Genomic DNA, 56,414 nt, shown 5'->3' with positions numbered 1-56,414 from the left:
TGGTGAAGAAACAGCTTTCTTGTGTGAAGTACAACAAGCCGGTATCTTCTCTATCTCTGGTCTGAGCGATCCTCAACTGGCTCATTCTCTGGGCGCTTACTGCCCTAACATCCTGTTCCCTTATGCCCGTGAAACCGTGGCCAGCCTGGTATCCCGTGGTACTTTCCCACAGCTGAACCTGGCACCTGTGAACTTCGACGCCCTGTTCGCTCAGTATGTGCAGCAGCGTCAAGCCGCCGCCGAGCAAGCTCCGGCCGAAGAAGCAAACGCGTAATCAGCCGATGAAAGACACTGCCGAAATAACGGTATTGGGGGCGGGCTCTTATGGCACCGCCCTTGCCATTTCTTTGGCCAGCAATGGACACAGTACCCTGTTGTGGGGGCATGAACCCGAGCATGTGGCTAAACTCGCTGCCGAGCGCAGTAACCAAGCCTTTCTTCCCGGAATAGCCTTTCCCGACTCTTTGGTGATGGAGGCCGATCTGGCCAAAGCATTGGCGGCGTCGCGAAATATTCTGGTGGTGGTGCCAAGTCATGTCTTCGCCGAAGTGCTGGCTCAGGCCAAGCCTCTGCTGCGTGATGATGCCCGCATCATTTGGGCTACCAAGGGGCTGGAGCCGGAAAGTGGCCGTCTGTTGCAGGATGTTGCCCGCGATGTGCTGGGGGAGAAATATCCGCTGGCGGTATTGTCCGGACCGACTTTTGCCAAAGAGCTGGCGGCAGGTTTACCAACCGCCATCTCAGTGGCCGGTACTGATGCCGAGTTTACCCAGGATCTGGTGGAACTGCTGCACAGCCCCAAACGTCTGAGAGTGTATGCCAATGACGATTTTATTGGCCTGCAGCTCGGTGGCGCGGTCAAGAATGTCATCGCCATAGGTGCCGGCATGTCCGACGGTATAGGCTTTGGTGCCAATGCCCGTACTGCCCTGATCACCCGTGGTTTGGTGGAGTTGAGCCGTCTGGGGGAAGCCTTGGGCGCTCATGCATCTACCTTTATGGGAATGGCGGGTCTTGGGGATCTGGTGCTGACCTGTACCGATAACCAATCGCGTAATCGTCGCTTTGGTTTGGCATTAGGTAAAGGTTGTGATGTCGATACTGCCCAGGCTGAAATCGGTCAGGTGGTTGAAGGTTACCGCAACACTAAAGAGGTCTACACTCTGGCCAAGCGCTTGGGAGTCGAGATGCCGATCACCGAGCAGATCTATCAAGTGTTGTATCAGGGCAAATCGCCTATTGATGCGGCCAAAGAACTGCTGGCCAGAGAGAAAAAGTCGGAAACCTCGGCAGACTGAGTCATCTCCAATCCCGGAAAAGGATGCTAGAACAGCGTCCTTTTTTATGGTTCTCGCTTCCAGCGAGCACGACTTAACATGCAGCCCAAAGCTGCTGGCGCAGTACCCGATTATGAGCAAAAGCCAGTTATTGAACTGGCTTTTTATGAGGGCTACCGACAGTAACCCTGATGAAAGTTTCCTCAAAACGGCAAGCTGAAGCCTATGCTGACAGTACGGCCCATGCCCTTGAAGTAACGATTGTTGTTAGCCATAGTCTGTGAGTAGTAACTGTAGTAGTCCTTATTCAGCAGATTCTGTAGCCCCAATGTCAAAGTGCCTTGGTATAAGGGCATAGAGAAGGAGGCATCAACCGTGACATAGCCGTCAAACTCGGCGTACTCTTCACCATTGGCCTTCTTGAAGCTACGGTCCATATAGTAGTTGGCCTGAATCCGCCCACTCATCTCGGCATCGAACCTGTGTTCCCAGAATAGGTTGAGACGATTGGGTGCTATGTTGGCGCCGTCGAGATCTGTGTCTGTGCTGCCATCTTTATTTGAGTCATACTCCCCTTGTTGCAGCGCCAGGTTCAGCCCCAGATCGTCGTCATTACCCAGGTAAGCCGTGACATTGGCTTCCAGTCCCTGGATCACGCTCTTTTCCCGTTTCACATTGTAGAAGCCGTCTTCATTCAGGGCTAAACGGGCACCCAGTTTGGCCTCGGAGCGATACAGGGCCAGCTTGGCTGCCAACAACTCGCCTTGATAGTCCAAGCCCAGTTCATAGTTGTCTGTGACCACGGGCTCCAGCGTCAAGGAGCCTTCCACACTGGGGTTTTGATCCGGGAAGCTGTTGCCGTCACGCAGAATTCGTCCTATGTCGGCCATACCAAAACCTTGGCTGTAACTGGTATAGAGGCGCAGCGCTGAGCTGAAGTTATAACTGGCACCTATATTGAACAGGGTTTCATTGAAATCCGGTTCGCCACCGGCAACCTGTTTGTGGCCAGAGGCCCATAGGGTTTGGAAATCATCGACCTTGAGTTTGGCATATTCATAACGAACGCCGCCGGAAATAGTCAGGGCATCCAGAGGTGAGAAGCTCAACTGGGCATAGGGGGCGATATTGTCGTAACGGGTCTCGGGTACCCAGGAGCGTCCGGTCTGTACCAGATCCTGCTCTGTGGTATCGCTGAAAAGGTCTACCCCATAGGCCAGATCCACACCGCTGTCGGCGAGATTATTAGCGATCATCGATGCCTTGAGGCCCCACTTGTTGGACTTGTTGCGTGACTGATCATAGAAGTACTGCTCGCCATTGGCGCCGGTATCACAGGTCGTCAGATTCGCAGCACCTTCGAAGGCCGGATCATAGAAGCTGCCGAAACAGCCACCGCCATAGACACCCTTGAAGTTCTGGTTGAACAGTTGCAGCTCCAACTGCTGCCCGGCGATGTTGCGGTGCTTATAGGTGAGACTGCTGGTGGTGACCTTGTTGTTGGCAGCCTGCCAGGGTTGTTTCTGTTTCACCGCCGACGTTGGAGTATCTGTGGCGACATTACCTTTGACCGGCATCCAGTCACCATTGTTGTCCATATCGTAGTGGTTGACCATCAGCTCCAGTCGCGACTCGCTGAACTCATAGCCCAACTTGAGGAAGAAGTCCTTGCTCTGGCTGTCCATCGACTCGCCCTGGGTGGTGTCGACACCTATGACATCATCGTTGGCATCATAGTAAACGCCATTGCTGTGGTATCCCACTGAACCCAGCATATCCAGGTTGCCGCTTTGGCCGGAGAAGGCATAGTTGGCACCAAAGCTCAGGCTATCGGACTCGAAGCTGGTGGGGGTGGACAGATCAAAACTTACCCGACTTTCGTTGTCGCCGCTGGGTTTCTTGGTGATGTAGTTGATGATGCCGCCCTGAGCACCAAGGCCGTGCATGGCGTTGGCTCCATGGATAATTTCAATTCGTTCTATCATCATGGGATCTATGGTTTGGCCTGAACGACCACCACTGCGCAGAGGGTTTGACTGAGGCACGCCATCTATCATGATGAGTGGGGCGCGGCCACGCAGGGTTTCACCTGTATTGGTCATTTTCTGGCGGCTGGGGGAGAAGCTGGGGGCCAGGTTGCCCAAAATGGTCGACAAGTCCCGGGTGGTGGCCAACTGTTGCTTGAGCTGTTCCTGGTCTATGACGGTCACAGTATTGGGGATGGCACTGAGTGGTTTTTCCATCCGACTGGAAGTGATGACCATGGTTTCCATTTGGGGCTCTTTGGCGTAAGCCGCCTGGGCAGCCAGCCCGGAAAGGACTGACAGAGCGACGAGGGAGCGAGTGAATTTCATCGTTATTCCTAATGTTTGCCATCTTGGAAGACGGCTTATTGGTTTGCGGTTTCCGGCGCTCCTTGCCAAATTAATAAATACAAATCATTGTTATTTGCATAACGGCTAAGGAGTATAAAATAGGCCGGTTTTCTCTGTCCATAGCTGTGATGAATTTTTGTAAAGAGTGTCAAGGAGCTAAACCTGGGATGTGATTAGCTGACTAAAGGCTGGAATCTCGCTCTCCGGCTATGAAACTTTCAGGCTGCCTGTGGTATGGTTGGCGCATCTGAATTTTGTCAATCCAACAGATCCTTACTATGCATAATATTGCTCAGATTATTGCCCAGGAGCTGAATGTTCGTGAGCAGCAGGTTGCTGCTACCATCAGCTTGCTGGATGAAGGTGCAACAGTGCCTTTTGTTGCCCGCTACCGCAAAGAGGTGACGGGGGGGCTGGATGATACCCAGCTGCGTAACCTGCACTCTCGTCTAGGTTATCTACGGGAGCTTAACGATCGGCGTCAGGTGATCCTCTCCTCGATTGATGCTCAGGGAAAACTGACCGCCGAGCTGAAGCACGCCATCAATGAAGCCGACAGCAAGACCCGGCTCGAAGATCTGTACTTGCCCTATAAACCCAAGCGTCGTACCAAGGGCCAAATTGCTATTGAAGCCGGTATTGAGCCCTTGGCCGATGCCCTCTATGCCGCCGCCGGCAGCGCCGCCATGGATCCTGAGCAGGCCGCCGAGGCCTATCTCAATCCGGAAGCCGGTTTTACCGACGCCAAGGCGGTGTTGGATGGTGCCCGTTATATCCTGATGGAGCGGATCGCCGAAGATGCCGAGCTGCTGGCCAAGGTGCGTAACCACCTGCAACAGTCGGCTGTCATTGAAAGCCGACTGATCTCCGGCAAGGAGAAGGAAGGCGCTAAGTTCCGCGACTATTTTGAGCACACTGAAAAACTCAGCTCTGTGCCTTCTCACCGGGCGCTGGCTATGCTGCGCGGCCGCAATGAAGGCGTGTTGAGTCTGTCGATGAATGCCGACCCTGAGGCAGAAGCCAAAGCGGGGAGCTATTGTGAGGTGATTATCGCTGAGCACTTGCGTCTTAAGCTGAGTGACAGCGCTCTGGATAACTGGCTGAAGACGGTTGTCACAGCCACTTGGCGGATCAAAATCGCCCTGCAGATGGAAACCGAGTTTATCGCCAGAATGCGCGAAGCGGCGGAAACCGAGGCGATTAAAGTCTTTGCCCGTAACCTGGGCGACTTACTGATGGCGCCTCCCGCCGGAGCCAAGGCCACCATGGGACTGGATCCCGGGCTGCGTACCGGAGTTAAGGTGGCGGTGGTCAACGACACAGGCAAGCTGGTGGGCCATACCACTATCTTCCCTCATGCGCCGCAAAACCAGTGGGACAAGTCGATACGCACTCTGGCTAATCTGGTCAATATGCACAAGGTGGAGCTGATCGCCATAGGTAACGGCACGGCTTCCCGTGAAACCGACAAGCTGGCCGCTGAAGTGATTGCCATGGTCAAAGACAGCAACCCCGGCATCACTAAGGTGATGGTCAGTGAAGCCGGAGCCTCTGTCTATTCGGCCTCTGAGTTGGCGGCCAATGAGTTTCCTGATCTCGATGTTTCACTGCGCGGCGCCGTGTCCATCGCCAGACGGCTGCAGGATCCGCTGGCGGAGTTGGTTAAGATTGAACCTAAGTCCATTGGTGTGGGTCAGTATCAACATGATGTCAGCCAAAGTCAGCTGTCGGCTTCTTTGGAAGCCGTGGTTGAAGACTGTGTAAACGGCGTCGGTGTCGATGTGAATATGGCTTCCATGCCGCTGCTGAGCCAGGTGGCCGGTCTTAACCGCACCTTAGCCAAAAATCTGGTGGAATATCGCGACGAACACGGCCGCTTCAACGACCGTAAAGAACTACTCAAGGTGCCACGTCTGGGGCCCAAGGCCTTCGAACAGGCCGCCGGCTTCCTGCGGATCCGTGAAGGCAGTAACCCGCTGGATGCATCGGCCGTTCACCCCGAAGCCTATTCGCTGGTGGAAAATATCGCCAAGCTTAAGGGTAAACCGGTTGCTGAACTGATAGGTAACAGCGATCTGCTGAACAGTATCAATCCGGCCGAATTCATCACAGACGCATTCGGTCTGCCGACAGTAACGGATATCCTCAAAGAGTTGGATAAGCCGGGACGTGACCCCCGAGGCGAGTTCAAGACAGCCAAATTCAAAGATGGGGTTGAGGCGCTAAAGGACCTCAAACCTGAGATGATCCTCGAAGGCGTGGTGACCAATGTCACTAACTTTGGTGCCTTTGTCGATATCGGCGTGCATCAGGATGGACTGGTGCACATCTCTTCATTGACCGACAAGTTTGTCAGCGATCCTCATACCGTGGTTAAGGCCGGTGATGTGGTCAAGGTAAAGGTCATGGAGGTAGATATTGAGCGTAAGCGTATAGGACTGTCGATGCGCCTGGACGAAAAGATTGAGCCAGGCAAGCCACAACAAAGAGCAGGTAAGCCGCAGGCCAAGGGCAATAAATCTGGTCAGGGCAAACAACGTCCTGCCGCCAAGCCACAGCCAGTGAATGCCGCCATGGGCAATGCGTTTGCCGATGCCTTTGCCAAGCTGAAGAAAAACTGATCGACAAGTTGTTGAATACCTATTAACAGTCCGACAGTTGATGAATCCCTCGATAATTATCGGGGGATTTTTTTATACGCGATTTTCTGTTGCTAGTACTCGAACCAATAATGTCGTTTCCCGCTAACCATGAGTTCTGACACTTTTCCCCATCTTTTGCGAACGGCTTCACCCTCTGGTGCTATAGCCAATAACAAACAAATGTTAATGAAACTTTATCTTATCCTTTCTGTCATAATTGCGCGGCAAATCGGCTCTTTCTGGGGGTTGGCGTGCGGTAAATCGTCAATTTTTTAACAAACGCCAAGGCAAAAGAGTGGTGAGGAACCCTGGAAATGATGTTTTCTCGTTTTAAATTTACTGGACCGTTTCGTAGTGTACTGACTTTCAGTTTATTGGCTCTGTTATGCCTGATGTTGAGTCGAATTGGGCTGGGGCTTTGGCAATATGAACGGGTAGCAGCCGTTGGTGGTTGGACTCATCTGTTGTTGCAGGGGCTGCGGGTAGATGTGGCCATGCTTTGTTGGCTCTGGGGTGTTGTGGCACTGGGTACAGCCTTGTTTGGCGGCGAACATTGGCTCGGACGTTGCTGGTCTTGGATACAGCGTCTGTGGTTGACTCTCGGGCTTTGGTATTTGCTGTTCTTGGAGTTGTCCACACCCTCTTTTATTGAAGAGTATGGTGTCAGGCCAAATCGCCTCTATGTTGAGTATCTTATTTACCCCAAAGAAGTGCTTTCCATGCTTTGGAGTGGCCGCAAGCTGGAGTTGATCCTTTCCGTGGTTTTGTCTGGAGCCATCCTTTGGAGCGGTTGGAAACTCTCAGGTTACCTCTGTCGCAATTGTCGTTTCCCCAAGTGGTATTGGCGTCCGGTACTTGGTGTGCTGATCATTGTCTTGTCCTTGGCGGGGGCCAGATCCACTCTTGGTCATAGACCTTTGAATCCGGCCATGGTGGCCTTCGCCGATGATCCACTCGTTAACTCGTTGGTGGTCAATTCAGGTTACTCGCTGGCTTTTGCTATCAGCCAAATGAATAACGAGGCCGACACATCGTGGATCTATGGCGATATGGACAGAAAGGAGATCTATCAAATAATTCGCCAGGAGACTGGTCGTGCGCCGGCTGACTTTATATCAGACCAGTATCCCAGCTTGAGTCAGAACCAGGCCAGCTATCGTGGTAAACCCAAGAATATAGTCATCATATTGCAGGAGAGCCTGGGTGCTCGTTTCGTTGGCAGTTTGGGGGGCTTACCACTGACACCTAATCTGGACGCCCTGGCCAATGAAGGCTGGTATTTCGAGAGTCTGTATGCCACGGGTACACGTTCAGTTCGAGGCATAGAGGCGGTGACCACTGGTTTTACCCCCACGCCGGCGCGTTCTGTGGTGAAACTCGGCAAGAGTCAAAGTGGTTTCTTCAGTCTTGCTGCATTGCTGCAGACTCAAGGGTATTCCACCTCCTTTATCTACGGTGGTGAAAGCCATTTTGACAATATGCGCAGCTTTTTTCTCGGCAATGGCTTTAGCACCATAGTCGACCAGAAAGACTATCCTAAACCTGCCTTTGTCGGCTCCTGGGGGGCTTCAGATGAAGATCTAATGCGCAAGGCCGACTCAGAGTTTAAGCGCCTTCATGCCGAGGGCAAACCTTTCTTTAGCCTGGTGTTCAGCTCCAGCAATCATGATCCCTTTGAATTCCCTGATGGCCGTATCGAACTGTATGAACAGCCAAAACAGACCCGCAACAATGCTGCCAAGTATGCCGATTACGCCATAGGTGAGTTTTTTCGACTGGCGAAAGAGGCTGACTATTGGCGTGATACCCTGTTTCTGGTGGTGGCCGATCATGACAGTCGGGTTTCCGGGGCGTCTTTGGTGCCAGTGCCCAGATTCAGGATCCCCGGCTTATTATTGGGTGAAGGGATAACGGCTAAGCGGGACCCGCGGGTAGTGAGTCAGATAGATCTGCCGCCAACGCTGTTGTCTTTGGCCGGCATCGATGCCACCTACCCCATGTTGGGAAGAGATTTGTCAAAGATGCCCGATAACTGGCCGGGCAGGGCCTTGATGCAGTACAACAAAAACTTTGCTTATATGCAGGATAACAAAGTCACTATATTGCAGCCGGAGAAAGCGCCTGCGACCTTTGATTACGATCCAGTTAGGGAGCAACTGCACGCCGCGCCACTCTCTGAATCAATGGCTCGCACGGCGCTTGGGTTGGCACTATGGGGTAGCATGGCGTATCAGGAGGGTTTGTATAAGCTGCCGCCCATGGATCAAGCCAGTGCAGAGATACCGGCTGCAGGCATAGGCTCGGTGCATTGATGGTAGAAGGTATCGATTCTCTGCCCCAGCTCGCGATAAAACTGCGGTGCTTCATTCGGCATGGGGTGAGGCCCATTGTTTAATACAACTGTGGGTTTGAGATACGTAGAAGCTTCAAACTGACGGTTACGTATATCGCGGCGATCCAGAGCCGGCTTGCTGAGTAGATTCAGCAGCAGAGGCTTACTGCCTTGGCGCCGCTTTTGCTCTTGCTGCTGTTGTTGACCGGATTGTTGTTGGCGCTCCTGGACTCTGTCGGCCAGTCTGGCCTGTTGCTGCGCCGAGTCTGCCGTGCGTTCGTGCTGCGGGTTGAAGGCCCTTTCTTCATGGCCTTTACTGGGTTGCTGCGGCGGAATGACCGGCGGTCGTTGCTGACTCTCTACCCGAGCGGCATCGGTCGCGGGATTACTGGTCGCGATCGGTACCTGTGGATAGTGTGAGACGAGCTGCATAGGGCATTCCTTACATTGCTGACCAAATAATAGTCAATTAGGGCAAGGAATTAAAGTCTTTCTCTGTTAGCCAGCTATTTAGCCCTTCAATAAACTCCTGAGGATGGGAAATAAAGGGGGCGTGTGATGCCTTGGACAGCAGTAAATCTGTGGTTGATGTGTTACCCGGCAATAGGTTAGCGACTCTTCTGGGCACCAGCCCATCCAATCTTCCCCAAACCCTGAGCCAGGGAAGGGTGAGCCGTTCCAGTCCGGGGCGTAGATCCACCTTGGCCAACATCTCCAAGCCTTGCGTCAGAGCCTGTTCATTGGGTAGCGGCCGCGCCAGAACCAGCTCGCGAATGGTGCGAATATCGTCGCGGGCGCTATCGCTGCCCATAGCTTGGATCGCCAGAAACTTTTCTATGGTTCGCTGCAGATCCTGTTGCAGTTGTTCGGCAAACTGAGTCAGCACATTAGGTGCTATTCCAGGCCATTGGTTATCGCTCCTGGCCATAAAGCAGGGAGAAGAGGCGACTGTGATAAGCCTGGTAACTCGCTCTGGAAAGCGCTGAGCTACCCGGGTGGCCACCAAGCCACCAAGCGACCAGCCCAACCATACTGCCTGTGTGGGCAGAGCTGCCACCAGGGCGTCCACCCAGTCGTCTAGTTCCCCGTCAATGGTTTGGCTAAAACCAAATCCCGGCAGGTCGACACTGTGGACTCTATACTGAGATAAGCCAGGCAGCAGGGGATGAAAAACGGCACTGTTGACGCCCCAACCGTGGAGCAAGATCAGATCCCGTCCCTGTCCCTGGCTTTCGATATGCAGACTCACTGAAACACCTCATGGAAGATTCGTTATGTGGAGCCCTCTATTGGCAGGATGCCGGGCCCTATTGGCCGCCAGTTTACCCAACCGTTGCCTCTTGTGTCATCAGCAGATCCCATCATCTAGTCAGGGGTTGTGTGCCTGTTGTCTTGCTGCCAGTTGCTACCGACAACCTATCTGCCTCGGCTGTGGTCGGGAGTTGGTTGTTATTGGTCGCTATTGTGGTTCTTGTATGAAACACAATCCTATCCCTGTGGTGGCTCCGGCCAGCTACCACTCGGCATTGGGGCCACTTGTCGGCCGAGTCAAATACCAGCAGGATTTTGCCCCGCTGCCGGCATTGGTTCGGGCCTTGTCTTGCAGAGTAAGGACGTTGGCGACCGCCGGACTTATCTGTTGGCCCCAGGTCTTGGTGCCTGTTCCTTTGCATCCGGCGAGGTTGCAACAGCGGGGCTTTAATCAGGCCTGGGTGATTGCATCTATGTTGAGTCAAGAGTTGGCGTTGCCGTTGGTGGACTCTTTGCTGCTGCGGGTAGCAGATACCGCACCCCAGGCCGGTCTAAGTGGCAAGGCTCGCAGGCGTAATCTGGCCAAGGCGTTTGCCGTGAGCGGAGAGTTACAGTGGCAACGATTGGTGTTGGTGGATGATGTGGTGACGACAGGCACCACTATCCGGGAAGCTGCCAGGGCTCTGGCTCCCTGGTCACCGGACATACAGGTGTGGTGCCTGGCCAGAGCAGAAGCGCCCGGATTGAGTCATAGCTCCTGAGCGGCTAAAGGTGGTAAGTATGATGCCAGCTAAAGATCAAGATTCGACTTGAAATTGTGGAAGATAAAATCGAGATCCCGACAACAAAAAACTCAGCTCTATCGCTTTCGGGACTACAAAGCGCATGACAGTCGGAGTATGATATCGCTAATTCTTACTAATTTACTCAGGTTTACCCTGACGGAGCAGGTTGTCATGATTACCATTTCCGAAGCAGCTCAGGCGCACTTTGTTAAACTCCTGGATGGTCAGCCGGAAGGCACTCATATTCGGGTCTTTGTTATCAGCCCTGGGACTCCTCAGGCCGAATGTGGCGTTTCATATTGCCCACCGGATGCGGTTGAAGCCGACGATATCGAGTTGGAATTCAATGGCTTTAAGGCCATGGTCGATGAAAAGAGCGCCCCTTTCCTGGAAGAAGCCAGTATTGACCTGGTAGCCGATCAGTTGGGCTCACAACTGACTCTGAAAGCGCCCAACGCCAAGATGCGTAAAGTGTCTGATGATGCTTCACTGACCGAGCGCTTGGAGTATATGATCCAGGCCGAGATTAATCCCCAGCTGGCCAGCCACGGCGGTCACATCATGTTGGTGGAGATCACGGACGACGGCGTGGCGGTACTGCAGTTTGGCGGTGGTTGTAACGGTTGCTCCATGGTCGATGTGACCCTGAAAGACGGTATTGAGACTCAGCTGTTGGAGCGTTTCCCCGGTGAATTAACCGGTGTTCGTGATGTAACTGATCACCAACATGGCGACCATTCTTACCAGTAATTCTGGTATTTGGCTGCCAAAGAAAAGGACAGTATTGAACTGTCCTTTTTTATTGCCATCAGGCCTGGATAAAGTGGTGTTGGCGCCAGAGAAAGTGCAGCCCGAGACTCAGGCTACGCGCCAGCATAAAGGCACTCATCGCAACCCATAGAGCATGGTTACCCAGAGGTTGCAGTATGAACCAGACCGGGAAAAATACTGCCAAGCTGGCGAAAATCATGCTGTTACGCATCACTTTTCCCTTGGTGGCACCAATATAGACGCCGTCAAATAGATAGGAAGCAAATGCCAGCAGCGGCAGGACGATAAGCCATGGCAGGTAGAGCACGGCGGTGTGGCGAACCTCGGGAATATTGGTCAGCATGCCGATGAGCTGCTCACCGAAAATCCAGAAACAACCGCTGAAGCCCAGGGCTATGATGGCCGACCAGCTAAACGCCAAGGCGACCGCTTGCCTGAGTGCATCCAAGTGTTTTTGTCCCATAGCTCGGCCCACTTCGGCCTCTGCATAGTAGGCAATACCGTCCAAAGCGTAAGAAATCAGCAGCAACATATTCAATAACACGGCATTGGCTGCGACAGTTTCATCGCCGAGCCCGGCTCCCTTGAAGGTCATAAAGGCGAAGGTGGCCTGCAAACACAAGCTGCGGATAAAGATATCCAGATTCAGGCTCAAGAGGCGACTAAAGTCGCGGGGATGTAACTGCCCGAGTAGCTCAGCAATAGGCGGCACATTGAACTGTTTTAACTGGCGCAACACCATAGTACAGGCTACGGCACAGGCTGTCATATCGGCGATGACGGATGCCAGGGCCGCGCCTTCCACGCCCCAACCCAAACCTATAACAAACAGCAGATCCAGAGCTATATTGGCGCAGTTGGCGATGATCAACTGCCACATGGCGGCCTTGGGTTGTTGACGGCCCAGCAGCCAGCCAAGTAGAGACAGGTTCAGTAGTGCAAACGGGGCCGACCAGATACGAATGGAAAAGTAGCTGGCAGCGTAGTGGCTGACTTGCTCACTGGCATCGGAGAAACTGGCGGCCAGGCTGAGTATCGGCCCTTGCAACAGCAGAGCCATCAAGCCGAGGAAAAGTGCCAGCGAGCCGGCTTGCAACAACAGCTGCAGTTGCCGTGGTTTGTCATCGGCGCCATAGGCTTGGGCAACCAGGCCCGTGGTAGCCATACGCAGAAACCCCAGCAACCAGAACAGCAGTGTTATAATGGTCGAACCAACGGCGACGCCCCCGAGATAATAGGCGTCACTCAAGTGCCCTATGACAGCCGTATCCACCAGACCCAGTAGCGGCACTGTGATGTTGGACAGTATCATTGGAAGCGCCAGTGCAAACAGTTGGCGGTTTTTTTGCCTGTCGAACAGGCCAATGCTGGTGGTCATAATTTCTCAGAGGTTAATGATGTTGAAAAAGCTGTGCTTTTTGCTCTGCAGTTGTCTTGGGCTGATAAGTTCGCCCACCCTGGCGGCAGTCATTCTACAGTATCACCATGTTTCTGACAGCTCGCCGGCCAGTACCAGTGTGACTCCGGCCCAGTTTCGGGAACAGATGCAGTATCTGGCTGATCATGATTTCAACGTGGTGCCGCTGACCCAAGTGATAGAGGCGATTCGTCAGTCCCAAGCGCTGGCACCGAGAACGGTTGCCATCACCTTCGATGACGGTTACCTCAGTATTGCCGAGGCGGCGCACCCAATACTGAAAGAGTTTGGTTTTCCTTACACACTGTTTGTGGCAATAGAACCGATAGAAAAGGGTTATCGTGAGATGATGAGCTGGGAGCAGCTCAGAACACTGGCGGCAGAAGGCGCCGAGATTGCCAATCACAGTTGGGGGCATGAGCATCTGATCCGCCGCTATGCCACCGAAACCGAGGAGCAGTGGCTGGCGAGAATCGAAGCCAATCTACTGGCGACCGAGGCCCAAATTGCCAAAGAAACCGGCGACAATCTGAAGATAATCGCCTATCCCTACGGCGAATATAACAGCCAGTTGGAGGCCTTGTTGCAGCGACTGGGATTTGTTGGCTTGGGGCAGCAGTCCGGTGCGGCAGGCCTTCACTCTGCTTTGACCTCTTTGCCGCGATTCCCCGTGGCCGGCGCCTATGCCGATATGAATGCTCTCAAGGTGAAACTGCATAGCCTGAATATGCCGGTGCAGGCCATCTCCCCCAGTAACCCTGAGTTACCCATGGGCCAGTGGCGGCCTGAACTTGAGGTGACTCTGGACATGAGCGATATCAATCAGTCGCAGCTCATGTGTTATGTGCAGGGGCAGGGCGCCAAGAAACCTCAATGGTTGTCGGCGAATCGTTTCCGAATTCAGGCTGAACTGGACTTGCCGCCGGGGCGATCCAGATACAACTGTACTGCTCCCAGTAAACGTCACGGCAGCTATTATTGGTTTTCCCAGGCATGGGTTAGGCCAAAGGATGACGGCAGCTGGGTCAAGGAGTAGTCAGTAATTGCAACAACCTGGCCGGGATATTCGCCAGTGGCAACTGCTCGTTGCAGGCATTGAGTGCCACTGCCGAGCCCGGCATACCCCATACCACGGAACTGGCCTCATCCTGGGCTATGGTGTGTGCTCCCGCTTGACACATTTTCAGCAGGCCGGCCGCACCGTCTTTACCCATGCCCGTGAGAATCACCCCTATCGCCGACTTAGCGGCAATCTCGGCAATGCTGTTGAACAGCACGTCCACCGAGGGTTTGTGGCGGTTGACGGTTTCTGTGTCCAGCAGTCTGGTGTAGATATGTGCACCGCGACGTTCAACAACCAAGTGCGCATGGCCAGGTGCCAGATAGGCAACGCCCTGAGTCAATTTTTCCCCGCCCTGAGCCTCTATCACTTCCATTCTGGCGTGTTGGTTGAGGCGGCGGGCAAATGAAGCGCTGAAGGTCGCGGGAATATGCTGGGCTATGACTATGGGGGGGGTATTTTCCGGCAGCGGCGCCACTACCCGTTGAATGGCTTCAGTACCGCCGGTGGAAGCGCCTATGGCTATGATGCGGTGCTTGAGTTTGGCATCGCTGCTGAGCGGCGCCGAGCTGCCATATTGCGGGGTGACATGACTGGCGGCGGCCAGATGCACCTTATCGATCAGCTCTTGCTGATAGTCCAGTAGCCTGTTGGTCAAGTCCTGTTTAGGTTTGGCGATAAAGTCGACCGCCCCGAGGGACAAGGCCTCTAAGGTCACATCGGCGCCGCGCTCGGTTAAGGACGACACCATCACCACAGGCATGGGTCTTAGACGCATCAAGTTACGTAGAAAGGCCAGGCCATCCATCTTGGGCATTTCCACATCCAGGGTCAACACATCCGGCTGCAGTACTTTAATCATCTCTCTGGCTTTATAGGGGTCTTCGGCGCAGCCGACGACCATAATGTCTTTGGCCTGGCTGAGCATATGACTCAGCAACTGGCGCACTAGTGCCGAGTCGTCGATAACCAGTACTCTTACCATGATCAATATGACTCCTTACTTCCTGATGCGTGGGACTGTCGCGGCAGAATTGAGTTCTGATGCCGCAGGCGATAGGTGGTCTGGGCGACGGTTTCAAACTCACGGGAGATATTGGTCAGGCTTTCCGAGTGGCCGATAAACAACACGCCATCATCGGCCAGGAGTTTTCTGAAACCGGCCACTATCTTCTGCTTGGTACTCTGATCGAAATAAATCAGCACATTACGGCAGAAAATAGCATCGAACGGGCCCTGCATTGGCCAGGGTTCCAGTAAGTTGAGTTGTTTGAAGAAGATCAGTTTTTTTATCTGGCTGCTAATGCTGAACTCTTCCGCTCTGCTCTGCAGATAATGGTGCTGCCGCTTGGGGATGGCCTCCAGCCCTGTCAGGGGATAAACTCCGGCTTCGGCTCTGGCCAACACATTGGTATCGAGATCGGTTGCCAATATTTTCAGATCCCAGCCCGAGGCGGCGGGAAAGTGCTCTGCCAAGGTCATGGCTATGCTGTAGGGCTCTTCACCGCTGGAACAGGCCGCCGACCAAACTCTCAGCCTGCGCTGTTTGCGTTGCTGCCAATAGGGCACCAGCTCGGTTTCCAGAAAATTGAAGTGGTGCCGCTCCCGGAAAAAAGCGGTCAGATTGGTGGTCAGCGCGTTGATAAAGGGCGCCAGTTCCAGAGGGTCTCTTTGTAGCTTGAGACAATAATCGCCGAAATTGGTCAGCCGCAGTAGTCGCAGTCGGCGGCTGAGCCTGGAATACACCATATGACGCTTGCGCTCGGGTAACACTATCCCTGTATGTTGATAGGCCAGCTCGCGGATAATACCAAAGTCCGCTGCTGTCATCGGGAATGCCTTCTCTTCATCGAAGCTCAATCAGTGTCTCCTAGAACTCGCTCCACTCTTCTGAACTGACACGGATCTTGGGAGACTTATCCCCGGCGATCAGGGTCAGGGGCTTATGGGCGCCCTTTTCCAGATTAGCGGTATTGAAGAAGCCCAATTGACACTTCATGCTCCTGGCCTGTTCGGCCATGGCATCACCGGCTGCCGAGACCTGCTCCACCAGGGCGGCATTTTGCTGGGTCATTTCATCCATCTGCGACACAGCCTTATTGACCTCCTGGATCCCAACTGATTGCTGCTCGGCGGCTATGCTGATCTGGTTGATCATGTCGGCAACTTTAGAGACGGCTTGCACTATCTCCTGCAGGGTTTCACCGGATTGATTGACCAACTGGGTGCCATCCGTAACTTTGTTGACGCTGTCGCGGATAAGTTCTTTGATCTCTTTGGCAGCACCGGCGCTGCGCTGTGCTAGGTTACGTACCTCTCCGGCCACAACTGCAAAACCACGGCCCTGTTCTCCGGCTCTGGCTGCCTCGACCGCAGCATTCAGCGCCAGCAGGTTGGTTTGGAAGGCGATTTCATCTATCACGCTGATGATGTCGGCAATGCGCTTGCTCGAGGTGTTGATCTCCTCCATGGCACTAACGGCCTGTTTGACTACCTTGCCACCTTCGCCAGCCTTCTCGCTGGCCTGCTGGGCTAAGTTGTTGGCTAGATTGGCATTTTCGGCGCTTTGTTTCACAGTGGCCGTCATCTGCTCCATGCTGGAGGCGGTTTGTTCCAGGGAGGCGGCCTGCTCTTCGGTACGCTGGCTAAGGTCGGCGTTGCCCTGAGCTATCTCTTCGGCTCCAGAGGTGACGGTATTGGCCGAGTCATTGATACCCCCAATCACTTCGGTCAACTTGCTGATGGTGGCGTTGGCATCTTGCTGCAGCTTGGCAAACTGACCCCGATATTCGCCGTCGAGTTTACGATCCAGTTGCCCCTTGGCCAGGCCATCGAAGATATCGGCGACTTTGGAAATGACATTGTCGGCGATGCCGACCAAGCGGTTAAGGCCGTTGGAAAGATTAAGGAAGAAGCCTTCCTTGTTATGAATATCCAGGCGGCGGCTCAGATCACCGTCGTTGGCCGCCGTGATAATGGCATCAATCTCCTGCTCTATGGCTACCTCATCGGTACGATCGGCCCATTCAACCACAGTGCCAATTCGTCCCTGTTCCGCGTCCAGTATCGGGTTGGCAATGATTCTGAAGGTACGGCCACCGACTTGCAGCTGGCTGTCGTAGGTCTCGGTTAATCCGGCGAGAATATTGCGCTGGTGACTGGGGACCTTGTGGAAACCATCGATATTTTGTCCCAGCAGTTTGTCGGCATTGAACTTGGGCAGATCGCGAAGAATATCTTTCTCGGCTGCTTGAAACATCTGCTGCACAGCCTGGTTGAGGTAGATGATATTGCCGTCGTTATCCGCCACCATGGTATTTGAACTGACATTATCCAATGCCTGACGAATGCGAGCATTTTCGGCCGCCAGCTGTTTTTCCTGCTGCTCTCTGGCCAGGCTGGCGGTGATATCCTGCCACTCCACAACTGTGCCGGTACGCTTGCCTTGTTCAAATACCGGGGTGGCAATCAGGTTGAATGTCAGCCCGGCCACCTTGATGCGGGTGTTATAGCTGTCGGTGAGCTGGTCCAGCAATTGTCGCTGATGCTCAGGATGGCGATGGAAGATATCGATATTGCTGCCAATCAGCTTGCTCATGTTGAAGGTCTGCAACTCCTGTTGCAGCTTTTGCTCATTGCCGGCCAGCATTTCATTTAGTGAGTCGTTCAGGTAGATGATCTTGTAGTCGCTATCGGCGACCATCACATTGGCCTGGCAGACATTGAGGGCCTGCTTGATGCGGGTGTTCTCTGTAGCGCTTTGCTGCTCCAATTGTTGTTTGCTAAGGGCTTCGGTGAGATCTTGCCATTCGACCACAGTGGCAATACGTTGCTTGTTTTCGTCGAATACCGGCGAAGCTATCAGGCTGAAGGTACGACGACCTACCTTGATTTGAGTCGAGTAGACCTGCTCCAAGCCGGCGATCAATTTCCTTTGATGCTCAGGGTTGCGGTGGAAAACATCCATATTGGCACCCTGCAGCTTGTCGGCCTGGAATTTGGGCAACACCTCTTGAATGTCGGCCTCGGCGTCCTGCATGGTTTGTTGCAGCGAGTGGTTGAAGTAGAGAATGTCACCGGCAGGATTGGCCACCATCACATTGGCCTGGCAGATATCCAGAGCCTTGAGAATGGCTTGCTGCTGTCGTTGGCTCTGACGCCAACGGCTGAGCTCCTCCAGCAGTGGCTTCCAGCCCGGCAGATCAAGCTCGGCAAACTGCTGCGTGCCGTCTTTCAGCAACCTCTGCAGTTGGTTGATGGCGCTATCCAGGGTGCCTTTGTGCTTGAGTGAGTGCAATAGCCCAAGCAGTATGCAAACCAGAGTGACGCCCTGCAGAATAATAATGATATTGGGATCCTGGCCTAGCAGCATGAGCGCCATCACGGCGATGCCCGTGATTAAGCCAAGCAGATTCCAGGGATTGCTGTTGATTAGGTTGGCATTGGCGGCATCCATTCTTCTTTCCTCGATGTCTTAAAGGTTGGCAGCCTGAGGCTGTTCCAAGTCCAGTTGCTGCAGCAAACTGGAAAGTTGTGATGCATCCGGCAGCACTTCATTACCGAGTAACATATTGATATTCAATAGTATGACCATCTTATCGGCCACACAGGTGAGCCCATGGATGAAACGCATGTCCGTGTCCTGGCCAAAATCGGGCGCACTGCGGATCTCGCTCTGGGTGATACTGAAAACATCGGAAACGGCATCCACCACTATGCCCATCACCTTGTGCTGTTTATCCAGGCGCACTTTCAGCACTATCACTACTGTGGTTGGGCCATATGCCAGGGTCTTGATACCGAACCTTTGGCGCAGATCTATGATGGGGACTATGGTGCCGCGCAGATTGATCACCCCTTTGACATGGGGCGGTGCATTGGGAATAACCGTGGTTGCTTCCCAGCCACGGATCTCCTGCACCGAGAGAATATCGACACCATATTCCTCATCGGCCATCATAAAGGTGAGGTATTGCTGTGAATGATCTTCCGCAGCTGCCGATGTTGCAGGGTTGGATTCTGTCATTGCGCTTCCCTTCTAGGCTGCATGTTCCTGAGTTTGATTGAGGCCAGACATGGTCACGAGTCCGGGAATATCCACTATCAGCGCCACCCGGCCGTCACCGAGAATGGTGGCGCCGGACACCCCGGGCACTTTGGCGTAGTTGTCTTCCAGACTCTTGATCACCACTTGTTGCTGCGCCAGCAACTCATCGACCAGCAGGCCGACTTTTTGGTTGTTGTTGTCCACCACCATCACCAGCCCCTCTTTGACCTCTTTGGCCTGAGCCTGGTGATTGAACTGCTGATAAACGCGGATGACTGGCAGGTACTCGTCTCGCAGGCGGATCACTTCGTGCTCTTCAGACAGCTTGTTGACCTTGCTGCTTTCCACTTGCAGCGACTCATAGATGGAGACCAGCGGCACCACATAAGTATGCTCGCCGACCCTCACCAACTGGCCGTCGAGAATGGCCAGGGTTAAAGGCAAACGAATGGTAAAACGGCTCCCCTTGCCGGGCGTTGAGGCCAGCTCTACACTGCCGCTGAGTGCTTGAATGTTGCGTTTGACCACATCCATACCCACGCCCCGGCCAGAGAGGTCGGAGACGCTGTCGGCGGTAGAAAAGCCGGGTTTAAAGATGAGTTGCTGAATCGCCTCTGTGCTGAGTTCTTCTTCAGCGCCGACCAAGCCTTTATCTCTGGCCTTGGCGAGAATTCTGCCGGTATCCAATCCTGCGCCGTCGTCGGTGATTTCTATGACGATATTGCCGCCTTGATGGAAGGCGTTGAGGGTGATCCTGCCGGTTTCCGGTTTACCTTTGGCGCTGCGCACTGCTGGGCATTCAATGCCGTGATCCAAGGAGTTACGTACCAGATGCACCATGGGGTCGACAATTTTCTCCATCACAGTCTTGTCCAGCTCTGTCTCCTCACCTTTGAGGAGCAGCTCGACTTTCTTGCCCAGCTGCTGACCTATATCGCGTACCAAGCGGGGAAAACGGTTGAAGGCGAAGCTGATAGGCAGCATGCGGATCTGCATCACGCTTTCCTGCAGATCCCGGGTGTGATTGGCCAATTGCTCCAGCCCCTGCTGCAGAGACAGCAGGGCGTTATCGTCAATGCGTTCCTGTTGGCCTATCTGCCCCAACATAGCTTGGGTGATCACCAGCTCACCCACCATATTGATCAGCATGTCTATCTTGTCGGTGCTGACCCGGATAGAACTGGTTTCCGCCGTTTTGGCAACAGCCTTGCCGGACTCCACTTTGGCTGTGGGGGCTGCGACCTGTGTCTCTTGGGAGGCAGGGACAGAAGTCGAGAGGGGGGCTTGTTCCTGCGGTGAGACACCTTCGACAAGCTGTGCCTTGGCGGGTAACTGCTGATAATGGATTTCACAGTCGTCCTCGACCCACTCAAACACCTCTTTTATCCGCTCAAGTGGCGCCTCTGTGTTGAGTTGCAGTTGCCAATACAGACGGCAGGATTCGGGGTCCAGGTCTTCAAACTCTGGCAGTTCCTGCGCTGGCAGGCTGACTTTTAGCTCACCCAGCTCGGCGAGTTCGTTGAACATCAAAATGGGGTCGTTGCCGCATCTGAGAATGTCGGCGCCGGCATGGAAATCTATCTGCCAGCTGAGCCCAATATCTTTTGTTTCAGACTCTTTGGTTTCTGATACTTTGGCTGCTGACTTTTCATTGTTTTGGCAGGCGTTATCCGGCGTGTCTTCGATCCCGGCAACGTTGGACAGCTCCTGATTGAAGCGGTTTTCCAGCTCTTGTTGCTGGGGCGATTCAAAGCTTTGACCTGCCATCAAGGCCTGCAGCATGTTGCGCAGCAGATCCACCGACAAGAGCAACATATCCTGATGATTGGCGGTCATTTCCCGGCGGCCATCACGGATTTCATCCAACAGGGTTTCCAGCAAGTGGGTGAATCCGGCGACCTGGTTGAAACCAAAAGTGGCGCTGCCTCCCTTAATCGAATGGGCGGCACGAAAAATGGTATTTATGGTTTCCGGATCCGGTTGCTGCACGTTCAGTTTCAGCAGCTCAGATTCCATGACCTCCAGGCCTTCGAGGCTTTCTTCAAAGAACACCTGGGTGAATTGGCTCAGATCTATGTCCATATATCCGCTCCTTGCCGGAGGCTAACCCAATACTTTGCGAACCGTGGCCAACAGCTGATCCGGGTTGAAGGGTTTGACTATCCAACCGGTGGCTCCGGCGGCTCGTCCCTGTTGCTTCTTGTCTGTGGTCGACTCTGTGGTCAGCATCAACATGGGCACAAACTTGTAGTTGGGCAGCTCGCGCAAGTTACGTATCAGCTCGATACCATCCATAATTGGCATGTTGACGTCCGATATCACCAGGTCAAACTCTCTGCCTTGGGCTACTTTCAACGCTTCCTCGCCATTGTTGGCTTCGGTCACGTCGAAACCTGCTGTCTTGAGAGTAAAGCTCACCATTTGCCGCATGGAGGCTGAATCATCAACTGCGAGGATTGTCTTCATTGAGCGTTTCCTTTTCAAAATCCGAATCGAGTGTCGGGATCCTGATCCCCAGGCGCGTCAGTTGAGCGATAAAGGTGGGTTGAGCCTGTTGCCATGACAGTTTCAACCCTCGCTTGTCGCAACTCAGAGCAAACAGGTACAGCAACTGGGCGCCGGCAGTATCCACCTTGTGCAACTCACCGGCATCCAGGATCAATTCATCGACCCGATGCAAGAGCTCCAATAGTTTTTGGTAGAGTGGCTGAATATTGCGAATGCTTATTTCTGAACCCAGTGCCAGTGTGTCGATGGACATAGTGCTTCCCTGTTTTCCCAACACACAAAAGATAGTCGGCAAATTTCACTTCTGCCTCTTTTCAAAAGAAAAAATGGTATATGAATGACTAGGCTCTTTAGGGGGTTAGTGAGGCCCTTGATACTGAGTAACCAGAGTGCGAAAGTCGGCCAGCAGTTCATCGTTGCGGATTTGCGGCAGTTGTCCGGGTGTCTGTGAACTGGGCTTGATGGTGGCGTAGCGGCGGCCGTCGGGCGAGATCAGGATCAAAGAGGCGCTGTGATCCACTTGGTAGTCAGGGCCATCGCCGACCAGTGAATACACCAGGCCCAGATCGCGGCTGAAGGGCAGTAATGCCGGGTGCTCGGCTCGCAAACCTATGAACTCGGGATTAAAGAAGGCCAGGTAATCCTTGAGTTTGCTTTGGCTGTCACGCTCAGGGTCGACACTGAGCAGTATCACCTGTATTGGTGCCACTTGTGCCAGTTTCGGGTAGACGGCACTGAGTTTGCCAAGGGTGGTGGGACATACGTCCGGGCAGGAGGTGTAACCGGCGAAAATTAGACTCCATTTCTGTTTTAGCTTGTCATTATCGAATTGATGGCCGTTTTGGTCCTGCAACTCAAAAGGTTGCAGTGGTCTTGGGGTTTCATATTGAAAGCTGGTTTGCAATGCCTGCGGCGGCTGAGACGAAGGTCGGTGAAACAGCTGTACACTGGCCAAACCGCCAAGACCTATGAGCAAAATCCCCGCCACCAAGATGCGTTTCTTCATGATTCAACTCCAGAGGTAATGATCCACCAGCAGGGCAATAAACAGCAGCATCAGCTGATAGATAGAGAAACGGAACACGGCCATCGCCAGCCCGGGACGATCGGCAAACTTGAGTTGCCAGGCCTTGTAGATAAACAGGCAACTGAGAATGGTGGAAGCCAGCAGATAGACGGGGCCACTCAAGCCAACCAAAACCGGCAATAAGCAGGCGATGGCCAGCAGAAGGGTGTAGAGCAGAATACAGGTCTTGGTAAATTCCACCCCGTGAGTCACAGGCAGCATGGGGATATCCACCTTGGCGTACTCTTTTTGACGGTGAATGGCCAAGGCCCAGAAATGAGGCGGAGTCCAGGTGAAAATAATGATCACCAACAGCCAGGCGTGGCCGTGAAAGTCATTGGTTACCGCCGTCCAACCCAGCAGTGGCGGCATGGCACCGGCAAGGCCACCTATCACGATATTTTGGGGGGTTGCCCGCTTTAAATAGGCGGTATAGATAAGGGCGTAGCCAATCAGGCTGGCACAGGTCAACCAGGCGGTGAGTGGATTCACCAGCCAATAGAGTAGGGTAAAGCCCGCCACTCCAAGCAAGACGGCAAAGCTCAAGGCCCGGCTCACGCTCACTCGTCCCTTGGGTAAGGGGCGGTTATAAGTGCGGGCCATCAGGCCATCGATGCGTCGATCGATAAGGTGATTCAAGGCGGCCGCCGAGCCCGCCATCATGGCAATTCCCATTAACCCGGCAAGCAAAGGCTGTAGGGGGACAGCACCGGGCAACGCCAGGCACATACCCACCAGGACGGTGAGTAGCATCAGCGCCACCACCTTGGGTTTGGTCATTTCCAGGTAATCGCGCCAGGAGATCTCTGTGCGGGTCGCGTCCTGGGCTATGGAGAGTAGTTTAGCCATAAACAGTCCCTCTTCAGGCTTTACGCCAAAGCGCATAGTTGATGAATACCAAAGTCAGCAGCAGCAGGGCTGCGCCGCCGTTATGGGCAACCGCCACCGGCAGCGGCAGATGCAGCAATACGTTGGCCAGGCCCAATGACAGCTGTAATCCCAGCACCAAGGTGAGTACCAGAGCCGAGCGTTTCAGCATGCTCGAGTCGGCTCTGCGCCAGAGCATCAATGCCAGGGTGAGTACCACTATCGCGGTCAGCAGGGCACCTATTCGGTGGGCAATATGTATGGTCATCCGGGTGTGATAATCCAATACGCCGAACTCAAAGCTGGGATGCTGCCCCTGAAAAGGAGAGAAGGCATCTGCCAGACGTAGGTTGCTGCTCCAGTCACCTTCGCAGATAGGCAACTCTGTGCAGGCCAGGGCGGCGTAGTTGGAGGAGGTCCAGCCGCCGAGCATAATTTGCAGTACCACAATGGCCAGCGCTACCATGGCCAAAGGCGCCAAGGTGCGGGCTTTGGGATCGCCATCCGGAATTTGCAGCGGCCGGAGCCTGAGATACAGCAGCAACAACAGCGAAAACAGGGTGAATCCCCCGAGCAGGTGAGACATGACCACGACGGGCATCAGTTTCATGGTCACAGTCCACATTCCCAGCAGCGCCTGAAATACTATCAGTGCGGCGATCAGTCCCGGCAGCTTCTTCGGAGTTTCTCTGCCACGCCAACTCTGGATCAAAATAAGTAATACCAGAATCCCCAGTGAACCGGCCACGTATCTGTGGATCATCTCCAGCCAGGCTTTCTTGGGTTCGATTTCTTGTCCCGGAAAGTGGCGTTCGACATGAGCCAATTCATGGGCCTGAGAAGGCACCTTGATATGGCCATAGCAACCGGGCCAGTCGGGGCAGCCAAGGCCGGCATCCGACAGCCGGGTGTAGGCGCCCAACAGGATGACCGTCAGAGTGCAGATCAGGGTCATCTTCAGTAGCAAGTTCAGTTTCATCAGCCCACCCTCGAGAGTTTCAACAGCTTGCGCAGGTCGCTGACCAAGGCCTTGCCCTGCAAGAGTTGGCCATGGTGATCCACTACCCCCGGATAGGCCAACACCCAAGCGCCCAGAGGGTCGACTATCACCAACATCTGCTGCTGTAATGGATTCTCGGCGGTCAGAGGTTTATCCAGAGTGACTCGATGAAAGTCCTTGTTTAGCGGAGCTTCCGTGTCGCTTTCCCGGTTGATGAAAATCAGGGTGTCGACCCTGTCCATCTCGGCGCCCAGCGCCGTATGGCTCTGCTGCAATATGTAGAGTCGTTCCTGGCATAGTTCATCGCAGTTGGCCGGTATCAGGTATAGGACTTGCCAACGGCCGGGAAGCGGGTTGTCTAGCCCAAGTTGTTGATAACCCAGATTAGCCGGCAGCAACTGGCCCTTATTGGTGGCTCCGCCTTGATACAGCTCGAAGCTCAGTACCAGTTTTGCCAGTATCACAGGCAGGGCAAAGGCCAGCAGTAGTATCAAGAGTGGTCTTTGGGTTCGGGAGTTCATCCTGGCTCCTCTTGCTGTAATTGGGCGTTCTGAATTCAGCTCGCCCTATGGTTAGTGTCGATTCAGTTTCCAGCGCCACCAGACAAGCAGTAACAACAGGGCGGCAGCCATGGAAAACCACTGCAGGGCATAACCCAGGTGTTTTTCAGCCGGCATGGGCAATGGCTGCCAGGGTCTTGGCAAGTCCACACCTTCCAGCTGAACCGGCTGCAACACGGCCGGGATCAGTTTGTGCCCAAGCAAGTGCTCGAGCTGCGGCCAGTTGAGATTTTGTATTCGCTTGGGCCAACCGGCTTCGGCCAAGAGCTCCTGGCTCAGTGGGTTACTGCCCTTTTGCCACAATCGGCCTTCGAGGGTGAGGCGTGGCGGTAATGGCAATATCTCTGGCAGTTCACTGCGTTTTTCTGCGGCTGGGATAAACCCCAGCTCCAGCAATAGCCAGGGTTGCTCCGGCTCAACTTGCAGAGGTTGCAGCAACAGGTAGCCTACTCGTCCCTGATACACCTGGTTGTCCAGCAGCAATTGCTTACCGCTCAATACATTGGCGCTCAGCTGCTGTTTCTGCCCTGTGAGTCGGGTGTCTGGGTCTCGCCTCAGCAGAGCTGAAAAGCTGCTTGGCCCCGCATCCGCTCTGGCGGCAATCTCCTGGGCCAATAGTTGCTTTTCTTCAGCGCGCTGCAGTTGCCAGAATCCCAGCTTGACCATGAGTAGAAACAGCCCCAAAGTAAATAACAGTGCAAGGTAACGCCCCCAAGGGATGGGAGAGTGAATGTCAGTCAGTTTTTTCTTTAAAGTCATATTGGTACTGCTACTGCTGTTCATCATTTTCAACCTTGGTCGCGCCCTGTGGATCATGGTGCGCGGCGATTCATCTGTTCCCATGAGCCGTTTTCTTGCCCGCCGGGTGCTGTTTTCGGCGTTGGTGGTTCTTTTGTTGCTGCTGGCATTGGCGCTGGGGATTATTTCCCCTAATCCCCGGCCTTACTAAAGCACATACACAAAAACAAACAGGCATAGCCACACCACATCGACAAAGTGCCAATACCAACTGCCGGCCTGAAAGGCAAAGTGACGCTCAGCGCTGAAGTGCCCCTTTAAAACCCTGAAAAACAGCACCAACAGGAACAGCGTGCCCAGAGTCACATGCATACCGTGGAAACCTGTCAGCAGGAAGAAGGTGTTGCCATAAACGCCGGACTGCAGCGTCAGCCCCAGCTCAGTGTAGGCATGGACATATTCCTCTCCCTGCAAGATTAAAAACGCCAGTCCCAGCAAGATGGTGAGTCCAAGCCAAAGGGTTAAGGCGGTGCGTTTGCCTTTCTCTAACCCCAGGTGGGCAAAATGCAGGGTAATAGAGGAGGTAAGCAGAATAATGGTGTTGAAAAGGGGTAAACCATTCCAACCCATGGCTTGGGTTTCAGTGCCGTCCGGGGTTTTCAGTAAGGGCCAGCCTGCGCTGAATCCAGGCCAGAGCACTTCGTTGGTCATGGCATTGTTGGATGCACCACCCAACCAAGGCACTGCCACCATACGGGCATAGAAGAGGGCGCCGAAAAAGGCCGCAAAGAACATCACCTCAGAGAAGATGAACCAACTCATTCCCTGCCGAAATGACCTGTCCATCTGTGGCGAATAGAGACCACTCATGGATTCATGGATCACGTTTCTGAACCAGCCAATCAGCATGAACAGAATGACAGCAATTCCTGTCAGCAGTACGTAGCTGCCGTGGCCACCGTCAGACTTGAGCTGGGATACATAAGTACCGGCACCATAGGCGATAAGAAAAAGCCCCAATGCGCCGACAATCGGCCAGGCGCTTTGAGCCGGAACATAATAGTGTTCATGTTTACTGGTCATTTCGCTGCTCCTTGCTCCAGGGCATCGGATATCTGTCTATCCGTGATGTCATAGAGGGTGTAAGAGAGGGTCAGAGTGCTGATGGAGTCCGGCAGGTCCGGATCCACGTAAAACACCAGCGGCAGCTCGGCACTGGCATCGGCAGCCAGCGGCTGCTGATTGAAACAGAAGCACTCGGTTTTATTGAAGTAGGCGGCGCCTTGTCCCGGTGAAACGGAAGGGATCGCCTGACCTATCTTGTATTGGTGTGACAGGTTGCGGGCCAGAAAGCGGGTATGGGTCAACTGGCCGGGATGCACCTTGATACGGGTCACTTCCGGCTTGAACTCCCACGGCATTCCCTTGGCCACCTGAGAGATAAACTCCACAGTGACCAAGCGGCTGTTATCCACTTGGGCACTATAAGTGGCGGCGCTGGTGTTGGTCTTGCCATTGATCCCCAACTGCTGACAAAGCACGTCATAGAGCGGCACCAGGGCAAAGCCGAAGCCGAACATGGCTACGGCGCCAAGTAGCAGCAGGCGTACCAGTTTACGGTTGTCGGGGCGGGAGTCTGCCATATCACTTAATCTCCGGCGGAGTGCTGAAGGTGTGATAAGGCGCCGGACTTGGGAGTGTCCACTCAAGTCCTTGGGCACCTTCCCAAGGTTTGGCCGGAGCCTGGGCGCCGCCGCGAATACACTTGATCACCAGTACCAGAAATATCAGCTGTGACAGGCCAAAGGCAAAACCGCCTATGGAGACAATCTGATTGACATCGGCAAACTGCACCGAGTAGTCGGGGATGCGTCTGGGCATACCGGCCAGTCCGAGGAAATGCATCGGGAAGAACAACACATTGACCGAAATGACCGAGCACCAGAAATGCCACTTGGCCAAGGTCTCGCTGTACATATGCCCGGTCCACTTGGGTAGCCAGTAATAGGCGGCGGCCATGATGGAGAAGATGGCACCGGTGACCAGCACATAATGAAAATGGGCAACCACAAAGTAAGTGTCATGGTATTGGAAGTCGGCTGGGGTGATTGCCAACATCAGGCCGGAGAAGCCGCCTATGGTGAAGAGAATAATAAAGGCACAGGCGAACATCATAGGGGCTTCAAAGCTGATGGATCCCCGCCACATGGTGGCAACCCAGTTGAATACCTTGACCCCGGTTGGCACGGCAATCAGCATGGTGCAGTACATAAAGAAGAGTTCGGCAAAGACAGGCATACCTGTGGTGAACATGTGGTGTGCCCACACCAGGAAGGAGAGGATCGCGATGCTGGCAGTGGCGTAGACCATTGAGGCGTAGCCAAACAAAGGTTTGCGACTGAATGCCGGAATGATGGCCGAGATGATGCCGAATGACGGCAAGATCATTATGTACACCTCGGGGTGGCCGAAGAACCAGAAAATATGCTGGAACATCACAGGATCTCCGCCGCCGGCGGCATCGAAGAAGCTGGTGCCGAAGAATTTGTCTGTGAGTACCATGGTCACAGCCCCGGCCAATACCGGCATAACGGCTATCAGAAGGAAGGCGGTGATAAGCCAGGTCCAGACGAACAGGGGCAGCTTCATCCAGTTCATGCCAGGTGCGCGCAGATTCACTATGGTGACTATCACGTTGATCGCCCCCATGATTGAGCTTATCCCCATGATATGTATTGAAAAAACAAACAAGGCTGTGCTGTCTGCGCTATAAGTTGTCGACAATGGCGCATAGAAGGTCCAGCCAAAATTGGGGCCGCCGCCTTCCATAAACAATGAGCTAAGCAGGATTAAGAAGGCGAAGGGTAAAATCCAAAAGCTCCAGTTGTTCATCCTCGGCAGCGCCATATCCGGCGCACCTATCATCATGGGGATCAACCAGTTGGCCAGGCCGGTAAAGGCCGGCATCACGGCACCAAAAACCATGATAAGACCGTGTACTGTGGTCATTTGGTTAAAGAAATTGGGCTCGACCAGTTGCAAACCGGGCTGGAATAATTCAGCACGGATCACCATGGCCATGGCGCCCCCGATTAGGAACATGATGAAGCTGAACCAGAGATAGAGTGTGCCTATATCTTTATGGTTGGTGGTCAGCAACCAGCGCATGATCCCCTTGGGGGCGTGATGATGCTGGTGTTCCTGTTCAGTGACTTCCTGAACACCGGCTTTCGCATCTTGACTGAATGAGTTCATCTTCTTCCCCTACTGCCCGTGGTTATTGACGTCGGCGGCTTGCACTGTGTCGCCTGTGTTATTGCCCCAGGCATTGCGCTCATAGGTCACCACAGCGGCCAGTTCCTTGGCGGTAATCTGTTTGCCGAAGGCTTGCATGGCGGTGCCTGTCTTGCCATGGATCACTATGTCCAGATGGGCTGCTATTGGACCTATGGCAATAGCACTGCCCTTGAGCGCCGGGAACACCCCTTGAAGTCCGGCGCCGTTTGGCTGATGACAGGCGGCGCAGCGCGCCATATAGATCTGTTCGCCAAGCGCCATGGCTTCATCATGGCTCATGGTCTCACTGAGGGCCGCCTGAGCTTCTTCGGCGGCCGTAGCCGCGGCTTGTTTCTGCTTTGCCATCCAGGCGTCGAACTCATCTTCTGCCAGTACCTGCACCACAATCGGCATAAAGCCGTGGTCTTTACCGCAAAGCTCGGCACATTGGCCGCGGTAGATCCCCGGCTTGTCCACCCGGGTCCAGGCTTCGTTGATAAAACCGGGATTGGCGTCTTTTTTGACGGCAAAGGCGGGCACCCACCAGGAGTGGATCACATCATCTGAGGTCATCAGGAATCGGACTTTACGATTGATGGGCAATACCAACGGCTTGTCGACTTCAAGCAGGTAGTGCTCGCCCTTGGCTTCCTGGCCTTCTATCTGGGACCTCGGCGTTGCCAATATGCTGAAGAAGTCGATGTCTTCGCCGAAATAGCTGTAGTGCCATTTCCATTGCGAGCCGGTGATCTTGACCGTCAGGTCGGCATCACTGGGATCCTCCATGGCAATCAGCGTCTTGGTTGCGGGGATTGCCATCAGGATAAGGATTAAGAAGGGGATAAGCGTCCAGGCAATTTCTACCTTGGTACTTTCATGGAATTGGGACGCGACTGCCCCTTTGGATTTTCTATGGTTGATCATGGCGTAGATCATCACGCCGAATACGACCAAACCTATGGCGCAGCAGATATAAAGAATGATCATGTGCAGGTGATACACCTTGCCACTGATCTCAGTTACCCCTTGAGTCATATTCAAGGGCATATCTGCCTGAGCACCTGGAGACAACAAGCTGACGCACAACAAGGTCAGCAAAACACACAGCCATTGCTTCACAAGACATCTCCTCTGTCAATTGCATTCGCAACTACAAAGAAGAGTCACACAGTAAGTCTTTGCTCTATGCAAACTCTTCAGTTCCCAAAAAAGCAACGATGACTTCAAAGTGCGGCGGCGGTTTCACTTAGATCTAGGTATACAGGTGGTAACCACTGTTGCACTTACCGCTGAATATACTCAGCATTTCCGGCGACGGCCTTACTCGCTATAAAGCGAAATGGGACGTTCAACCTACGACGAATTGCATGGAGATAACACAATCGTTGTTCTTACATTACTTGTAGATTAAATTTTGATCAAGATCACGATATTTTCTAACTGTATGAAAGAAAAGCGTCTGTTAATCTAGAGGTGAATTCTGCGTGAGGGGCTGACCAGCGCGGCTTTGCGTCGATTTACAAGGAAAGGTATTGCACCCAAAAGGCACAGAATAAAGGCCATCCCAGGAATGGCCTTTATTCATACAATTAATGGATGGAGCGGGTAAGTTCGTTGAGGCGGTTATCCATCTCTTTCGCCTGCCGTCCTGTTTCCAGCACTATTCCCATGGCTCTGGCGTTACGGGCAACCAGCTGCAATCGACGGTTATCACGGGCATCCAGGCTGTTTATCCAACTGATCACTGCACTGGAGGTGCCGTTGGTCAAGGCTCTTTCCGTTGCCCACAGGGCTTCGATTTCATCCTTGGTGCGCACCAAGAGAACTCTATCCATTCTGACACCGGCCCTTGCTAAGGTTTCCTTGTAACCTATGTTGGCAGGGGCGTTAATCAAGACTATCCAGCGTCCCTGTTGACTCAATTGCGCCAATTGAGGGCAGAGGCGTAATAATTCCTGACGTCCCTGGCTATGGCTGGCCAAGCTGGAGATGCCGGTATGTTGCCAAGGCTGATTGCCGGCAATACTGGTGTCTGTCCACAGGCCCGGGTGTCTTGGGGCGTTGCCCGTCATTATGCTCATAGCCAGTCTCCATTGCGTATTATGCCTACCGCCAGTCCTTCAATGGTCAATGGCTGGAAAGTCAGGTCGACTTTGATTGGGGAGTAAGCCTCGTTCTCGGCATGTAGATAAACCACATTACCTTTCTTTTCAAAACGCTTCACTGTTACATCGTCTTCAACCCTGGCCACCACGACTTGACCGTTACGGGCTTCTTGTACCTTGTGAACCGCCAGGAGATCACCTTCGAGAATGCCTATGTTCTTCATGCTGTCGCCGCGTACCCGCAGTAGGAAGTCGGCGCAGGGATGGAACATGCCAGGGTCGACCTGGTAATACTGCTCAACATGCTCCTGTGCCAGTATGGGTTCCCCGGCAGCGACCTGGCCTATTAAGGGCAGACCTGCTTCTGACTCCGCTTGTTCATCATGTGACAAGCGAATACCACGAGAGGTGCCTGGCATGATCTCAATACAGCCTTTCTTTGCCAGTGCCTTGAGGTGTTCCTCTGCGGCATTGGCACTCTTGAAGCCTAACCGGGTAGCAATTTCAGCCCGGGTTGGCGGCATGCCGGTGTCGGCTATATTGCGTTTAATCAATTCCAGAATCTGTGCCTGGCGCGGTGTCAGTGGTCTCATGGTGATTCCTGTTTTTTCATACAGTACCTGTCAGTATATACAGTATTTTGATCAGCGCAAGTATTAACCAAAATTGAAACGTTTAGGGGAGGGTAAATGTTTTAACCTGTGGCAGATTTGGACAGTCAGGCTTACGAATTATGTGGAGTTCAAGGAATTTGCCAGAGGAGCTGCCGGGACCGGTTCGCACCTTCCCTAGCTAAGATTCAGGAAGTTCTGGTATTCTATTGGGCTATTGATTGTGGCTCAGACACTGAAAAACATGTCCAAACAAGATTCATTCTGGTTTAAATCACTTCGCTGGCTCCAAAGCAAGCTGGTGCATACCACTGTGGTGCCTCAGGATCCTTTCGCCGATTTGAACCTGGATCTCGCCAAGCCGATGGCCTACGTGATGAAGACGGAGTCTGTCAGTGATATCGCGGCGTTGGCGGAAGTCACCCGTAAGTTTGGTTTGCCTTGCCCTTATGAGACGCTCAAGGTTGATGATATTACCGTTCCCAGAGTCGTCTGCCTGGAAGGTGCAAAGCCCCTGTTCGGCAAGCGCAAGGGCAATAAACCTTTTCTCAGCTGTTTCACCTCTTTGCTTCATTTGCATCAGACCAATCCACAACTGGATATTCAATTGGTGCCGGTGAGTCTCTATTGGGGCCGAACTCCGGGTAAGGAAGATGACAGCATGCGCGCCGCCGTATTTGAGCGGGAAAACCCCACTTGGTTGCGCAAGTTTCTAATGATCTTGTTCCTGGGGCGAGACAACTTTGTGCAGTTTTCCAATGCGGTCTCGCTGCGGCTGATGGCCGATGAACATGGAACCGATAAAGCTATTGCCCATAAGTTGGCGCGAGTGGCCAGGGTACATTTCCGCCGTCAGCGTAAGGTGATGACCGGGCCATTACTGCCCAACCGTCAAGCGCTGTTTAATGAACTGTTGCGTTCAGAAACCCTTAAAAAGGCTATAAAAGAGGAAGCCGCAGCCAAGAAGATCCCCGAGGCCAGGGCCAGGGAAATGGCGGAGGAATATCTCGATGAGATTGCTGCCCACTATTCAGACAGCCTGGTGCGTATTGCCCAGCGGATCCTCACCTGGTTATGGAACAAGCTCTACAAGGGGATCAACATCAAGGGCGCCGAGCAGATACGCCAGCTGCATCATGATGGACATGAGATAGTTTATGTACCTTGCCATCGCAGTCATATGGATTATTTGCTGCTCTCCTATATTCTCTATTTTCAGGGTATGGTTCCGCCTCATATCGCCGCCGGTATCAACCTGAACTTCTGGCCTGCCGGGCCTATATTCCGCCGTGGTGGTGCCTTCTTTATCCGCCGCAGTTTCAACGGTAATAAACTCTATACTGCAGTGTTCCGTGAGTATCTGGATCAGCTGTTTGCCAAAGGCTATTCGGTTGAGTACTTCACCGAAGGTGGCCGCTCCCGTACCGGGCGGTTGTTGTCGCCCAAGACTGGGATGCTGGCGATGACGGTCAACTCTGTGTTGCGGGGTATTGAGCGACCAGTGACTTTGGTGCCTGTGTACCTGGGCTATGACCACGTTATGGAAGTGGCCACTTATCACAAAGAACTCAGCGGCAAGAAGAAGCAAAAAGAATCTGTCTGGCAAGTGGTTGGCGCCTTGCGTAAGTTGGGTAATTTTGGTCAGGGTTATGTAAACTTTGGTGAGCCCGTGACGCTGCAGAATTTCCTCAGTGAGGCGGCACCTAACTGGCGCGAAGAGGTGGCAGCCGATCCCGAGCAGAAACCCAGCTGGTTGACTCCGGCTGTCAATACTCTGGCCAATCGGGTCATGACTCATATCAACGATGCTGCTGCTGCCAGCGCAGTGACCCTCACCAGCTTGGTACTATTGTCCTCAGAGCAGAATGCGCTGGAACGAAACCAGTTGGAACGTCAGTTGGACTTGTATTTGGATCTGCTCAAGGAAGTGCCTTACACCCAGTACATCTCGGTGGCCGAAGGTGACGGTAAGCAATTGCTGCAACAAGGTCTGGAGCTGAATAAGTTTACGGTTCAGGAAGATGAACTGGGCGATATCATCTCAATCGACGAGTCGATTGCGGTAACCATGACTTACTATCGCAACAACATCATTCACCTATTTATGGTGCCTTCTTTGCTGGCCAGCTGCCTGGTGCGTCAAGAGCAGTGCTGCCGATCTCGGATGCAAGCGGTGCTTGAGGATTTCTACCCTTTGCTGCAGGCCGAGCTGTTTATGGGTAAGGCCGATGTCAGAGCCTATGCCGATCAACTGCTGGATCGTTTCATTGCCAAAGGTTTGGTGGCCGAAGAAGTCAATGGCTTCCGAGTGCTGGAAGCCGGGATCAATCCGCTGGCGTTGCTGGCCGAAACCATGAGCGAAACCCTTCAACGTTACGCCATCATCTTTAACTTGCTGGCCGCGCACCCGGGTATTGAGCGTGGCGATTTGGAGCGCGAAAGCCACAAGTTGGCCAGTCGTCTTGGCGCGCTGCATGGGATTACTGCCCCTGAATTTTACGACAAGAAACTCTACGGCATCTTGAGTATCAAGCTCAAAGAGCTTGGGTATCTCACCAAGGAAGATACCCGCCATGATATAGAGCGAACCCGGGATTATGCCAACCAGCTACTGCGTCCTCAGGTCAAGCAAACCATAGTTGACAGCGTCGCCGCCGAACAGGAGGCCTGATGGCCAATCATATGAATGCGGCGCCTGCCAAGGCGTCTTTGCTGGGCGGCGCCATGATCATCGCCGGGACCACAGTCGGTGCCGGCATGTTTTCGCTGCCGGTAGAAGGTGCCGGCATGTGGTTTGGCTACTCTGTGCTTATGCTGCTGGGGGTGTGGTTTTGCATGTTCATGTCCGGGCTACTGCTGCTGGAAACCAATCTCCATTTTGAGCCCGGCGCCAGCTTTGACACCCTCACCAAGGAAACTTTGGGGCAATTCTGGCGGGTGCTTAACGGCGCTTCGATAACCTTCGTGCTCTATATCCTTACTTACGCCTATATCAGTGGCGGCGGCTCCATAGTCAATCACAGCCTGGAAGGGATGGATATCAGCCTGCCGCAGAGCTTTGCCGCCCTGGTGTTTGCCCTGGTGCTGGCACTGGTGGTGCTGATAAGTACCAAGGCCGTGGATCGGATCACCACTATAATGCTGGGCGGGATGATTATCAGCTTCTTTCTGGCGATAGGCAATCTGCTGATCGGCATAGACACCAGCAAGTTGTTACTACCTGATGGCGAGAACTCTTATGGCTCATATCTGTGGGCGGCCATTCCTTTCGGGCTGGCGAGTTTTGGCTATCATGGCAATGTGCCGTCGCTGGTGAAATACTACGGCAAGCAACCGGGCACCATTATCAAGGCGATTTTTGTAGGTACCTTTATCGCCTTGGCTATCTACCTGTGTTGGTTGGTGGCGACCATGGGTAATATTTCCCGCGGCGAATTCGGCGCTATTATTGCTCAGGGCGGCAATATGGGCGTATTGGTTGGCGCCTTGTCCAAGGTGATGGATAACTCGCTGCTCAACACCATGCTCACTCTGTTTGCCAATCTGGCGGTAGCCTCTTCATTTCTTGGGGTAACCTTGGGCTTGTTTGACTATTTGGCAGATCTGTTTGGTTTTGACGACAGTCGCTGTGGCAGGGCCAAGACCGCCTTGGTGACTTTCCTGCCTCCGACTTTATTGGGTATGTTGTTTCCCGATGGCTTCCTGGTCGCTATCGGCTTTGCTGCCCTGGCGGCTACAGTTTGGGCCGTCATAGTGCCGGCCTTGATGGCTTGGCGCTCAAGACAACAATTTGCCGATAGCCAGGGCTTTCGTGTGCCGGGCGGTACACCTTTGATAGCCATAGTGGTGCTGTTTGGATTACTGACGGCTGCCTGCCATCTGTTGGCCATGGCTGGTATACTGCCTAAGTATTCCTGAAGCGAGAAGCAGCTCTCTTTTTCAAAGGAATGAAAGAGCGGCTTCTTGACAAGACTATAAAAGTCAGTAATTTATATCGTCCATGCCGAGTGTTTTGTGCGGGTGTAGTTCAATGGTAGAACGGCAGCTTCCCAAGCTGCATACGTGGGTTCGATTCCCATCACCCGCTCCAATTAGTTTCGTCATAGTTGATACTTGCTCCCAGTAGCTCATGAATCAATATTCGTTTTTTGCACTGGGCTTTATCCGCAACCTATGACTATTTAAGTTACATAGGTGCCGGTCTCGTTTTTCTATCCGTAAAAGCCAATAAACTGAAAGGCAATATATTTCTCAAAGGGGATCGGGTCATTTTGGCCTTCTGAGTCTAAATAGCGCCCCTTTAGGAAGGGTGCCAAACTCTCTTGGGATTTGTCTGATAGTTATCCTGCTCTCGATAAGCCAGTATTACTTACGCATAAAGGGATTGTGTCCATTGCCCTGCATCCTTTTTATGTATGAGATTTTGCATCTCATTGTTCCGTCGTAGTCTGTTGTTTGGCACATTGTGCAGCATAGGGAAGCGTGACAAGGAAAGTTTGTGCTAACCAACAGGCTACGGCCTTTTTTCTTCTTTATATCGTCAAACCCTTATATTCTCAATTCGATATTGCCATCGTATATTTTCTATACAGCCTGGTATAATTTCTATTAGTGTTTAACGTAAATGGAACCGGCTTCATCAGCCTCCACTGCGCAACACAGAATTGGAAACCGGATAATGAAGATTACAGCATACAGACATGGCGAGCCCTGTTGGGTAGAACTGGGGACGCAGGACTGGAACAGTGCCAAGCACTTTTATTGTCGTCTCTTTGGTTGGCAAGCTGAAGATATCCCCATGCCGGAAGGCGCCTATACCATGTTGAAGCAGGCGCATGAAGATATAGGTGCCATTTATCAATTGCCTACTGAATTACAGCAGCAGGGGGTTCCCAGTCACTGGGCGGTTTACTTTGCGGTGGAGGATATTAACCACTGTATTGAGGCCATCAGCTCCGCCGGCGGTCAGCTTCTGATGGGCCCCCATGAGGTTGGCTGTGCCGGTAAGATGGCGCTATTTACCGATCCCGAAGGGGCCCATTTTTCGGTTTGGCAGGGTATCGAACATCCCGGTGCCGGGCGTAAGTGGGAAGCCAACACTCTATGCTGGGTTGAGCTCGCCTGTCGGCAACCTGAAGCGGCCAAGATCTTTTATCCCAAGGTGTTCAACTGGCAGATGCGTCGCAGTGAGAATGCTGTCGATTTTGAATATACAGAATGGTTTCTCAATAGCGACAGCTGTGATGAAGGCATTGGCGGTATGCTGCAAATGACCGAGCAGTGGGGTGACGTGCCGCCCCACTGGATGATTTATTTCAGTGTTGATGACTGTGATGTGATGGCTTGTCGGGCGGCCGAATTGGGCGGCAAGGTTTGTGTGCCACCTACAGATATCCCCAATGTGGGGCGTTTTGCGGTGATCAACGACCCGCAAGGGGCTGTTTTCAGTATTATTCGGCTGACCATGGCGCTCTAATTTCTCTCAGTTGGCCGCATCGATGCGGATTTGGCTACCACAGTTGCCGGGAGCAATTCTGGGTGCCTGTTGCAGCAGAGTCTTTAGGTCGCTGTCATCTATCTTTTCGGGAAGACTGAGCTGAATTTCGGTCAACATCCCCCGGTGACATTTAAGGCTCAGCTTGTGTTCGCTCGAAGGGCCAAAGCTTTGCTGAAACGCTTGTCTTAAAGAATCGGTCGCTATCTTGGCGCCGATGTTTTGTTGCAGTAGGTTGAGCAGAGGCGTTGCCTGGTTAACCTCTGTGGTCAGTTTGAGTGCCAATGAAAAGTAGGTTTCGGCATTTTCATCCCTGCAACTGCCGTGTTTCCACCATTCGTGCCGCTCCAGGCAACTGCCATAGGCGTGACTGGGCATCATCTGAGCCAGGCGCTCGGATACGGCTTCACTCAACTCAATGGCGGGATAAGCGCAGAAGTTATCGGGCTTGTGTTTGACCTTGCCGCAATAGCCATAGCTGATGCCGCAAGAGCGCTTATTGGGCCATAAGCCGTGCAAGCTGAAATGACTGGCATCGAAGCGGTCGGCGCTTTGGCTGCGACATTCGGGTTTGCTGGAACCTTTTGACTCACAAAAGGCGTTTTGCCACGACAGAGCCAGCAGATGGCTATCGTATTTATCGGCCAGGTTACAGGCGTTTTTGGTTTGAGGTTCAGTAGGCAGTGCGCCCGCTTGCAGCTGACCACAATCGGCGGCAATCCAGCGCAGAGGTGATTGTGTCGCCGAGGTCTTGACCCTGAACCAGGTGGGCGTGTCGTGACCGAGGCGCTCAACTATCTCCAGCCTTTGTCCGGGGTTGCTGTAAAGCTGCCCGGGATTAGTGCCCTTGTTCTTCGATTGAAACAGCGGGCAGGTCTTGTCTATCAGCAACTCACCGGAAAAGGGGGCTGCCATGATCCCGACAGGTAACAGCCACAGCAATAATATCAGTAAGCGGGTCATAAGGTTCCTCTTTGACGAAATTGTCATCATGCAGATTTTTGTTTGCCATGTGACACTTTGTATCTGTATCGGTTTGAAGTGCAACTTATGTTAAATAGATGATCTTAAACTTTGGCTTCAAGGCTCAGAGCTGATGCACCATAGCCGGAATATCCGACTTTTTGGCCGCAGATAAATGGCGCCAATTTGTATCTTTGTGTTTGTTGAGCAAATGAAGCGCAATTGTTACTTGTCAATTAGTTGTGTAGCTTGGCAATGCAGCAGAATTTTACAGGAAAAAGTGAATGAAAGGATGTGTTGCCTCGGTAGTTATGGTGTTGTGTCTGGGAGCCTGTAGTAGTACTGATGAATCGCAGCAGGCTCAGGCAGATGTGGAGCGCAGTGATGGTTACCACTGTGAAAAAGTTACAGTGACAGGTTCGAGGATGCCGATAAGAAGATGTACCACTCAGGCACAAAGGGAGCAAGAGCGCTTAGAAGCGGAAGAGATGTTACGTAATGGAAGGGTACTTTCTAAGGAGTGAGTAAGGATGCCAGTGGCTGGTGCCACTGGCATACAGGGATCAGGCTGCTTTGATTTGGCGGCCTTCGGCATCACGGAAGCTACCGATGGCGATACGAACAAAGTCGATCAGAGTCCAAATACCCAGGCCACCCAGGGTCAGTAACATCAGCAGACCTGTACCGATTTTACCTGTGTAAAAACGGTGCACGCCGAAGCTGCCCAGGAAGAAGCACAGCAGTAGAGTAGGTACGAAACCCTTGTCGCTCAATTGCTCATTTTCGATTGTCATTGTTTGTCCTTAAGTTAACTTTTGTCCCGGGTAAGTGATCAGCCTACCCTGCCCATCTTTATAGCTTCCTACGAGTAACATGAAAGTGATTATCACTGTGTGGATAATATCGACCGCCAGTACAGCTATTCCGGTGAATACCAAGGTAGGATCATCTGTCGAAATCAGCGTAATACCTACTATTGCCAGACCGAGATCAAACAGGCCATGCAGAATACGCCCACAGTAAAAATGGTGTATGCCCAAGATGCCGAAAATGCCTGAAAGGCACACGGCTACGCCATAACTCTTATCGGATTTTTTGAGAGTCTGCACTTCCTTGTTCCTATGTTGAAAGCTGAGTCGTCCGGCCCGGCAGGCATCTCCCTGCACATCTTCGAGCCAAACGTGGGAAGTCTACCTTTTTCCTGAGATTTTTTTCAATAACAAATTGTTAAATTGAGATTATTCTGACACATCTGTTTCAAACGCCTGGTATTGGATCACATTGATGTACCACTCTTTGATCCCGGATGGGGTTTGCACCTGGACTTCATCATCAACCTGTTTTCCTATGAGAGCTCGCGCCATGGGGGAGTCTATGGTGATATAACCTTTCTTGGTATCTATCTCGTCCTTGCCGACAATCCGGTAGCGCACCACAGTGCCCTGGTCATTTTCCAGTTCGACCCAAGCGCCGAAAAACACCTTTCCTTCCTGCTGCGGTGAGTAGTCGACTATTTTCAGCTCTTCCAGGCGTTTAACCAGATAGCGGATCCGGCGATCTATCTGCCGTAGTAAGCGTTTGTTGTAGGTGTAATCTGCGTTTTCGGAGCGGTCGCCTTGAGCCGCGGCCTCTTGTACCTTGAGGGTGATCTCGGGGCGGTATTCCTTCCACAAATATTTGAGTTCTTTGTCCAGGGCTTCCCAGCCCTTACGGGTAATCAAATGGGCTTTCATCGGTTTATTCGATCAACTTGCTGTTGGCGCCAGGCGCCGATGCCAATAGTGCTGAAGATTTACAGAACTCAGGCGTGCTTGCAAGTGCGCCTTTCTGCCAATGGGATAAACAGGATGCCTTTGCATGTCATTTTACGCAGGCGATGAGTGTCTGCCCCGGCTCAAAGCAGGCCTGCAGATGATCGCCCAGAGTCAATGGCAAGCCCTCTATGCTGTCGTTGTATACCGAAGCGTAGAGGCGGTCGTTGCCGCCGATATCCAGGGTGATTTCGCTGCGCTGGGGATCGCGTTTGATTTGCAATAATTGGCCTTTGAGGCGATTGCCACTGCTGAGGGGCTGCTGCAGCGAGTGGATACTGACGGCGGGAGCCTTGAACAGCAGCAATACCTTTTTGCCGATATGCAACCCCAGTTTGTCTGTGCTGGCATGGGTGATGGCGGCATCTATCTCCTGCCCACCGGCCAATTTGACCCTGACATTGTCATTGAGTGAATCATCCTTGAGCGCAATGACTTCACCGGCCAGTTGATTGCGGGCGCTGGTCTTGAGCGAGAAGTGGGCCATCAGATCTAGTAGGTTATCCATGGGAACGGCCGCATCCAACAGCGCCTTGAGCACCATGTCCTGCATTTGATCCATCAGTTCGTAGAGCTTCAGCAGACGCTCGCCAAACTCGGTCAACTTGGCGCCGCCACCGCCTTTACCACCCTTTTCACTGCTGACCACAGGCTGGGGAGCCTGCAGATTCATGTCGTTGACCGCGTCCCAGGCCGCCTTGTAACTGATGCCCGCCTGTTTGGCCCCCTGGCTGATGGAGCCGGTAATGCGTATCTGCTTCAACAGTGCAATGCGCTTGGGATTGGCAAACAGTTTATCGGCATTGTTGAGAGTTAACAGGGCTTTGAGGTCCATGGCATATTCCTTATCAGTGTCGGGGTTATTCTCCCTTATTGCGCTGATAAAGACCACAGGGATCACTCACTGGCGCTCACAGGCTTGCTTATCGTTATATAACTATGTATATAACGTTGGCAGTATCTAAATAGTGCAATCATTTCACCAAGGAGTCGTTATGAAGTCCCTGTTCCGTCCTGCCCTGAGCTTGGCTCTGGGGTTATTGTTGGCCTTTAACGTCAGTGCCAAGGAAAAAGTCACCGTCTTTGCCGCCGCCTCACTCACCAATGCCATGAATGAACTGGGCGCCGAATATGACCGCAAGCATGACACTGAAACAGTGTTCTCTTTTGCGTCCTCTTCGACTCTGGCCCGGCAGATTGCCCAAGGTGCGCCCGCCGAGCTGTTTCTGTCGGCCAACCAGAAATGGATGGACTATCTCGATGAAAACAAGGCCATTGACAGTGATAGTCGGGTCACTCTGCTGCGTAACACGCTGGTGCTGATCGCACCGAAAGGCAGTGCGCTGAACCAGGTTGAAATCTCGGCTTCCTGGGATCTCAAACAGGCATTGGATAACAGCCGGATGGCGGTTGGCGATCCAGATCATGTGCCGGCCGGTCGCTATGCCAAGCAGGCGCTGGAAAACTTGGGTTTGTGGCAACAGGCCGAACCTCTGCTGGCCAGAGCCAATAGTGTTCGCGGTGCCTTGGCGTTGGTCGAACGCGGCGAGTCATCTCTGGGGATTGTCTATTCCACAGATGCCAAAGTGGCCCAAGGGGTAAAACAGCTGGCGGTATTCCCCCAAGAGACTCACAAGCCAATCAGCTATCCCATGGCGCTGGTGGGTAAAGAGCACAGCAAAGGCGCCGAAGGTTTCTATCAATTCCTGCAGTCCGACGCTGCCAAGGCGGTATTTGCCAAATACGGCTTTGGCGTAAACTGAGATCCTGACTTTGAGCTTGTTGACCGACTATGAAGTGGCCGCCTTGCTGCTCAGTCTCAAGGTGTCCACTGTGGCAGTGCTCTGTAGCCTGCCGCTTGGTATTTTGTGTGCCTGGGTGCTGGCGCGGCTGGAGTTCCCCGGCAAGTCTGTGCTCGATAGCCTGATCCACCTGCCACTGGTGTTGCCGCCTGTGGTCATAGGGTATTTATTGCTGGTCTCCATGGGCCGCAGCGGTTTTCTCGGTGGTTGGCTCTATGACACTTTTGGCTTCAGCTTTAGTTTCAGCTGGCGCGGCGCTGCACTGGCGGCCGCGGTGGTGTCATTCCCGTTAATGGTTCGTGCCATTCGTCAGGCGCTTGAAGGGGTGGATGTGCGTCTGGAGCAGGCGGCGCGTACCTTGGGCGCCGGCCGACTCAAGGTCTTCTTCACCATCAGCCTGCCGCTGACCGCGCCCGGCATAGTCTCGGGCATGGTGCTGGCCTTTGCCCGCAGCCTCGGGGAGTTCGGTTCCACCATTACTTTTGTCTCCAATATACCCGGTGAAACCCGCACTATTCCCTTGGCTATGTACTCCTTTATCGAGACCCCGGGCGCCGAGGCCGAGGCCGCCAGGCTGTGTGTGATTGCGATATTGATTTCACTGGCTTCGCTGATCGCTTCCCAATGGCTCAGCAAGCGGGCGCAACAGAGGACACTGGGACAATGCTGAAAATCACTATCAGGCAACAGCTGGGACAAACCCTGCTGGATGTGGACACAGAGTTACCTCTCTCCGGGGTCAGCGCCGTCTTTGGCCGCTCGGGCGCCGGCAAGACCTCACTGATTAATATTCTCGGCGGTTTGGCAACGCCGGATGCCGGTGAGATCCGTTTGGGAGAGCGCTGGTTGTTTCATAAAGAAAAGAAGATCAATCTGCCACCTGAGCGGCGTAACGCCGGTTTTGTGTTTCAGGATGCCAGGCTGTTTCCCCACTATCGGGTGCGCGGCAATCTCAACTATGGCCGCAAGGATAAAGACAGCCGCGAGTTTGATACTGTGGTGCAACTGCTGGGGCTGGAGAAACTGCTCGACCGTTTTCCCTTCACCCTCTCCGGTGGGGAAAAACAGCGGGTCGCCATAGGCCGGGCCTTGCTGACCCGTCCAGAGATTCTGTTGATGGATGAGCCGCTGGCATCGCTGGACTTGCCGCGCAAGCGCGAGCTGTTGCCCTACCTACAGAGGCTCACCGCCGAACTTAAGCTGCCGATTATCTATGTCAGCCACAGTCTGGATGAGATTCTGCAACTGGCGGATCAGATGCTGGTGCTGGACAAGGGCAGCTGCGTCCTCAGTGGCCCGCTGGAGCAGGTGTGGGACAGTGACGAGCTGAGACCTTGGCTCAGTGCTCAGGAACAAAGCTCACTGTTGAGTGCCACAGTGGCCGAGAGTCATCCCGAGTATGCCATGACCCGTTTGCAACTCGCCGACGGTAACAGCTTGTGGGTCAATGAACTGTTACCCAAACAGGATAAGCCGATACGGGTGCGGGTTCACAGCAATCAGGTCTCTGTGTGCCTGCAGGTGCCGAGCGGCAGCAGTATTCGCAATATCCTGCCGGTAACTCTGGAGGAGGTGAGCAGGGTCGACAACCGCGACTATGTGCAGCTCAGGTTGAGGTTGGCGGGTATGCCACTGTGGGCCAATATTACCCGCTGGGCCCTTGAGGAGTTGGCGTTGCAGCCCGGAATGTCGCTCTATGCCCAGATTAAAGGGGTCAGCCTCACGGCCGCCGATTTGGCTCGTTCTCACTGAGGTACAACAGAAGATCAACTACTGTTACAAAGTCTCGGGTGATTTTTGGTATTAAAATGGCTAAATTTAAGATATTTAGCCATTTTTTTAGATACTATTGTGCAAGTTGCAAGCTTGGCACTCGAGGAATAGCCCATGGGACAAGAAACCTCCAAGATTCTGGTTGTCGATGACGATATGAGGCTGCGGGCCTTGCTGGAGCGCTATCTGATGGAACAAGGCTATCAGGTACGCAGCGCCGCCAATGCCGAGCAGATGGATCGCTTGCTGGAGCGGGAGAACTTTCACCTGCTGGTACTCGACCTTATGTTACCGGGAGAAGATGGCCTGTCCATCTGTCGCCGCCTGCGGCAACAGGGCAATCCACTGCCGATAGTGATGCTGACCGCCAAGGGCGATGAAGTCGACCGCATCATAGGTCTGGAACTCGGCGCCGATGACTATCTGCCAAAACCCTTCAACCCCAGAGAGTTGCTGGCACGGATCAAGGCGGTAATGCGCCGTCAGGTGCAGGAGATCCCCGGTGCGCCTTCACAGCAGGAAGAGATGGTCAGCTTCGGCGAGTTCAGCCTCAACCTGGCCACCCGCGAGATGTACCACAACGAAGAGTCCATCGCCCTCACCAGTGGTGAATTTGCCGTGCTTAAGGTGTTGGTGACTCATCCCAGGGAGCCATTGTCCCGCGACAAGCTGATGAATCTGGCTCGTGGCCGCGATTATTCGGCGTTGGAGCGTTCCATCGACGTCCAGGTTTCCCGGCTTAGGCGGCTGATTGAAAAGGATCCCGCCAACCCGCGCTATATCCAAACGGTTTGGGGCCTGGGGTACGTGTTTGTGCCAGATGGTGCCGCCCGTAAATGAAGCTGCGCTGGTGGCAACGCCTGTTGCCCAGGAGTGCCTTCAGCCAAACGGTAATGCTGATAGGCTGCCTGCTGCTGATCAATCAGCTGGTCTCCTATTTGACTGTGACGGTTTATTTCATTAAGCCCAGTTACCAGCAGATCAACCAGCTTATCGCCCGCCAGATCAATCTGTTGTTTGTCGATGGGGTCGAGGTGGGCCGTGAACACCTCACCATAGTGGATGCCCTCAATGCCAAGGTGCGCGACGATGGCATGCATGTCTATAACCAGAAACAGGCCAGAGAAGCCGGTATCGAGCGGGCGACCTACTATGGATTCCTCTCAACCCAGATGTCGGAGTATCTCGGTGGCCCGGCCGAAGTGCGTATTGCCCAGAGCAATCTGCTGCAGATCTGGATCCGCCCACCTCAGGCTCCCTCCATCTGGATTAAGGTTCCCCTCAATGGCTGGAACGAAAATGCCCTGTCGCCGCTAAACCTCTATCTACTGGTGATAGGCGCCTTGAGTGTCGCCGGTGGTTGGTGGTTTGCCCGGCAACAGAACCGGCCGCTGCGGCGGCTGCAAAAGGCGGCTATCTCTGTCTCCAGAGGTAATTTCCCTGACCCGCTGCCGCTGACCGGTTCCAGTGAGCTCGTCGAAGTGACCAATGCCTTCAACCGTATGTCTCAGAGTATGAAACAGCTGGAGCAGGACAGAGCACTGCTGATGGCGGGGATTTCCCACGACCTGAGAACGCCCCTGACCCGAATTCGTTTGGCTTCCGAGATGATGGTGGACGACGATGCCTACCTGCAGGAGGGCATAGTCAAAGACATTGAAGACATGGATGCCATCATCAATCAGTTTATCGCCTATATTCGCCAGGATCAGGAGAGCATTCGCGAGCCGGAGCAGATCAACCGTTTAATCCGCGAAGTGGCCCAGGCCGAGAGCAACAGAGTCGGTGAGATAGAGCTGGTACTGGCCGAATGCCCCGAAGTGCCGATGCAGAGCCTGGCCATCAAGCGGGTGATCGGCAATTTGGTGGAAAACGCCTTCCGCTATGGCCGCGGCTGGATCCGTATCGCTTCCCAGGTGGAAAAACACCGCATAGGTTTCAGTGTGGAAGACAATGGCCCGGGTATTGCCGAGAGCCAGATCCCCAAGCTGTTTCAGCCCTTTACCCAAGGTGACAGCGCCCGCGGCAGCGTCGGCTCAGGGCTGGGACTGGCGATCATCAAACGCATCATAGACAGGCATCAAGGCAAGGTCATTCTCAGCAATCGCCCTCAGGGTGGGTTGCACGCTCAGGTGTGGTTGCCAAGGGACTAGCCATAGACGCTGTCTGTCATTCAACTGTCATGCTCCAGTCATAAACTGCGCTCAGTTCAATCAATTGGGCGCAGTTTGCCATGAAGATTTCCACCCTTTCTCTCGGCGCTTCGGCGTTGTTGCTCTTGTTGGCGGCCTTGCTCGCCTCTCTGGTGCTCTGGAGCAGTGAACAGAGACAAGAGGCAGAACTGCAGAGCCAGACGCTGCAAGGCTTGCAGCAAGAATTTTTGGTGGATATCCGTGCCAATCTGGATAAGTATCTCGCCAGTGGCGATGCCGGGCGATTGGAACAGGCCAGAGCTCAGCTCAATGATATTCATGACCGTTTGCCGGCAGATTCACAGTTGGCACAGGAGCTGGCGCAATTGGTGACGGCTCTGGATGGCAAATACCGCGCCGCCGGCAAGTTGGCCGGAAATCCCAGGCAGCTGTTGGCCCATGCCGAAACCGAAATGTTGGACAACAACAAGCGCCTGGCGGATTACGGCGATCAAGGGCTGGCAACGGCGCCACAAGTGGCGCATGAATATCTGCAGCTCAGTCGGGAGCTTCCGCCACTGGTTTACCAGTTGTCACAGCTGACCCAGGATTACCTGCTCGGACGGGAGCAAAGACTCAAGCCTTACCTCGACAGCACCATAACCCAGTTGGCCGACTGGCATGACAGACTCAGCGCCTTGCCACTGCTTGGTCTCTATCGCACAGTAGAGGCCGATGAATTTGCCCTGGGTGACGATGAACCCGAGCGCGAGGAGATAGGCGAGAGCTACCGCGCCGAACTTCTGAGTCTCAGCAGTCGCTACACCAAGGAAGTGACCAATACCGAGCAGCAACTGTTGGATAACCGTCAGATGCAGGATGCGCTGCGCGCCGATATGCACAAGTTGCAGCAGAACTTGCTGACCATGGCCGCTGAGCAGCAACGGCGTACCGACAAGCTCAAACACGAGCTGCAGCTTTGGCTCTATCTGGCTTTGGGGGTGCTGGCCTTATTTGCCGTGGCTTATTTGATTTTGCAGCAGCTCAGGGTGGTGAAGCCGTTGCAGCTGCTCAACACCGCCTTCAGTCAACTGAGTGAGTCCAATACCCGCGAGCGCCTCAATATCAGTCGTCGCTGTGAAACCGGCCAGATAGCCGCCCATTTCAATGCTCTGTTGAATCGTTTCGAGTCCGAGGATGAACAGCAGCGGCAGCAATTGGCGCGTATCTCCCAAAGCCTATCGGCCCTGGTGCAAAAAATCAGTGAAATGGCAGGCAGTACCCGTGAGACCCAACAAGTGGTGGATCAGGCTCGGCAGCAAACGCTGGAGCTCAGTGAATTGGCCGGACTGGTGAGTGACAGCTCAGCTTCGCTGGCCTCCCGTGCCGGCAATACCGCCGAACAGATGCACCAGAGTGAACTCGAAGCGCAGCAGATGCTGGAAGCCACAGATTCAACCCGCACCGCCGTTGCCGAGTGTCATCAAGCGCTTGCCAGTCTGGATGATTCAGTGGCGGCTGTGGCGGGAATTATCGACGTAATAGGCAATATTGCCGGGCAGACTAATCTGCTGGCGCTCAATGCCGCCATAGAAGCCGCCCGTGCCGGTGAGCTGGGCCGAGGCTTTGCCGTGGTGGCTGATGAGGTGCGCAGCCTTTCCAGTCGCACCCAGAGCTCGCTCGATGAGATAGGTGCCATTCTCAATCGGCTCACCAATGCCAACAAGAGTCTGGGGCAGAGTATGGATGGCATAGCCGAGGCGACCGACAGGCAGAGACAGAGAGCCGAGAGCCTGAAACAACTGGCGCAGGAGGTGAGACAGCAGGCTTTTGCCATGGCGAGCGGGACCCAGCAGGGTACTGAGTATGCCCAGTCACAGCTGGCGCATCTGCAATCCTTCTCCAGCGCCATGGAACAGCTGCGCAGCCAGGCGATCACCGCCTCAGAGCAAGGGCAGGCAATCGCCTCTCAGGTGGCTGCAGGTGTCGCCGAGATAGAACAGAATCTCGGCATTAAAGCTGCCTGAGTCGCAATTAGAGGCTAGCCAGTATGGTTTCGGCCTTGCTGACTTCGAAAGTCTTGGGTGCTTCCACATTCAGCAAAGAAACCACGCCATCGTCTATCACCATGGCATAGCGCTGCGAGCGTAAGCCACCGAAGGCACCAGTGTCCATTTCCAGCCCCAGCGCCTTGGTGAAGGCACCATCACCATCGGCCAACATCATGATCTCACCGGCATTTTGGGCTTCACCCCAGGCTTTCATCACAAAGGCATCGTTGACCGATACACAGGCAATGATATCGACGCCCTTGGCCTTGAGTTCATCGGCCAGCACCACATAACCCGGCAGGTGAGCCTCGGAGCAGGTGGGGGTAAAGGCACCTGGAACAGCAAACAGCACGGCCTTCTTGCCGGCAAACAGTTCCTTAACCTTGTGGTTGATCATGCCCTCTTTACCGAGTTGGCTCAGAGTGGCATCCGGCAGAGCTTGACCTTGTGCAATCATGGTATTTGTCCTTTCAGTGGGAATTACAAACCATCATAGCCGTTAATGGAATGGACAAACACAGACATTCTACAGGGGCAATCAGGCGGCAGACGGCCAGCGCCGAAACAGCGCCCGCAACGCCAGCCAGCATAAGCTGAGCAGCAGCTCGGCCGAGGCTGCGAGCAGCAAGCCACTGAGTAGGCCAATGGCAATGGCATCGCCCTTCAGCAGAATATTGTGGCTGTAGTTGTCCCACACTTCGCGGCGGATATCCGCCTGTGGCGCAAACGCCAGTTGCAGGTAGGGGCTGTAGAGACTCTCGCGGAAGTCGGCCAAGGCCTGCTGCAACTCGGAGCGGCGTTCTACCATGGCGTTGAGCTTGTCGCCGCCGGAGGTAAATACCGGATCTTTGTTGGTCACATAGTGGGCGATAAGCTTATCCAGATCGCCACCGAAGAAACGGTCGGCATCGCGCTGAAACCCGGCCAATTGGGTTTGGATCTCGTTCAGGTGGGCCTGCAGGCTCTTGCCATATTGATCGACAAAGCCGGGGAGCTGGATCCCCGCCAGCACCCCCACAAAGAACAGCAGCAGTCTGAGATAGTCGCGTATGGTTCTAAGCATCATGCCTCCCTGAGTTCCGGCCAAACCAGATTGCCGCAGCCGCCCTGTATCTTAACTGACCGCTTCTGGCTTTGTCGCCCATAGCACACAGGGCTGCAACCCAAATGGCTGCTGACTCAAGTGTATGGTTTGGTCTCAGTTCATCGCCGCTTTGACATAGACATCGAAGCGGTTTTTCTTGGTGGCGATAACAGTGCTGGGTTTAACCCCGGCCAGGTCTTCGGCATAGTCCGGCCGTTTGACCACTACCCGCTTGCTCGCCAGTGCCAGCGCCGGGGCCAGCAAGCCGTCGGCATCGGTATCTGCGCCGACCAGGGTCTGAAATACCCGCATCTCTTTTTTTACCAGTGCCGACTTGTCTCTGTGAGGATACATGGGATCCAGATAGACCACATCCGGTCGCGGACTTATCTGGCTCAACGCCTCCAGACTGGAGTCGTGCAGCAGCACCATTCTTTGCTGCATCCAGGGGCCGATTTCGCTGTCCCGATAACCGCGGCTGAGACCGTCTTCCAGTAGCGCTGCCACCAAGGGGTTACGTTCAATCAGAGTCATTTGGCAACCAAGGCTCGCCAGCACAAAGGCGTCACGGCCAAGACCGGCCGTGGCATCTACCACTGAGGGGCAGGCGCCTTGCTTGAGGCCGACCGCCTTGGCTATGGCCTGGCCACGGCCGCCGCCGAACTTACGTCTGTGGGCCACGGCGCCGCCGACAAAATCGACACAGATACCGCCAAGCTTGGGTTCGTCACGTTTGAACAGAGTCAGCATTTCCTGCTCAAACCCCAAGGCAAACACCGAGTCTTCATCATGCTTCAGGCCCCAGCGCTCGGCAATGGCGCACAGACGCGGCTCCCGGGTATCAAAATAAATGCTATGGCTTGGCTGCTTCACTGTGTTTGAGTCCTTGGCTGAATTGGCGCCATTATGCCAAATGCCAACCTGACTGAATACGTTCAGCTGCAACTCGCAGGCAGAGCCGCTATAATGCCGCGGTCATTTACCCGTCAGTCATTGGGGAACCCATGCTCAGCTACCGTCACGGTTTTCATGCCGGCAACTATGCCGATGTGCTCAAACATTCCATCTTGTTGCAGGCGCTGAGCTTGTTGCAGAAGAAAGATAAACCTTTGGTTTATATCGATACCCATGCCGGTGCCGGTGGCTATGCGCTGGAAGATGATTTTGCCCAAAAGACAGGGGAATATCTGGAAGGTATAGGCAAGCTCTGGCAGGAAACGAGTGTGCCGCAGGCGATGACAGCCTATCTGGAGGCGGTGCGCCATTTCAACGAAGGCAACGAGGAGCAAGCCACAGATGAGCTGGCCTGGTATCCCGGATCTCCGGCAATAGTGGATATGCACCTTAGAGAGCAGGACAGAATGCTGCTGCACGAGCTGCATAATACCGATGTCGAACTGCTGCAGGAGTATTTTGAAGGTGCCCGTCAGGTGAAGCTGGTTCACGGCGACGGTCTGCAGGGCCTGTTGGCCGCCGTGCCGCCACTGGAGCGTCGGGCACTGGTGCTGGTGGATCCCAGCTATGAGCTCAAGAGTGACTATCAGGATGTGGCCGATACCCTGATCAAGGCCCATCGCAAGTTTGCCACCGGGGTATATCTGCTCTGGTATCCGGTCGTCAATCGGGCCCAGACCGAAGCCATGCTGACGAAGCTGAAAGACAGCGGCATTCGGCGGCAGTTACGGATAGAGCAGAGTATCAAGCCTGACTCGGATGAATTCGGTATGACGGCGGCGGGTCTGTGGGTCATCAACCCTCCCTGGCAGTTGGATACCCAGGCCGAAGAGCTGCTGGAATGGCTTCACCCCAGGCTCAATCAGGGTGGCGGCAGCGTCACTGTTACCTGGGAAGTGGGCGAGTAAGCTTGGTTCCATCATAAAAACTTTTGGCCGGGTCACCGGGTATTGATTGGATACTAAGTCGGGTACCAAGGTGTGTACTAATTGCCCGGCTTGTTAACCTTGGTCTTTATGGCGTCTAAGCGACTGTGTGATAGCGACTGTGGTGACAAGCGACTGTGGTGAGTTATTCCGACAGTGCTTTCAGCTCGGCCAACGTCGCCTCATCTATGAGCCCTAGCGCCAGCGCCTGCTGCGGATTGGTCTCTATCATATAGGCGCTGATACTCATCATATTGCGCAGCGCCATGCCGTTGGGGCCATCGTAAGCCGGCTGCTCGCTCCACTGGTCCTGAGCCCAGGCGGCCCAAGTGGCCTTGAGACTGTAGCCCGCCTCACAGAAGATGGTGCGGGTCAGTTGGCTGCCCTTATCCAGCATCTCCTCGTCGTTCATGCTGTTGTCTAGCTCGCCCTTATGGCTTTGCATGACTTGCTTTACTGCCGTTATCGCTTCGGCGGTTGCGGGAACCGGCCCAAGTTGGCTGTCATCACAGGCTATTACGGTGGAAAAGGGCATCAGCAGACAGGCACAAAGGCCTAGGGACTTGAGGTTAAACATCTTCACTTCCTTGTTGTTGCGCCTCTCAGGCGCGGCTCAAATTGCGGTAGCGCTCCAGCAAAATTTTCACCCGTTTCACATAGGCGCGGGTTTCCGGGTAGGGCGGCACGCCACGATATTGGCTCACTGTGGTAGGGCCAGCATTGTAGGCCGCCAGCGCCCGGGTCATGTCGCCATCGAAACGGGCCAGCATCTGCGCCAGATAGCGGCTACCGGCATCAATATTCTGTGATACCACAAAGGCGTTGCTGACACCAAGCTCTTTGGCGGTATCCGGCATCAACTGCATCAGCCCCATGGCGCCGGTACGGGACAGGGCCTTGGCGTTGAAGGCCGACTCGGCGTGGATCACCGCCCTAATAAGCGCAGGATCCAGATTGTAAGTTTGGGCGGCGAGGGCGATTTCGGCGGCATAGTCACTGCCAAACAGAGGGATTGCCTGCCAGTTCACCTTGGAGTCCGGTCGGCAGGCAAAGCAATCATAGAGAATGATCTGATATTCCTGGCTGCTGGGGGGCTTGTCGCTGAATGCCATTACACCGTTGGCCTGGCGGTACTGATAGACTTTACGCTTCGGCAGGCTGCTGTCGCTGATGCCGTGTTCCGAGTAACGCGCCACTATACGGGGTTTGGCCGAAGGCTCTTTAGCTATACCTGAAGGGTTTTCACTCATGGCTGAGGACTCTTTACCCATAGCTGAAGGCTCTTTACTTATAGCTGAGAGTTCTTCACCCATAGCGGCCTTTTCCGAAGGCATAGGTATCTCGGTGCTGGCAAGCGCAGCAAAGGGTAGCGCCGAGCTCAGCAGCCAGAGTAGCAAAGAGATGAGTCCTTGGCCGGAAGTGTGCTTCACGCCTGATAACCCGTCCGTGTTTCCAGTTTCAATATGTCAATGATAGCAAAGAGTTGCTGCATTTCACTGTGGATCTGGCTGAACTCCTTTTCGAAGGTGGCTCCCTCAAAGATGGAGGCGGTCTCGAATCTATCCTTGTTACTGGGAAACAGGATCAACAGCTGCCTGCCGTGGAAGGCGCAGCGCAGATCCCGGCCGAACTTCTTGCTCAAATCCAGCAAACGCTCCATAAACAAGGGGTTCATCAACACCCGGCCATTGATCTGATTGTCGGCGAAGACATCGAACTCTTTCTCGAACACAGGATCTTCCAGCTTCATCTGCTTCAGCCCCGAATAACTGGAGGAGAGTTTCCCCAGCAGGCCGCGGTCGCGGATCAATACCGCATGGCAGCCGAAGTTTTGTGGCACGGTAAAGGTCATGGCCAGTCCCTTGAATACCTCGCTGGTACGCTTCTTATTCTTGCTATCCCGATATTCTGACTTCAGCACTAATTCACTGATCCCCAGTTCGACCTGCTTATAGCTACCGGTAATAAAATCACTGGAATGTGCTATGTCGTGCTTGGGCAAAATGCCGGCATCACGAAAGGGGCGCAGTGGCAAACCATCGTTGGGACTAAAGGTAAAGTCGTCGCCGAAATAACGGAAGATCAGCGGGAACAGATCTTTTTTAACCTGTGTTTGAAACGCCTTGATGGGTTTCTTACACCAGAAAAACATCAGCAAAACCGGGGTAAGGGCGAGGGCAAATGAAGCTTCCGGGCCAAGGGAACTGTAGTACATAAGGTCGTACCAATAGTGCCAAACCAGCAGCAGAGTCACCACAAGTGTCAGTACAAACAGGGCTACCCGGGTTCGGCACTGCTTGAGGCTCTTGATCCTCAGTCTTTCATATTGACTGGCCTTGGGCTTTATATGCTGGCGATAGTATTGTTGCAGCTTGGGCAGCTCTTCGCTGGGGGCCTGTAGGCCTTTTCCCGGGCGTACCGGGGAAATCTTCGCCCCCATCAGGAAGGTGATAATATTCACTGGTCAATCTTTTACTCTGTCTCAGTTCAAGTAGTCGCCGGCATTGACCGGGCTTTTGGCGCTTTCATCTGCCTCATAGAAGGGTAGAGCCTGTACCTTGGCCATTGAGGCTATGATTGAACCCGGGAAGATTTCCACTGCATTGTTGAGTTCAGTGACCGCTGAGTTGTAGAAACGCCGCGCCGCGGAGATATGGGCTTCCACTTCGTTATAGGTCTGCATCGCCTGCAACATGGTGTTGTCTGACTTGAGTTCGGGATAGTTTTCTACCGATACCATTAGTTGGCCGACACGGTTGTTGAGCTGGTTGGCCAAATCCAGGTGTTGTTTTACTGCATCTTTGTCGGCCGGATTGTAGCTTTGGGTCAGTTGAGTGCGTAATTCGGTGATCTCGGTCAGCAGCTGTTTTTCATGATCCATAAAGCGCTTGGCTATGGTGAGAATACTAGGCAGCAGATTGGCCCTTTTCTTGAGCTGGACATCTATGCCGGAGAGGGCTTCACGGGCCGTGTTGCGTTTTTTTATCAGGCTGACATACCAGAGATAAATCAGTATCACGGCGATCGCCAGTATCAACAAAAATCCATCCATATTTGCTAAAGTTCCCTGCAGTTTTTTTTGAACTGCGCCAGCTAATCATAAAATGACCGCAAATGCATCTTTGTTGTGATTTTGAACCTGTGCTTACCCTTTACCGACAAGACTCGTCAAACCAATGAAAACCACCACTTATATGCCTTTAAAGGTGGATTTAAGTAAAAGCCTTTGAATTGGAGGTTTTTACTGTATGTTTTTAGCGCGTAAAAACGTTATTACAATGATTTTTATTGATTATTTATCTGTTTTTGAGTGGTAAAAAAGCAGCAGTTTTTGACTCATGTTGAGCGAATTCTGTTAAGGATGGCAGGAAAATTGTTTGGCATCCGTCAAAGCGAACAATCGGATTCATCCTATTTACAAATAGCTTTTATTGTGTTCAGGCAAGGTTCAGACAGCGTGTTGTAAATTGTAACGACACAACGTTGGGGCAAAGCGATTAGTTCAGCGAATTTGCCTTTATGGACCCGCCCTGGGTCCTTTTTTTTACCTCAATTTCCCTGCAATTCTTCCAGGTTAAGTTTCAGTTAAAAGTGTCGCGGCAAAATGGCGGGCCGCTTGTCGTAGATGTTACGGCCATGAAAATAGAACCGGCAACCGAGCCGGCAGACAGGGAAATCCGATGCAGTCCAATCATTCTCAGCAACCGCTCGAAACCGCCAAGAGTGGCTGGTTTATCCGCTTCCTTAATGTGGTGGAGCGCCTGGGCAACCTTTTGCCCCATCCCATCACGCTATTTGCGCTGTTTTGTGCAGCCGTCATCCTGATCTCCGGCGTTGCCGGTTATTTTGAAGTCACAGTAGTAGATCCTCGCCCCGAAGGCGCCAGTGGCCGCAGTGCCGATGGCCTGATCCATGTGGTCAGCCTGATGAATGCCGAAGGTCTGCGGATGATAGTCTCCAATCTGGTAACCAACTTTACCGGTTTTACGCCGCTGGGCACTGTACTGGTGGCTTTGCTCGGGGTGGGGATTGCCGAACGCTCCGGACTCTTGTCGGCCGGCATGCGGGCACTGGTAATGGGAGCCTCCAAGCGTCTGGTTACCCTGACCATAGTCTTTGCCGGAATCGTTTCCAATACTGCCGCCGAACTGGGTTATGTCGTGCTGATCCCCATGGCGGCGATGATTTTCCACTCCCTTGGCAGGCATCCCTTGGCGGGTTTGGCGGCAGCCTTTGCCGGGGTATCCGGTGGCTACAGCGCCAACCTTCTGCTGGGAACCGTGGATCCCCTATTATCCGGGATCACCGAAGCGGCGGCGCAGATGATAGACCCTGACTATACTGTGGGCCCCGAGGTCAATTGGTACTTTATGTTTGTCTCCACCTTTTTGATCTCTTTCCTCGGCGCCTTGGTGACGGAGAAAATCGTTGAACCCAAACTCGGTCACTACGATGTCTCTGAAGCCAGTGTCGATCTGGAACAGCAGCGGATGGAAACCGTCACCGAACTGGAAAAAAAGGGGCTGAAAATGGCCGGTTTGGCGGCGCTGCTGCTCGGCGCAGTCTTGGCCTTGACCGTGGTTCCCGAGTGGGGGCCACTGCGTCACCCTGAGACGGGAGAAGTGGCGGGCTCGCCGTTTCTCAAGGGAATCGTGGTGTTTATCTTTGTCTGCTTTGCCATTCCCGGGCTGGTATACGGCAAGGTGGTAGGTACCATGAAAAAAGATACCGATGTGATCAATGCCATGTCCCACAGCATGAGCACCATGGGCATGTATATCGTATTGGTGTTTTTCGCCTCGCAGTTTGTGGCCTTCTTCAAGTGGACCAATCTGGGCGCCGTGCTGGCGGTGACAGGCGCCGATGCCCTCAGCGCCCTGGGGCTGACCGGGCCGATAGTCTTCCTGCTGTTTATTATGATGTGCGGCTTCATCAACTTGATGCTCGGCAGTGCCTCAGCCCAGTGGGCGGTGACGGCGCCGATATTTGTGCCCATGTTGATGTTGGTGGGTTATGCGCCGGAAACCATTCAGGCGGCCTATCGAATAGGTGACTCAGTGACTAACCTTATCACGCCTATGATGAGTTACTTTGGTCTTATCCTGGCGGTCGCCGCGCGCTACAAGAAGGACCTGGGGATAGGTACTCTGGTAGCCACCATGTTGCCATATACGCTGGTGTTTTTCGTCGGTTGGACCCTGTTCTTCTTCCTTTGGGTATTCGGCCTGGGGCTGCCGGTTGGCCCAGGTGCGGCTACCTACTATTCACCGGCGGGCTGATAGTCTGTAACAGTGAATGACTGAGGATTTTAGTGGGAAGGGGCTTAGGTTATATACAGTAACTAAAAGTGTGTATAACGTTTACTAAGGCAGAGAAATCTGCCTTTTTATCACCAAATAATCAAAACGGATAACTCTCAACTTTTCAAGAAGCTGTGTCAGACCTGGCCGGAACTAATTCAGCATCACCTGATCAAGTCTGAACTAGTACACTTAAAGACTTCTGGCATGCTCTTATCAAGTTTCATTCCACTCGTTAGTCCTTCACTCCGACCATGCCGTTTTCCCTAACCCGCACGCCTTTGAGCAGCCTTACTATCATCTCGGTGGCATTCAAGGGCGCCATTGCAGGAAAGTCCTTGATCTCTATCTTGCCGCTGATCTCCATATGGGCATAACGGACACTGTTGATTTTGCTGTCGGTGCTGACCCAGGTGAACTCCCGCTGGGTATCCGA

General features: G+C 53.6%; 53 protein-coding genes, 1 tRNA gene and 2 pseudogenes (1 of these 56 running past the window's edge). 21 read left to right on the top strand and 35 right to left on the bottom strand.

Annotation, left to right across the window (positions count from 1 at the left end; translation table 11 throughout):
• On the top strand, nt 1–274 hold the 3' portion of the coding sequence (gene secB / locus ACMHXH_RS17150) for a protein-export chaperone SecB (protein WP_025010842.1). Its footprint begins 212 nt before the window's first position; 274 of the gene's 486 nt are visible here — the last part of the coding sequence; its start codon lies off the left edge, out of view; it ends in the stop codon at nt 272–274.
• A gap of 7 nt (nt 275–281) precedes the next feature.
• Nucleotides 282–1,298, top strand: a complete 1,017-nt coding sequence (gene gpsA, locus ACMHXH_RS17145; RefSeq protein ID WP_071475746.1) for an NAD(P)H-dependent glycerol-3-phosphate dehydrogenase — start codon at nt 282–284, stop codon at nt 1,296–1,298.
• Between the two features lie 182 nt (nt 1,299–1,480).
• Here the strand turns inward: gpsA and ACMHXH_RS17140 are convergent, their stop codons facing one another.
• Entirely contained in the window at nt 1,481–3,631 is a 2,151-nt protein-coding gene (locus tag ACMHXH_RS17140; protein WP_319619085.1) for a TonB-dependent receptor, read from the bottom strand.
• A 299-nt stretch (nt 3,632–3,930) separates the two neighbouring features.
• On the opposite strand from ACMHXH_RS17140, the gene ACMHXH_RS17135 reads away from it, so the two are divergent.
• Nucleotides 3,931–6,273, top strand: a complete 2,343-nt coding sequence (locus tag ACMHXH_RS17135) for a Tex family protein (RefSeq protein ID WP_144361626.1) — start codon at nt 3,931–3,933, stop codon at nt 6,271–6,273.
• Nucleotides 6,274–6,611: 338 nt separating this feature from the next.
• Nucleotides 6,612–8,606 carry an LTA synthase family protein gene (locus ACMHXH_RS17130; protein WP_162207159.1) on the top strand — a complete coding sequence of 665 codons (1,995 nt, stop codon included), beginning with the start codon at nt 6,612–6,614 and terminating at the stop codon, nt 8,604–8,606.
• On the opposite strand, the gene ACMHXH_RS17125 is transcribed toward ACMHXH_RS17130, so the two are convergent.
• Both ACMHXH_RS17125 and bioH read right to left on the bottom strand, forming a co-directional pair.
• Nucleotides 8,558–9,058: a hypothetical protein gene (locus ACMHXH_RS17125; RefSeq protein ID WP_039035314.1), complete on the bottom strand. Its 501-nt coding sequence runs from the start codon at nt 9,056–9,058 to the stop codon at nt 8,558–8,560. The genes ACMHXH_RS17130 and ACMHXH_RS17125 overlap by 49 nt on opposite strands.
• 37 nt (nt 9,059–9,095) lie before the next feature.
• Nucleotides 9,096–9,875, bottom strand: coding sequence for a pimeloyl-ACP methyl ester esterase BioH (gene bioH, locus ACMHXH_RS17120; protein WP_162207156.1), 780 nt, complete (start codon nt 9,873–9,875; stop codon nt 9,096–9,098).
• Nucleotides 9,876–10,101: 226 nt separating this feature from the next.
• On the opposite strand from bioH, the gene ACMHXH_RS17115 reads away from it, so the two are divergent.
• Both ACMHXH_RS17115 and nfuA read left to right on the top strand, forming a co-directional pair.
• Nucleotides 10,102–10,638, top strand: a complete 537-nt coding sequence (locus ACMHXH_RS17115) for a ComF family protein (RefSeq protein ID WP_233962971.1) — start codon at nt 10,102–10,104, stop codon at nt 10,636–10,638.
• Between the two features lie 195 nt (nt 10,639–10,833).
• A complete protein-coding gene (gene nfuA / locus ACMHXH_RS17110) occupies nt 10,834–11,412 on the top strand; it encodes a Fe-S biogenesis protein NfuA (protein WP_039035317.1) in 579 nt (192 codons plus the stop codon).
• Between the two features lie 58 nt (nt 11,413–11,470).
• Here nfuA and ACMHXH_RS17105 read toward each other — a convergent pair whose 3' ends face one another.
• On the bottom strand, nt 11,471–12,811 hold the full coding sequence (locus ACMHXH_RS17105) for an MATE family efflux transporter (protein WP_039035318.1): 1,341 nt from the start codon (nt 12,809–12,811) through the stop codon (nt 11,471–11,473).
• Nucleotides 12,812–12,830: 19 nt separating this feature from the next.
• Here ACMHXH_RS17105 and ACMHXH_RS17100 point away from each other — a divergent pair, with 19 nt between their 5' ends.
• Complete coding sequence (locus ACMHXH_RS17100; protein WP_039035319.1) at nt 12,831–13,886, top strand: polysaccharide deacetylase family protein; 1,056 nt, start codon at nt 12,831–12,833, stop codon at nt 13,884–13,886.
• On the opposite strand, the gene ACMHXH_RS17095 is transcribed toward ACMHXH_RS17100, so the two are convergent.
• From ACMHXH_RS17095 to ACMHXH_RS17040, 12 genes are all read right to left on the bottom strand, one after another.
• Entirely contained in the window at nt 13,876–14,895 is a 1,020-nt protein-coding gene (locus tag ACMHXH_RS17095; RefSeq protein WP_039035320.1) for a protein-glutamate methylesterase/protein-glutamine glutaminase, read from the bottom strand. The two genes, ACMHXH_RS17100 and ACMHXH_RS17095, sit on opposite strands and share 11 nt — an antisense overlap.
• Before the next feature lie 2 nt (nt 14,896–14,897).
• Nucleotides 14,898–15,770 carry a CheR family methyltransferase gene (locus tag ACMHXH_RS17090; RefSeq protein ID WP_039035321.1) on the bottom strand — a complete coding sequence of 291 codons (873 nt, stop codon included), beginning with the start codon at nt 15,768–15,770 and terminating at the stop codon, nt 14,898–14,900.
• Nucleotides 15,771–15,780: 10 nt separating this feature from the next.
• A complete protein-coding gene (locus tag ACMHXH_RS17085; RefSeq protein WP_335912625.1) occupies nt 15,781–18,366 on the bottom strand; it encodes a methyl-accepting chemotaxis protein in 2,586 nt (861 codons plus the stop codon).
• 18 nt (nt 18,367–18,384) lie between these two features.
• Nucleotides 18,385–18,936: a chemotaxis protein CheW gene (locus ACMHXH_RS17080; protein WP_039035323.1), complete on the bottom strand. Its 552-nt coding sequence runs from the start codon at nt 18,934–18,936 to the stop codon at nt 18,385–18,387.
• A gap of 12 nt (nt 18,937–18,948) precedes the next feature.
• Nucleotides 18,949–21,039, bottom strand: a complete 2,091-nt coding sequence (locus ACMHXH_RS17075; protein ID WP_412498152.1) for a chemotaxis protein CheA — start codon at nt 21,037–21,039, stop codon at nt 18,949–18,951.
• Nucleotides 21,040–21,060: 21 nt separating this feature from the next.
• Complete coding sequence (locus ACMHXH_RS17070; RefSeq protein WP_025010825.1) at nt 21,061–21,423, bottom strand: response regulator; 363 nt, start codon at nt 21,421–21,423, stop codon at nt 21,061–21,063.
• Nucleotides 21,401–21,718, bottom strand: coding sequence for an STAS domain-containing protein (locus tag ACMHXH_RS17065; protein WP_028780840.1), 318 nt, complete (start codon nt 21,716–21,718; stop codon nt 21,401–21,403). The genes ACMHXH_RS17070 and ACMHXH_RS17065 overlap by 23 nt, the downstream gene beginning before the upstream one ends.
• A gap of 105 nt (nt 21,719–21,823) precedes the next feature.
• Entirely contained in the window at nt 21,824–22,471 is a 648-nt protein-coding gene (locus ACMHXH_RS17060; protein WP_028780841.1) for an SCO family protein, read from the bottom strand.
• 3 nt (nt 22,472–22,474) lie between these two features.
• Nucleotides 22,475–23,380, bottom strand: a complete 906-nt coding sequence (cyoE, locus tag ACMHXH_RS17055) for a heme o synthase (protein WP_039035326.1) — start codon at nt 23,378–23,380, stop codon at nt 22,475–22,477.
• A gap of 13 nt (nt 23,381–23,393) precedes the next feature.
• Complete coding sequence (locus ACMHXH_RS17050) at nt 23,394–24,377, bottom strand: COX15/CtaA family protein (protein WP_233962973.1); 984 nt, start codon at nt 24,375–24,377, stop codon at nt 23,394–23,396.
• On the bottom strand, nt 24,377–24,919 hold the full coding sequence (locus tag ACMHXH_RS17045; protein ID WP_071475733.1) for a hypothetical protein: 543 nt from the start codon (nt 24,917–24,919) through the stop codon (nt 24,377–24,379). The genes ACMHXH_RS17050 and ACMHXH_RS17045 overlap by 1 nt, the downstream gene beginning before the upstream one ends.
• 51 nt (nt 24,920–24,970) lie before the next feature.
• Nucleotides 24,971–25,717 (bottom strand): SURF1 family protein, encoded by a 747-nt coding sequence (locus ACMHXH_RS17040; RefSeq protein ID WP_413738363.1) that lies wholly within the window; start codon nt 25,715–25,717, stop codon nt 24,971–24,973.
• Here ACMHXH_RS17040 and ACMHXH_RS17035 point away from each other — a divergent pair.
• Complete coding sequence (locus tag ACMHXH_RS17035) at nt 25,689–25,907, top strand: DUF2909 family protein (RefSeq protein WP_413738361.1); 219 nt, start codon at nt 25,689–25,691, stop codon at nt 25,905–25,907. The two genes, ACMHXH_RS17040 and ACMHXH_RS17035, sit on opposite strands and share 29 nt — an antisense overlap.
• Here the strand turns inward: ACMHXH_RS17035 and ACMHXH_RS17030 are convergent.
• The 6 genes and pseudogenes from ACMHXH_RS17030 to lexA all read right to left on the bottom strand — a co-directional run bounded on the left by ACMHXH_RS17030 (nt 25,904) and on the right by lexA (nt 31,670).
• Entirely contained in the window at nt 25,904–26,779 is an 876-nt protein-coding gene (locus ACMHXH_RS17030; RefSeq protein ID WP_162207150.1) for a cytochrome c oxidase subunit 3, read from the bottom strand. The two genes, ACMHXH_RS17035 and ACMHXH_RS17030, sit on opposite strands and share 4 nt — an antisense overlap.
• Entirely contained in the window at nt 26,776–27,339 is a 564-nt protein-coding gene (locus tag ACMHXH_RS17025) for a cytochrome c oxidase assembly protein (RefSeq protein WP_028780846.1), read from the bottom strand. Before ACMHXH_RS17025 ends, ACMHXH_RS17030 begins: the two co-directional genes overlap by 4 nt.
• 1 nt (nt 27,340) lies before the next feature.
• On the bottom strand, nt 27,341–28,951 hold the full coding sequence (gene ctaD / locus ACMHXH_RS17020; protein WP_039035330.1) for a cytochrome c oxidase subunit I: 1,611 nt from the start codon (nt 28,949–28,951) through the stop codon (nt 27,341–27,343).
• 18 nt (nt 28,952–28,969) lie between these two features.
• A pseudogene (coxB, locus tag ACMHXH_RS17015) lies at nt 28,970–30,091 on the bottom strand (cytochrome c oxidase subunit II); the annotation flags it as partial.
• Nucleotides 30,092–30,561: 470 nt separating this feature from the next.
• Nucleotides 30,562–31,053: a cell division inhibitor SulA gene (locus ACMHXH_RS17010; RefSeq protein ID WP_052248213.1), complete on the bottom strand. Its 492-nt coding sequence runs from the start codon at nt 31,051–31,053 to the stop codon at nt 30,562–30,564.
• Nucleotides 31,050–31,670 (bottom strand): transcriptional repressor LexA, encoded by a 621-nt coding sequence (lexA, locus tag ACMHXH_RS17005; protein WP_039035332.1) that lies wholly within the window; start codon nt 31,668–31,670, stop codon nt 31,050–31,052. Before lexA ends, ACMHXH_RS17010 begins: the two co-directional genes overlap by 4 nt.
• Before the next feature lie 262 nt (nt 31,671–31,932).
• On the opposite strand from lexA, the gene plsB reads away from it, so the two are divergent.
• The 4 genes from plsB (at nt 31,933) to ACMHXH_RS16985 (ending at nt 37,164) form a co-directional block, all read left to right on the top strand.
• Nucleotides 31,933–34,359: a glycerol-3-phosphate 1-O-acyltransferase PlsB gene (plsB, locus tag ACMHXH_RS17000; protein WP_039035355.1), complete on the top strand. Its 2,427-nt coding sequence runs from the start codon at nt 31,933–31,935 to the stop codon at nt 34,357–34,359.
• Nucleotides 34,359–35,606 (top strand): tryptophan permease, encoded by a 1,248-nt coding sequence (gene mtr, locus ACMHXH_RS16995; RefSeq protein WP_162207149.1) that lies wholly within the window; start codon nt 34,359–34,361, stop codon nt 35,604–35,606. The genes plsB and mtr overlap by 1 nt, the downstream gene beginning before the upstream one ends.
• A 98-nt stretch (nt 35,607–35,704) precedes the next feature.
• Nucleotides 35,705–35,778: transfer RNA gene (locus tag ACMHXH_RS16990), tRNA-Gly, on the top strand.
• A 588-nt stretch (nt 35,779–36,366) separates the two neighbouring features.
• Nucleotides 36,367–37,164: a VOC family protein gene (locus tag ACMHXH_RS16985; RefSeq protein ID WP_039035334.1), complete on the top strand. Its 798-nt coding sequence runs from the start codon at nt 36,367–36,369 to the stop codon at nt 37,162–37,164.
• A 6-nt stretch (nt 37,165–37,170) separates the two neighbouring features.
• Here the strand turns inward: ACMHXH_RS16985 and ACMHXH_RS16980 are convergent, their stop codons facing one another.
• Nucleotides 37,171–38,145: a ribonuclease T2 family protein gene (locus ACMHXH_RS16980; RefSeq protein ID WP_177192580.1), complete on the bottom strand. Its 975-nt coding sequence runs from the start codon at nt 38,143–38,145 to the stop codon at nt 37,171–37,173.
• Between the two features lie 284 nt (nt 38,146–38,429).
• Between ACMHXH_RS16980 and ACMHXH_RS16975 the strand changes: the two genes are divergently transcribed.
• Complete coding sequence (locus tag ACMHXH_RS16975; protein ID WP_039035335.1) at nt 38,430–38,669, top strand: hypothetical protein; 240 nt, start codon at nt 38,430–38,432, stop codon at nt 38,667–38,669.
• A 39-nt stretch (nt 38,670–38,708) separates the two neighbouring features.
• On the opposite strand, the gene ACMHXH_RS16970 is transcribed toward ACMHXH_RS16975, so the two are convergent.
• The 4 genes from ACMHXH_RS16970 to ACMHXH_RS16955 all read right to left on the bottom strand — a co-directional run bounded on the left by ACMHXH_RS16970 (nt 38,709) and on the right by ACMHXH_RS16955 (nt 40,791).
• Nucleotides 38,709–38,939, bottom strand: a complete 231-nt coding sequence (locus ACMHXH_RS16970) for a TM2 domain-containing protein (RefSeq protein WP_039035336.1) — start codon at nt 38,937–38,939, stop codon at nt 38,709–38,711.
• A 9-nt stretch (nt 38,940–38,948) separates the two neighbouring features.
• The gene (locus ACMHXH_RS16965) at nt 38,949–39,212 is read right to left on the bottom strand and encodes a hypothetical protein (RefSeq protein WP_373297509.1); all 264 of its coding nucleotides are present in this window, start codon (nt 39,210–39,212) and stop codon (nt 38,949–38,951) included.
• Between the two features lie 171 nt (nt 39,213–39,383).
• The gene (greB, locus tag ACMHXH_RS16960) at nt 39,384–39,878 is read right to left on the bottom strand and encodes a transcription elongation factor GreB (RefSeq protein WP_039035338.1); all 495 of its coding nucleotides are present in this window, start codon (nt 39,876–39,878) and stop codon (nt 39,384–39,386) included.
• Nucleotides 39,879–40,005: 127 nt separating this feature from the next.
• Entirely contained in the window at nt 40,006–40,791 is a 786-nt protein-coding gene (locus ACMHXH_RS16955) for a TOBE domain-containing protein (RefSeq protein ID WP_144361638.1), read from the bottom strand.
• Nucleotides 40,792–40,951: 160 nt separating this feature from the next.
• Between ACMHXH_RS16955 and modA the strand changes: the two genes are divergently transcribed.
• From modA to ACMHXH_RS16925, 6 genes are all read left to right on the top strand, one after another.
• Nucleotides 40,952–41,719 (top strand): molybdate ABC transporter substrate-binding protein, encoded by a 768-nt coding sequence (gene modA / locus ACMHXH_RS16950; protein ID WP_335912630.1) that lies wholly within the window; start codon nt 40,952–40,954, stop codon nt 41,717–41,719.
• A gap of 16 nt (nt 41,720–41,735) precedes the next feature.
• Nucleotides 41,736–42,428, top strand: a complete 693-nt coding sequence (gene modB, locus ACMHXH_RS16945; RefSeq protein ID WP_028780857.1) for a molybdate ABC transporter permease subunit — start codon at nt 41,736–41,738, stop codon at nt 42,426–42,428.
• Nucleotides 42,422–43,510, top strand: a complete 1,089-nt coding sequence (modC, locus tag ACMHXH_RS16940; protein WP_039035341.1) for a molybdenum ABC transporter ATP-binding protein ModC — start codon at nt 42,422–42,424, stop codon at nt 43,508–43,510. The genes modB and modC overlap by 7 nt, the downstream gene beginning before the upstream one ends.
• A gap of 135 nt (nt 43,511–43,645) precedes the next feature.
• Entirely contained in the window at nt 43,646–44,371 is a 726-nt protein-coding gene (ompR, locus tag ACMHXH_RS16935; protein ID WP_025010803.1) for a two-component system response regulator OmpR, read from the top strand.
• On the top strand, nt 44,368–45,684 hold the full coding sequence (envZ, locus tag ACMHXH_RS16930; protein ID WP_028780858.1) for a two-component system sensor histidine kinase EnvZ: 1,317 nt from the start codon (nt 44,368–44,370) through the stop codon (nt 45,682–45,684). Before ompR ends, envZ begins: the two co-directional genes overlap by 4 nt.
• An 80-nt stretch (nt 45,685–45,764) precedes the next feature.
• Nucleotides 45,765–47,690: a methyl-accepting chemotaxis protein gene (locus ACMHXH_RS16925; RefSeq protein WP_335912632.1), complete on the top strand. Its 1,926-nt coding sequence runs from the start codon at nt 45,765–45,767 to the stop codon at nt 47,688–47,690.
• A 7-nt stretch (nt 47,691–47,697) separates the two neighbouring features.
• On the opposite strand, the gene ACMHXH_RS16920 is transcribed toward ACMHXH_RS16925, so the two are convergent.
• The 3 genes from ACMHXH_RS16920 to ACMHXH_RS16910 form a co-directional block, all read right to left on the bottom strand.
• On the bottom strand, nt 47,698–48,171 hold the full coding sequence (locus ACMHXH_RS16920) for a peroxiredoxin (protein WP_028780860.1): 474 nt from the start codon (nt 48,169–48,171) through the stop codon (nt 47,698–47,700).
• Nucleotides 48,172–48,252: 81 nt separating this feature from the next.
• Nucleotides 48,253–48,777 carry a DUF2937 family protein gene (locus tag ACMHXH_RS16915; RefSeq protein WP_413738357.1) on the bottom strand — a complete coding sequence of 175 codons (525 nt, stop codon included), beginning with the start codon at nt 48,775–48,777 and terminating at the stop codon, nt 48,253–48,255.
• Between the two features lie 135 nt (nt 48,778–48,912).
• The gene (locus ACMHXH_RS16910) at nt 48,913–49,650 is read right to left on the bottom strand and encodes a class I SAM-dependent methyltransferase (protein WP_373297508.1); all 738 of its coding nucleotides are present in this window, start codon (nt 49,648–49,650) and stop codon (nt 48,913–48,915) included.
• Nucleotides 49,651–49,802: 152 nt separating this feature from the next.
• On the opposite strand from ACMHXH_RS16910, the gene ACMHXH_RS16905 reads away from it, so the two are divergent.
• Nucleotides 49,803–50,660, top strand: a complete 858-nt coding sequence (locus ACMHXH_RS16905; RefSeq protein ID WP_100143232.1) for a 23S rRNA (adenine(2030)-N(6))-methyltransferase RlmJ — start codon at nt 49,803–49,805, stop codon at nt 50,658–50,660.
• Between the two features lie 163 nt (nt 50,661–50,823).
• Here the strand turns inward: ACMHXH_RS16905 and ACMHXH_RS16900 are convergent, their stop codons facing one another.
• The 4 genes from ACMHXH_RS16900 to ACMHXH_RS16885 all read right to left on the bottom strand — a co-directional run bounded on the left by ACMHXH_RS16900 (nt 50,824) and on the right by ACMHXH_RS16885 (nt 53,730).
• Nucleotides 50,824–51,255, bottom strand: a complete 432-nt coding sequence (locus tag ACMHXH_RS16900; protein ID WP_100143233.1) for a hypothetical protein — start codon at nt 51,253–51,255, stop codon at nt 50,824–50,826.
• A 25-nt stretch (nt 51,256–51,280) separates the two neighbouring features.
• Nucleotides 51,281–51,949 (bottom strand): lytic transglycosylase domain-containing protein, encoded by a 669-nt coding sequence (locus ACMHXH_RS16895; RefSeq protein ID WP_412498222.1) that lies wholly within the window; start codon nt 51,947–51,949, stop codon nt 51,281–51,283.
• A gap of 155 nt (nt 51,950–52,104) precedes the next feature.
• Nucleotides 52,105–53,139 (bottom strand): DUF3137 domain-containing protein, encoded by a 1,035-nt coding sequence (locus tag ACMHXH_RS16890; protein WP_101096257.1) that lies wholly within the window; start codon nt 53,137–53,139, stop codon nt 52,105–52,107.
• 21 nt (nt 53,140–53,160) lie between these two features.
• Nucleotides 53,161–53,730 (bottom strand): LemA family protein, encoded by a 570-nt coding sequence (locus ACMHXH_RS16885; protein ID WP_335912639.1) that lies wholly within the window; start codon nt 53,728–53,730, stop codon nt 53,161–53,163.
• Nucleotides 53,731–54,358: 628 nt separating this feature from the next.
• Here ACMHXH_RS16885 and ACMHXH_RS16880 point away from each other — a divergent pair.
• Complete coding sequence (locus tag ACMHXH_RS16880) at nt 54,359–55,957, top strand: AbgT family transporter (RefSeq protein WP_335912641.1); 1,599 nt, start codon at nt 54,359–54,361, stop codon at nt 55,955–55,957.
• A gap of 256 nt (nt 55,958–56,213) precedes the next feature.
• On the opposite strand, the pseudogene ACMHXH_RS16875 reads toward ACMHXH_RS16880, so the two are convergent.
• Nucleotides 56,214–56,414 (bottom strand): annotated as a pseudogene (locus ACMHXH_RS16875) (hypothetical protein); the annotation flags it as partial.

It is taken from the genome of Shewanella sp. BJSY2023SW001 (genome assembly GCF_047314685.1).
In the GTDB taxonomy this organism is placed as follows: domain Bacteria; phylum Pseudomonadota; class Gammaproteobacteria; order Enterobacterales; family Shewanellaceae; genus Shewanella; species Shewanella indica.
The sequence above is the reverse complement of the archived record's forward strand: the minus strand, read 5'-3'. Positions and strand labels throughout refer to the sequence as shown.

Coding starts and splice junctions, on each gene's coding strand:
- gpsA (WP_071475746.1), top strand. CDS start 282: ATGAAAGACACTGCCGAAATAACGGTATTGGGGGCGGGCTCTTATGGC.
- ACMHXH_RS17140 (WP_319619085.1), bottom strand. CDS start 3,631: ATGAAATTCACTCGCTCCCTCGTCGCTCTGTCAGTCCTTTCCGGGCTG.
- ACMHXH_RS17135 (WP_144361626.1), top strand. CDS start 3,931: ATGCATAATATTGCTCAGATTATTGCCCAGGAGCTGAATGTTCGTGAG.
- ACMHXH_RS17130 (WP_162207159.1), top strand. CDS start 6,612: ATGTTTTCTCGTTTTAAATTTACTGGACCGTTTCGTAGTGTACTGACT.
- ACMHXH_RS17125 (WP_039035314.1), bottom strand. CDS start 9,058: ATGCAGCTCGTCTCACACTATCCACAGGTACCGATCGCGACCAGTAAT.
- ACMHXH_RS17115 (WP_233962971.1), top strand. CDS start 10,102: ATGAAACACAATCCTATCCCTGTGGTGGCTCCGGCCAGCTACCACTCG.
- nfuA (WP_039035317.1), top strand. CDS start 10,834: ATGATTACCATTTCCGAAGCAGCTCAGGCGCACTTTGTTAAACTCCTG.
- ACMHXH_RS17105 (WP_039035318.1), bottom strand. CDS start 12,811: ATGACCACCAGCATTGGCCTGTTCGACAGGCAAAAAAACCGCCAACTG.
- ACMHXH_RS17100 (WP_039035319.1), top strand. CDS start 12,831: ATGTTGAAAAAGCTGTGCTTTTTGCTCTGCAGTTGTCTTGGGCTGATA.
- ACMHXH_RS17095 (WP_039035320.1), bottom strand. CDS start 14,895: ATGGTAAGAGTACTGGTTATCGACGACTCGGCACTAGTGCGCCAGTTG.
- ACMHXH_RS17085 (WP_335912625.1), bottom strand. CDS start 18,366: ATGGATGCCGCCAATGCCAACCTAATCAACAGCAATCCCTGGAATCTG.
- ACMHXH_RS17080 (WP_039035323.1), bottom strand. CDS start 18,936: ATGACAGAATCCAACCCTGCAACATCGGCAGCTGCGGAAGATCATTCA.
- ACMHXH_RS17075 (WP_412498152.1), bottom strand. CDS start 21,039: ATGGACATAGATCTGAGCCAATTCACCCAGGTGTTCTTTGAAGAAAGC.
- ACMHXH_RS17070 (WP_025010825.1), bottom strand. CDS start 21,423: ATGAAGACAATCCTCGCAGTTGATGATTCAGCCTCCATGCGGCAAATG.
- ACMHXH_RS17065 (WP_028780840.1), bottom strand. CDS start 21,718: ATGTCCATCGACACACTGGCACTGGGTTCAGAAATAAGCATTCGCAAT.
- ACMHXH_RS17060 (WP_028780841.1), bottom strand. CDS start 22,471: ATGAAGAAACGCATCTTGGTGGCGGGGATTTTGCTCATAGGTCTTGGC.
- cyoE (WP_039035326.1), bottom strand. CDS start 23,380: ATGGCTAAACTACTCTCCATAGCCCAGGACGCGACCCGCACAGAGATC.
- ACMHXH_RS17050 (WP_233962973.1), bottom strand. CDS start 24,377: ATGAAACTGAACTTGCTACTGAAGATGACCCTGATCTGCACTCTGACG.
- ACMHXH_RS17045 (WP_071475733.1), bottom strand. CDS start 24,919: ATGAACTCCCGAACCCAAAGACCACTCTTGATACTACTGCTGGCCTTT.
- ACMHXH_RS17035 (WP_413738361.1), top strand. CDS start 25,689: ATGTCAGTCAGTTTTTTCTTTAAAGTCATATTGGTACTGCTACTGCTG.
- ACMHXH_RS17040 (WP_413738363.1), bottom strand. CDS start 25,717: ATGACTTTAAAGAAAAAACTGACTGACATTCACTCTCCCATCCCTTGG.
- ACMHXH_RS17030 (WP_162207150.1), bottom strand. CDS start 26,779: ATGACCAGTAAACATGAACACTATTATGTTCCGGCTCAAAGCGCCTGG.
- ACMHXH_RS17025 (WP_028780846.1), bottom strand. CDS start 27,339: ATGGCAGACTCCCGCCCCGACAACCGTAAACTGGTACGCCTGCTGCTA.
- ctaD (WP_039035330.1), bottom strand. CDS start 28,951: ATGAACTCATTCAGTCAAGATGCGAAAGCCGGTGTTCAGGAAGTCACT.
- ACMHXH_RS17010 (WP_052248213.1), bottom strand. CDS start 31,053: ATGAGCATAATGACGGGCAACGCCCCAAGACACCCGGGCCTGTGGACA.
- lexA (WP_039035332.1), bottom strand. CDS start 31,670: ATGAGACCACTGACACCGCGCCAGGCACAGATTCTGGAATTGATTAAA.
- plsB (WP_039035355.1), top strand. CDS start 31,933: ATGTCCAAACAAGATTCATTCTGGTTTAAATCACTTCGCTGGCTCCAA.
- mtr (WP_162207149.1), top strand. CDS start 34,359: ATGGCCAATCATATGAATGCGGCGCCTGCCAAGGCGTCTTTGCTGGGC.
- ACMHXH_RS16985 (WP_039035334.1), top strand. CDS start 36,367: ATGAAGATTACAGCATACAGACATGGCGAGCCCTGTTGGGTAGAACTG.
- ACMHXH_RS16980 (WP_177192580.1), bottom strand. CDS start 38,145: ATGACCCGCTTACTGATATTATTGCTGTGGCTGTTACCTGTCGGGATC.
- ACMHXH_RS16975 (WP_039035335.1), top strand. CDS start 38,430: ATGAAAGGATGTGTTGCCTCGGTAGTTATGGTGTTGTGTCTGGGAGCC.
- ACMHXH_RS16970 (WP_039035336.1), bottom strand. CDS start 38,939: ATGACAATCGAAAATGAGCAATTGAGCGACAAGGGTTTCGTACCTACT.
- greB (WP_039035338.1), bottom strand. CDS start 39,878: ATGAAAGCCCATTTGATTACCCGTAAGGGCTGGGAAGCCCTGGACAAA.
- ACMHXH_RS16955 (WP_144361638.1), bottom strand. CDS start 40,791: ATGGACCTCAAAGCCCTGTTAACTCTCAACAATGCCGATAAACTGTTT.
- modA (WP_335912630.1), top strand. CDS start 40,952: ATGAAGTCCCTGTTCCGTCCTGCCCTGAGCTTGGCTCTGGGGTTATTG.
- modC (WP_039035341.1), top strand. CDS start 42,422: ATGCTGAAAATCACTATCAGGCAACAGCTGGGACAAACCCTGCTGGAT.
- ompR (WP_025010803.1), top strand. CDS start 43,646: ATGGGACAAGAAACCTCCAAGATTCTGGTTGTCGATGACGATATGAGG.
- envZ (WP_028780858.1), top strand. CDS start 44,368: ATGAAGCTGCGCTGGTGGCAACGCCTGTTGCCCAGGAGTGCCTTCAGC.
- ACMHXH_RS16925 (WP_335912632.1), top strand. CDS start 45,765: ATGAAGATTTCCACCCTTTCTCTCGGCGCTTCGGCGTTGTTGCTCTTG.
- ACMHXH_RS16920 (WP_028780860.1), bottom strand. CDS start 48,171: ATGATTGCACAAGGTCAAGCTCTGCCGGATGCCACTCTGAGCCAACTC.
- ACMHXH_RS16915 (WP_413738357.1), bottom strand. CDS start 48,777: ATGCTTAGAACCATACGCGACTATCTCAGACTGCTGCTGTTCTTTGTG.
- ACMHXH_RS16905 (WP_100143232.1), top strand. CDS start 49,803: ATGCTCAGCTACCGTCACGGTTTTCATGCCGGCAACTATGCCGATGTG.
- ACMHXH_RS16900 (WP_100143233.1), bottom strand. CDS start 51,255: ATGTTTAACCTCAAGTCCCTAGGCCTTTGTGCCTGTCTGCTGATGCCC.
- ACMHXH_RS16895 (WP_412498222.1), bottom strand. CDS start 51,949: ATGGGTAAAGAGTCCTCAGCCATGAGTGAAAACCCTTCAGGTATAGCT.
- ACMHXH_RS16885 (WP_335912639.1), bottom strand. CDS start 53,730: ATGGATGGATTTTTGTTGATACTGGCGATCGCCGTGATACTGATTTAT.
- ACMHXH_RS16880 (WP_335912641.1), top strand. CDS start 54,359: ATGCAGTCCAATCATTCTCAGCAACCGCTCGAAACCGCCAAGAGTGGC.